Here is a 57,671-nt window from a genome sequence, read left to right as displayed (position 1 = left end):
TCATTTGACAGTCACTTGCCCGAAATGCATGAGATCTTTGCGGAAGCCCGTTCGGTTTACAATACCGATCAGGAGAAAGCATTTGTACACAAGGTTTACCAGCGCTGTATCAATATCTCTATCGATTATGGCATTATGGAGAAAGCATCAAACGTTTACGTACTCCCATCAGAATTTGGCTGGAGCGATCTGGGTACCTGGGCTTCTATTTACCAGCTTGCCGATAAGGATTATGTAGGCAATGCGGTTATCCCGTCAGAAAAAGTAATTATGTACGATAGCAGCAACTGTATGGTAAATGTACCAGGCGATAAGCTGGTGATATTACAAGGCCTGCACGATTACATCGTGGTGGAATCTAACAACTCCCTCCTGATTTGCCCACGCGACCAGGAGCAAAACATCAAGCAAGTAGTTGCTGATGTTAAGAGCAAGTTTGGAACGAAATACATTTAGAGGAGAATGTTAAGACAATAAGATCCAAGAATCCAGACAATAAATAAGCCCGGCTACATAATAGTCGGGCTTTTTAATAATGCGTAATTTCAGTCTTGATTCTTGATTTCTTGCTTCTATTTTCCCGCTTCGCGCTGCCTTATGGCCTCATATAATATCACCCCTGTTGATACCGATACGTTTAGCGATTCTATTTCGCCAAACATCGGGATCTTAGCCAGGTGGTCGCTGATGCGGATGATATCGTTGCGGATCCCGTCTTCTTCAGACCCCATGATAATTGCCGTTGGTGCGGTATAGTCCGGCGCATAAATATAGTCGTTGGTTTTCTCGGTACAGCAAACTAACTGTAAGCCCGACTCCTGTAAAAATTTAACGGTTTGCATGAAGTTATCGTGACGACAAACCGGAATCTTGTACAATGCACCTGCCGATGTTTTTATCGCATCGGGGTTGATCTGCGCCGAGCCTTTGCCCGGGATAACAATAGCATGTACGCCAGCACACTCAGCGGTACGGGCTATGGCGCCCATATTGCGTACATCTGTAATACTATCCAATACCAATATTAAAGGCACCTCGCCCCTTTCAAATACTTCGGGAATAATGTTTTCTATTTTCTGGTAGATGATTGGTGAAATAAACGCGATAACACCCTGGTGGTTTTTCATGGTAATGCGGTTCAGTTTTTCTACCGGTACTTGCTGGGCTGTAATATTATATTCGGTAGTTACATCGCGCAGCTCGGTTAATAGGCTCCCGCTTAAACCACGTTGTGTATATAAAGCCTCAATTTCTTTACCTGCCAATATCGCTTCAATCACTGCTCTTATACCAAAAACCATCTGATTGCCTTCGCGTGGTGGAGGTTTAGAATTATATGCCATTTTAATAAAATTATTTTTGCCAAAAATAGGGATATTAACTCATTTTATGGTTATCTAAGTAGAAGGATTAGCATCAGTGTTAACAATGCCTAACATAGGCTTACATTTATCAACACCCATATAAATGAGATACTTACAACGATATTAACACGTTATACACATTTGATGTTAATTACTACCATCGAAATTTATAGCCCTGATAATGTTTTCATTATGTGGAAAACTCATTTGTTAACTAATTAAAAACAGGCAAGAACATTTTTTATATATTTTTGTATGTCATGAATTTTGAGAACGATACCCCTAATTATAAACAGAATACTGACCGCAGAAGCAGGATCACAAATCCGCAATCTTTTGCTGGTAACGGCAAGCTACAGCCGCAAGCTTTAGACCTTGAAGAAGCCGTACTTGGCGCCCTGATGCTTGAAAAAGACGCCCTTTCATCGGTTATAGATGTGCTGAAGCCCGAAGTTTTTTACGAGATTAAGCACCAGAAAATATTTAACGCTATAAGCGTACTGTTCGAGAAAACATCGCCTGTAGACATCCTTACCGTAACCGCGCAATTACGCCAGCAAGGCGAACTGGAAATGATAGGCGGCGCATATTATATTACCGAATTAACTAACCGTGTAGCATCTGCTGCCAATATTGAGTATCACTCGCGGATCATTATTCAAAAATATATTCAGCGTGAGCTGATCCGCATCTCAACAGATGTTATAAATTCGGCTTATGAAGATACCAGCGACGTGCTGGATATGCTTGACAAGGCCGAGAAAAACCTTTTCGAGATTGCCCAAAATAACCTTCGCCGCGATTCGCGTAAGATGGACGACCTGGTGCACGAAGCATTAAAAGACATTGAGGCACTGAAAGATAAAAAAGACGGTTTAACGGGTGTGCCATCCGGCTTTACAGATCTTGACCGTATGACCTCGGGCTGGCAAAAATCCGACCTGGTAATTATAGCTGCCCGCCCCGCGATGGGTAAAACAGCGTTTGTACTAAGTTGCGCGCGTAATGCCGCTGTTGATTTTGATAAACCGGTGGTGGTGTTCTCGCTGGAGATGTCTTCAGTACAATTGGTTAATCGTTTGATATCCGGCGAAACCGAAATTGAGCAAGAGAAAATCCGTAAGGGTACTTTAGAAGAATGGGAATGGCAACAGATCCACTCAAAAATTGGCCGTTTAGAGGCTGCGCCGTTAATTATCGACGATACCCCATCGCTAAATATATTTGAGTTCCGCGCTAAATGCCGTCGTTTAAAATCACAGCATGATATCCAGCTAATCATCATTGACTACTTGCAGCTAATGCAGGGCAAGGCTGAAGGTAAAGGTGGTGGCGGTAACCGTGAGCAGGAGATTGGTAGTATCTCGCGTGCGCTTAAAACTGTGGCTAAAGAATTGAACGTACCGGTTATTGCGCTGTCGCAGCTAAGTCGTGCAGTTGAGAACAGGCCGGGTGGTTCTAAAAGGCCAATGCTATCAGATTTACGTGAGTCGGGATCTATTGAGCAGGATGCGGATATGGTACTGTTCCTTTATCGCCCCGAATACTACGGACTGGATGTAGATGAGGACAACAACCCTACCCAGGGCGTTGGTGAGATTATTATCGCCAAGCACCGTAACGGTGAAACCGGTAAAGTCAGGTTGAAATTCGTTGGTAAATATGTGAAATTCACAGACCTTGATCAGGGCATGAATAGCTTCGGTGCGCCGGGCGCTACTAATGCTTTCGCAGGCCTTAGTCCATCGCAAGATTTTGACAGCAAACCGAGCAACTTTATCATACGCCCATCAAGAATGGATGATATTGATGATGAACCGCCGTTTTAAAGAAAAAAGAAATCAAGACATAAGAATCAAGACAAAAAAGCCCGTTTAACTATTAAACGGGCTTTACTTTTAGTGTTCTTTTTTCTTGGCTCTTGATTCTTAATTTCTTGGCCCTCTCCTAATATTCGTCATCATCATCTTCCTCAAAACCCTTCGCAGAGCGATAAACCGATTGCAGTTCGCTAAAGGCGTGCATATCGCGTTTGGCTTTTGTTATTTCCATTCCTTTTTCGTATATTGTAATTGAGTCGCTTTTGCGGTTTAGGGCCTCGTATAATTTGCCCAGGTGGTAGTAAGTACCGGTATAGCCGGGGTGGTTATTAACCAAGTCTTCGTAATAACTCAGTGCCTTTTCGGTATCGTTAAGGCGCAGGTATTCAGTAGCCAGCGCGTATTTTAAAAATTCGTCCTCTGGTTCGTTCTGTATAAACGCTAATAGCTTATCTAATCTGCTTGTATCCATTTTAAACTCTCTCTTTTTTAACTTAAATTTGCAGTGTCCTAATTACAAATACCTGTAAAATATAAATCAATTATAATGAGCAAAATACTGGTATGTATCAGCAATGTTCCGGATACCACTACAAAAATAACCTTTACAGATAATAACACCCAATTTAATACAAATGGGGTCCAATTCATTTTAAACCCGTACGACGAGATCGCGCTGGCACGTGCTATCGAACTAACCGATGGCGGCAAAGGCAGCGTAACCGTTATCAACGTTGGCGAAGCTAACACCGAGGCTACCATCCGCAAGGCACTGGCTATTGGTGCTACTGATGCGGTACGTATCAATGCCAAAGCACATGACGCCTGGTTTGTGGCTTATCAAATAGCTGAATATGTTAAAGCAAATCCGTTCGATCTGATCCTGACCGGACGCGAGTCTATCGACTACAACGGCTCTAAAGTTGCCGGCATGCTTGGAGAGTTATTGGATCTGCCATCAGTATCCATCATCAAAAAATTGGATGCTACCGAAAGCGAAGCAACTGTTGAACGCGAGATCGAGGGTGGTAAAGAAGTAATTTCTATCCCTTTTCCCTTCGTAGCCGGTTGTGCCGAGGGTGTTGCTGAGCCTAAAATACCCAACATGCGTGGTATCATGAGCGCCCGAACCAAACCATTAACCGTGGTTGAGCCTGTAGCGGTAGACACATTATCAGAGATCATCAGTTATGAAACCCCTGCCTCACGCGGCCAGGTTAATTTGATTTCGGCAGATGATACCGCCAAACTGGTAGATCTGTTACATAGCGAAGCAAGGGTTATATAATTAAAGTTTTAACATTAATATTCTACTATGTCAGTTTTAATATATGCGGAAAACGCGGCGGGCAAATTCAAAAAATCAACTTTTGAGGCTATATCATACGCTAAGGCAATAGCCGCTCAAAATAACGCCAACCTTGTTGCCATATCAATCGGCGATGTTGCTGATGATGAATTAGCCGCTTTAGGTAACTACGGTGCCGAAAAGGTTTTAAACGTAAGCAACGATAAACTTAAGAACTTTGTAAACCAGGCCTACGCATCAATTATAGCCGAAGCTGCTAAAGCCAACGGTGCAGATATTGTAGTATTGTCAAACTCGTTCAGCGGTCGTGGCCTTGCCCCCCGTTTGGGTGTTAAGCTGCAAGCCGGTGTTGCCGATGGCGCTGTTGCTTTACCTGTACAGGATGGTGGCAAATTCACGGTTAAAAAAAACGCCTTTTCGGGTAAAGCTTTTGCTGTGGTTGAGTTAACTTCTGCCAATAAAGTTATCGCCCTAACACCAAATTCTTATAAAATTGTTAAAGGCGGATCTGCTGCCCCGGTTGAAGACTTTATCGTGGAAGCCAAAGCATCTGATTTTAAAGAGATGATCAAAGATATTGTACGCTCTACCGACAAGGTATCGTTACCTGATGCAGAGATCGTGGTATCTGCCGGCCGTGGTATGAAAGGCCCCGAAAACTGGGGAATGATAGAAGAACTTGCTAATCTGTTGGGGGCGGCAACTGCCTGTTCAAAACCGGTGTCAGACTCGGGTTGGAGGCCCCATAGCGAACACGTTGGGCAAACCGGCATAGCTGTCAGTCCAAATTTGTATATTGCGATAGGCATTTCGGGCGCTATTCAGCACCTTGCCGGGGTTAGTTCTTCAAAAGTTATTGTAGTAATAAACAAAGATGCCGAAGCGCCGTTTTTTAAGGTAGCTGATTATGGCATAGTTGGCGACGCGTTTGAAGTATTGCCAAAATTAATTGCTGCTGTTAAAGAGTATAAAGCATCAGCTTAAAAAATAAGATAAGATATCGCTGTGATGGGTAACGACATAAAAAAAATTAAGCTGGATATTGTAGGCCTTTCCTACAGCCAAACCCAGTCGGGCGCATACGCATTGGTGTTAGGTGAAATTAGCGGCCGCCGCAGGTTACCTATCATTATAGGCAGCTTCGAGGCGCAGGCCATAGCTATCGAGATAGAGAAGATGACACCAAGCCGCCCCCTAACTCATGACCTGTTCAAGAGCTTAGGCCAGGCTTTTAATATTACCGTGCAGGAGATTATTATTTATAACCTGATTGATGGGATCTTCTATTCCAAACTGATCTGCTTCGACGGTAAAAAGACGGTGGAGATAGATGCCCGTACTTCTGATGCCATAGCGGTATCGGTAAGGTTTGAATGCCCTATTTATACCTACGAGTTTATCCTGTCTACAGCTGGTATAGTGATAGAAGGTAATGACTTTGTATACCTGGAAAACATTAGCGAAACGCCTGAAGAAAAAACGCGTACATCTGCCGCCGGGGCATATACGACTTTGAGCGAGGACGAACTAAAAAATATGCTGCAACAGGCGCTGTCCGAAGAGGCTTATGAAAAGGCCGCCAAAATCAGGGACGAATTGACGAAGAGAAAATCTTCATAAAGCAAAAAGAGGAAGTCATCTGTAAGGTAGCTTCCTCTTTTACTTTCACGGGCGTTTTTTTGTGATTTAATGGCGGTTTACACTCGCTTTTAAGCCTTTCTCATATCGCTTTATTTCATTATTTTCAGCCTTTATTTTTTTAACTATTAATTATTTAAACCAGTGCTGTATGAATATTAAGTTTCGCTTAATACTGATGAATTTTATGCAATTTTTTATATGGGGGGCGTGGCTGCTCACCATTGGGGCATACTGGTTTCAAAACAAACAATGGTCGGGAGCGCAGTTTGGCGCCATTTTCTCTACAATGGGTATCGCTTCCATTTTTATGCCCGCAATTACCGGTATCATATCAGACAGATTTATAAATGCCGAAAAATTGTATGGTATTATGCACATTTTAGGCGCGGCAACTTTATTTTGCCTGCCTTTGGTACAAGACCCAAATACATTCTTTTGGGTGATACTGTTAAACATGATGTTCTACATGCCTACCCTATCCTTATCCATTACGGTAGCGTACTCCGCATTAAAAAACAACAACATAGATATTGTTAAAGAGTACCCGCCAATTCGTATTTGGGGTACAATAGGCTTCATTGTAGCCTTATGGACGGTTAGCTTAACCCATAACGAAACTTCATCCAACCAGTTTTACATCGCTTCTGCTGTGTCATTATGCTTGGGCATATATGCGTTTACCCTACCTAAATGCAGGCCGTTTGCAGTGCGTACGGGCAATAAATCATTCGCCAATCTGTTGGGCTTAAATGCATTCGCTCTATTTAAAACCCCAAGATTTGCTATATTCTTTGCCTTCTCATTATTATTAGGGGCAGCATTACAGCTTACCAATGCATACGGTGATACCTACATACACGACTTTGCAAAGTTTCCGGGTTATAAAGACCTGGTTCCGGTAAAATATCCGGCAATTATCATGTCCATCTCACAAATCTCCGAAACGCTGTTTATCCTGGCCATACCATTCTTTCTGCGTAAGTTCGGCATTAAGTATGTAATGCTTTTCAGTATGCTGGCATGGGTATTACGTTTTGGCCTTTTTGCCTTTGGTGATCCGGCCAACGGGCTTTGGATGATTGTATTGTCATGTATCGTTTACGGTATGGCGTTCGATTTCTTTAACATCTCTGGTTCGTTATTTGTGGAAACTCAAACCACACCGGAGATTCGCGGCAGCGCGCAGGGTTTGTTTATGATGATGGTAAACGGTTTCGGTGCTTTGTTTGGAAGCTTTGCCAGCGGCTACCTTATAGATAAGTTTTTTACCCATGCCGATCAAACTAAAGACTGGCACGGCATCTGGCTAACCTTTGCTGCATATGCATTGGTTGTTGCGGTGATCTTCCCTTTTGTTTTTAGATACAAGCACAATGCGGCTTTAAAACATGCTATAGAACACGCCTAAGCCCTATCAACCCATATGAAAAAACATTACCGTAAATAGAACGACTGCCTCAATTGCGGCCATCTTAGAAGGTAAATTTTGCCATAACTACGGCCAGGAAAACCTGGAAATCAAAGAAAGCTTTGGCCACATGCTAAACCATACCGTAAGCGATTACTTCCATTTCGATTACTAGTTTTTTCATACGATGAGGCCGCTGTTTTTAAAACCCGGGCACCTTACAAAAGGATATCTGGCCGGCCGCCGTGCACAATATCTTCATCGGGTTAAAATGTACATTTTTATTAGCCTAATATTTTTTGTGATATTTTTTCAGGGCAATAAGCATGAAAAGGACAAAATAAGCGACGATAAAAAAAAACGGGGCAAAAAACCAGTGATAAAGCTAAAACAGCTATTTATAAAGGCATCTATGCCAATAAAAACCTAAACGCCGAACAAAAGAAGTTACTATCTGAAAAGATAAAGGCTTTTGTGCCAGATACATCAGCGAAAGAAATAAACGCCGATATGGAGAAGGATTATACAAAATTAAAAGCGCGCAATACCGATGAAGAAGGCAGGTTCACATTTTTTTAGCTCCGAAAACGTAGACAAGTTTGCAACTTACGACGATTATCTTATTAATTAAGCTAAGCTTTATGCCGATTGACGGGACAATATGCTGGAGTGGTACCTTATTAAAAAGAACGACGACTGGAAAGGTCAAGGTAAAAAAGCAAAGGATATTTTACAGGAGGGCTTTAAGCACAATGACCCTAAAATAATGTTCTTGCTGTTGCCCCTATTCGCGCTGATATTAAAGAATCATAAGCTTTATGTAGAACATATCATTTACGCCATATACCTGCATTGCTACCTATTCTTATTTTTAAAAGTCACAATACTTATCGGCTTAATACTACCCAATAGCCTGAGTGGTATTGTTGATGTAATAAACGCGGTAATAACTTTTACTATCATCTGGTGTATCTATCGTTCGTTGCGTGTGGTTTATAATCGCAACCGCTGGCGCACGGTGAGCAAAATGGTTGGGTTATCTATCATTTACACCTTTGTGTTTAAGTTAAGCTTTTTTATCATACTTATTATTACCGCGGTTACTACAGTATAAAACAGAAAAGGTCCCGATATGTAGGGACCTTTTCTGTTTTATTTAATTCTCTATTACAAGAACGCGTAACCTAAGCTTAGGTTAAATAAGCTTACACGAGTTTTTACACTGTTTGGTCCATCAATGTATTCCTGTTTGGTAAAACCAGCTTCGTAACGCAAATCAATAGATATTCTTCTAATATCTACACCAGCACCTATAGTAGCGGCAAAATTTGCGTCTTTATAGCGAAGATTTATCGCATTACCTGCTGCTGAACCAAAAGAGTTACCATCCCTGTTTATCGCAAAAGACATAAGAGGGCCCGCATAGAACCTGCCACCCAAACCAAATGCACCAATCTTACCACCGAATAATAACGGTACATCTATACTTGTAAATTTGGCAGAACTTGAATAACCATTACTGGAATTGATATCGACATTTTTGCTTGTTACATAAAGTTCCGGTTGAAAATTAAAACCCAATGCACCAAAACGCGCCCAAATACCACCAAGGTAACCGGCTCGGTTACTACTGCTGAAAACGCTACCGGAATTTGATAAACTTGATAAGTTTACACCGCCTTTAACACCAAATTGTACACTGGGTAATACCTGTGCCTGCGTTGCGGTTACTACGGCTACAAATAAGCCTAATGTAAGTACTAATTTTTTCATGGTTTATGATTTTAATGTTTTAACGTGCTAAATTAGCAATTGTTTTTAAAGCAAATATCCGGCACACAACAATTACGAAGGCCGGATATTCTTGTTTAAAAGAGTTAGTGTCAAATTATAGTGATAAACGCCCCTGATAATAGTCTAATATTTTGTTGAAGATAAAGCAATCGTAACGTGCGTTTATCAGATTTAGGTTTGCCCTGTCCAGGTAATTTTTGGATAGTACAAATTCTACAGAATTAAGCACACCCGCGTTAAAACGGATCTCGACTATCCTGAAAGATTCTTTGTACGCTGCAACCTGATCTTGTAAAGCTTTGTAACGCTCAAGGGCATTACTCATATTTAGATAGGCTTGCTCAACGTTCTGTCGCAACTGTATTTTTGTGTTCTCCTCTACATATTTATACGATTGCAGGTCAATTTTCGCCAGCGTTACCTTGTTACGATTTTGAAAATAGTTCAAGATCGGAATCCTTACACTTACACCAAAGTTGTTATTAAAGTTGGTTTTTAACTGATTACCATAGGGTATTGTAGCATTGCTGTTATCCTTCATAGTGGTAGCGCTTGAATAATTGGTATTTAGGCCGGCAAATAACGATACAGTTGGTGATAAAGCACCCCTCGCTGCAGACACCCCCTTTTCGGCACTTTGCCTGCGCAATATGGCTGCCTTTACATAAGCCAGTTGATTTAGTGCAGTTTGATAAATATCTTCTGAAGTACCGGTTTGCTGAAATATATCTGCATTTGAGATTTTTTCGAATACAATATCCGGCCTGTATGGGATGTTTAGGATCTGCAACAAATTAAGTTTAGATGTTTGAAGCGTAGCCTTTTGGTTAACGTAGCTTACTTGGTTATCCGCGTAGGTCCCTTTAAGATCGGTAAAGTCGTTTGGTTGTTTGTTGGCTCCCTGGTTTTCAAGTATCTGCAACCTATCCAATTGTTTCTTAGAAACCTCTATCTGGTTTTGCACTTGTGACAAGGCCTCAGTGTTGTTTAATACCTGTAAATAAGCGGTAATGGTATTGATAGTAACCAAGTCTTTAGCCTGTTGCAGGTCCAATTCACCGGCTTTATATGCAAGTGAGGTTTGCTTAATGCGATTAAGGTTTTGCAGACCGTTAAATAGCGTCAAATCTGCATTGGCATTGTAGCTGGCAAACTTTGTTGATGCGTTTACATAACTGTAATCTACAAGGTTAACACTACGTCCATTATTTATACCATGGTCTACCTGTGCGTTTAAAGTTGGTAAGAGGTTTTCTTTAGCCTGGTTCTTATCAACTTTGGCAGATTGTAATATTAGTTCGCTTTTACGTACATCAAGGTTATGTTTTAAGGCAATGTCGATACATTGCCTTAGGGTAAGTACGCTATCTACAGCCTGGCTGTGTGCCAGTGAAGGCGCAAGGGTTATTAAGCTAAAAAGTAAAAATTTAAAGTATCGCATTTTGATTTATAGTTCAGAATTTCCTGGAAGATTCTACCCTTCCATCCAATAGGTTAATAATACGCGATCCGTATTCCGCGTTTTTTTCGGAGTGTGTTACCTGGATAATGGTAACGCCGTCCTCCTTGTTCAGCTTACGAAACAATTCCATGATCTCCTCTCCTTGTTTAGAGTTAAGGTTACCGGTGGGCTCATCGGCCAACAATACTTTGGGTTTAGCAATAAGCGCGCGGGCTATACCTACCAACTGCTGTTGACCACCCGACAATTGCGCAGGGAAAAGATCTTTTTTGCCTACAATGTTAAAACGATCCAACATATCGGCAACCATGGCCTTACGTTCCGATCCTTTTACATCCTGGTAAATTAATGGAGTTTCGATATTTTCATAAACGGTAAGCTCATCTATTAAATGATACGCCTGAAAAACAAAGCCGATGTATTGTTTATACAGGGCGGCACGTTGTTTCTCTTTAAGCTGATGCATGGCCTGGTCAACAAAGTAATGGAAACCATCGCTCGGTTCATCAAGCATGCCTATGATGTTCAGAAGGGTTGATTTACCCGAACCCGAGGGGCCCATGATGGATACAAATTCGCCCTGCTCGACCTCAAGACTGATATCGTTTATAACGAAATTCTTGTTTCCGCCTACCTGATAATATTTTGAAATATGCTGAAGTGATAACATGTTTAATTATTGTGTTAAATGAATTAGTGTTTAATTATTTGCAATTTCTTAAACTGATTTTGGTATTCAGGTATCAATAATATACCAAACTTATAAGTATCTAAATATCAGTTAATTATATTGATTGTTAAAAGCTAAAACTGTACGCTTATGTACAGCGTGCGTTCGGTTATGATACAGTTGTTGGGCGCAGTGATTAGTGATTAGAGGTCAAAGATTAGGAAAAAATGGTGTATAATAATAAGAGGCCAGAAGTTTCAACTTTGGCCTCTTAACTAATCTCTAATCACAAGTCTTTAATCTATTACTCCGACCTCAAACTATTAACAGGGTTTGATAGTGCCGCTTTTACCGATTGATAGCTGACCGTTAAAAACGCTATAAGCGCCGCTGTACCACCTGCAATGGCAAATACCCACCAATGTATCTCCGCGCGGAAGGCGAAATCCTGTAGCCAGGCATGCATAGCGTACCAAGCCAATGGCGATGAGATAAGGATGGCGATAAGCACCAGTTTAATAAAATCAAAAGAAACCAAGCCTACAATTGATGCCACCCCTGCCCCTAATACTTTACGGATACCTATTTCTTTAATACGCTGGCGGGTTGAGAATACCGCTAAGCCAAATAGACCAAGGCACGATATAAATATGGTAATAATGGTAAACGCCGTAAGGATAGAACCCGTCCGCTGATCTGTTTTGTACAAGGCTTCAAACTCCTGGTCGAGAAAATGGTACTCAAAGGGTGCGTTTGGATAGAACTTGTGCCAGCTTGCCTGAATATTGGCAATGGTTTTAGCAGTGTTTTTGCCTGATGTTTTCACCAATAATTTACCAAACCAGTCATACTCCGGAAACATCACTATAGGTGTTATCTCTTCATGCAGCGATGCGAAGTTAAAATCTTTAGCTACTCCTTTAATAGTGCCCATGCGGCCATTTAGCCCTATTTTTTTACCAATGGCTTGCTCAGGTTGCCAGCCCAAGGCAGCTACTGCTTTCTCATTCAGGATAAAACTGAAACGTCTTTTACTTTCGGCGGTATCCATTACTTGTTGTTCATCGCCAACGTCCAGATCGCTACCTGCAACCAATTTTATACCAAGTGTTTTAGTAAAGCTTTTTTCTACAGGAATAGCGGTTACCGACAGATTAAAGTCGGCATTTTTACCTTCGGCAATATTGATAGAGTATCCTCCCCTAACATTCACCGGCGAATCGTAACTCGCGGTTGAACCCAATACGCCCGTTTGTACGCCAATCTCCGTTTTAAAGGTTTCTATTTTGCTGTATGGCATGCCACCCATATCTAAAACTAATACCTGGTCGCGGTTGATGCCGGTATCTAAACTTTGCATAAAGCGTAGCTGGTTACCCGCAATTAAAGTACTGATGATAAAAAACACTGATATTAAAAACTGGAACACCACCAACGATTTACGCAGCATGTTGCCACCCGACTGCATTGACGAACCGCCCTTAAGCGTAATAATAGGTTTAAAGGCCGACAGATATAACGATGGATAAGTACCAGCCAAAAGCGTAACAAAAACAAATAAAGTTACCAATGCTATAACCAGCCAAGATAAATTCCAGGTGTGCAAGCCTAATTGCTGGCCCGTAAATGTACTGAATGCAGGCAATGTAAAATCTAACAACGCAAAACCAACTATTAAAGAGATCAAAGTAATTATACCTGCCTCTATAATAAACTGACTGAACAACTGCCCACGCATTGCCCCCATTACCTTGCGTACACCAATTTCTTTGGCGCGTTCGGCAGAGCGGGCGGTTACCAGGTTAAGGAAGTTCACACAAGCTAATACCAGTAATATCACAGCCACTAAACCCAAGATGTACATGTATTTTATATTACCGCCGGGCTCTAAACCATAGGTAGCGGATGAATATAAATGCACTTTGGTAAGCGGCTCTAAATTGAACCACATTTTATCGTTAGAGCGTGGCCTATCCTTAGTAATATAATTGGTCATCTGTTTAGCAACAGCTTCCCTATCAGCATTGGGTTTTAATAGGAAGTATGAGTAATCGTTTGATGAATTCCACGCACGGGTTAGCGAGCGCGGCATCATGGCGTAGTTACCTAACAGGTCGAATTTGATCTGTGAGTACTCCGGCACATCCTCTACCACGCCGGTAACCATCATATTATTCTTTTGGTCAACCTTAAGTATTTTACCAATGGCATTATCGTTGCCAAAGTATTTTTTGGCGGTAGATGCCGTAATTACAATCGATGAAGGGTTATCTAAAGCCGATTTTGCATCGCCCGAGATGAAATTAAACGTAAAGATCTTAAAGAAGGAAGCATCGGCAACCAGCATCTTTTTCTCTTTAAAAATCTTATCGCCAAACTGCACTACGGCAGCCCGCATGTTGGAATAATTAACTACGCGCACACCATCCTCCACATCAAAAAACTCCTGTTTAAAAACCGGAACAGGTGCCGTCGGTGTTAACGCGGCAGTTTTAACATCGGCATCAACGGCTGATTTGTAGCTGAAGGTTAAGCGGCTTATCCTGTCGGCATTGGTAAGGAAACGATCATAACGTAACTCATTTATTAGGTAAGTTGTCAGCAATAAGAAGCAGCAGATCCCTACTGCTAAGCCTGCCATACTGATAAGCGATGTGGTTTTGTTTAAAACCAGGTTACGCCACGCGGTTTTTAAATAATTTTTTATCATGTTATTATAAATTCTAATTTCTTAACTCTAAATTATCTGCCTTAATCTCTAATTAACTAATCTCTATTCACTTCTTAAGCTCTTTACAGGATTAGCAATGGCTGCTTTAATAGCCTGGAAGCTGATGGTTGCCAGTGCAACAATCATCGCTAATATTCCCGATACGGCAAACACCCACCATTGGATCTCTATACGGTAAGCAAAATCCTGCAGCCATTTATGCATAAAATACCATGCAATTGGTGATGCTATCAGGAATGAGATACCCACCAGTATCATAAAATCTGAAGACAGCATATTTACAATACCCGATGTTGATGCGCCTAATACCTTGCGGATACCTATTTCTTTTGAACGACCGACCGATTGCGCAGTTGATAGGTTAATAAAGTTAATAGAAGCCATCAGGATTATTAAAACGGCAATAAAAGTTAAGGTATTTAAAGTGCCTTTACTGGTTAGGTGGTCGCCAAGGGTGTTGTTTACCCGCGTATCAAAATGCATAGCGCTAAGTGGCTGCACCAAATGCTCGCGTATTGAGCGCGTTTTATCAGTCAGGTTCTTTTTGGTGAAGCCTACAAGCTGCGATTCGAAACTCTTTTGGCTGAGATTTGCCGGCAATTGTACAAATATCTGGTGGTTACTGCTTATAGCTCCCCATACGGTATTATAGCCATAGGTATTCCCGGTTTGTTTCCAGGTGATGTACGACACCATTATCTTCATGGGGATATCGCTGTTACTTGGCGAATCTTCTATTACACCCGCAACACGCAGGGTTAGGGTATTATCCATTTTGATGGTTTTACCTACTGCGGTATTCCAGTTGCCAAAGTATTTGGTAGCGATAGCTTTGCTGATAACCGCCATATTTGGCTGCGAAAGCGCCTCCTCAGTGCCATTAAACCATTTTGCCTGGAAAATATCCAAGAACTGTGGTTCCATAAAAAACACACCAATTGGCTCGATGAATTTCTTATTAGCAGTTGCGTTATTTGGGTCGGCACCGGGAACGGTCATCTGACTACCGTAGCTTGAATTTAAAGCAGCGAATTTTACTTGTGGAAAATCTAACCGCAAAGCATCTAATGCAGGCACAGATACCCCGGGGTTATAGTTCACCCCATCTTCGGCAGTTTGCTTGGTAACAAGGTGATAAATATCCTTGAAGTTATTGTTGAAAGTATTGTAGCTAAGTTCAAATTGCAGGATAACAAATATGAGCAAGCAAGCACCAATACCCACGCTTAAGCCAGAAATGTTTATGATAGAATGTGCCTTATGACGGATGATGTTTCTCCAGGCAATTTTGAAGTAGTTCTTTAACATTGTGATGGTAATTTGCTTTAATAGGTTAAAACATATACCAAAGTATTAAACAACTAATTATTAGATATTTATGCAGATTTAAAAGCGTACGCTATGTACGTAAGTGTAACAGTATGTGTTCGGTATTGATACAGTGTAGGGTAGAGATTAGAGGAGGTGATCAGAGATTAGGAAATTTATTCCTTAACTAATCCCCAACCTCTGGTCTCTGATCTCTAACACTAAAAACCAAAATGCTTTATATAAGTATCCAGATCCTTATCTCCCCTACCCGATAGGCAGATCACTACGTTGTCGCTTTTCTCAAAGGTCATTTTTTCTAAGTAGGCCAACGCATGCGCGGTTTCAATTGCGGGGATAATTCCTTCCATTTGTGAACAAAGCAAACCTGCGTTCAATGCCTCGTCATCGGTAATGCTAACATATTTGGCGCGATTTATTTTATAAAGATGGGCGTGTTGAGGGCCAATGCCGGGATAATCTAATCCTGCAGAAATAGAATATGGCTCTACAACCTGCCCGTCGTCACTTTGCATTAATATGGTACGGCTGCCGTGCAACACGCCCTCCCTACCCAAAAATGTGGTAGCTGCCGAGTGGCCGCTATCAACACCTTTACCTGCAGCTTCAACAGCAACCAGTTTTACGACTTCATCATCAAGGAAATGATAAAACATCCCCATGGCATTACTGCCACCGCCAACACAGGCCATTACATATTGTGGTAACTCATTACCCGTTTGCTCTAAAAGCTGTTTTTTGGTTTCTTCGGATATGATGGATTGAAATCTTGCTACCATATCCGGGTACGGGTATGGGCCCACTACCGAGCCAATGATGTAATGGGTATCAACCGGGTTGCCTATCCAGTCGCGCAAGGCTTCGTTGGTGGCATCCTTAAGCGTTTTGCTGCCAGATGTTGCCGGTATTACTTTTGCGCCAAGCATCTTCATACGGGATACGTTTGGTGCCTGGCGAGCCATATCAATTTCGCCCATGTAAACAATACATTCAATTCCTTTAAGCGCGCAAACAGTAGCTGTAGCTACACCATGTTGGCCCGCTCCTGTCTCGGCAATAATGCGTTTCTTGCCAAGGCGTTGCGCAAGCAATATCTGCCCAATGGCATTATTTATTTTATGCGAACCGGTGTGGTTCAGATCCTCGCGTTTAAAAAAGATGTTAGCGCCATATTTTTCAGAGTACCTGTCGGCGCGGTAAAGCGGCGAAGGGCGGCCAACGTAATCTTTCAGCAACTGGTTAAATTCGGCAATAAAACCCGGGTCGCTCATTACTTTTATGTATTCCTGCCTTAATATTTCCACATTCGGGTACAACATTTCCGGTATATATGCACCGCCAAAATCCCCGTAATAGCCTTGTTCGTTTACTCCGTACTTCATCGTTGTTTATAATGTATTTATCGTATTAAATGCTTGTTTTAACTTACTTATATCCTTTAATGCAGGTGATAGTTCGAATTTGCTGTTCAGATCCACCCCGTAAAAAGCCGGATGTTTAATTTTCTTTATCTCTTCCAGGTTATCCAAACTCAAACCGCCTGATAAAAAAAAAGGTACATCAAGTTTATATTTATTAAGAACGCCCCAATCAAAAACCATCCCCGAACCGCCATGCACGGGCGTTTTAGTATCAAACAGGAAATAATCCACATTGTTCTTATAAGCATCCAACCGGGTAAAATCAAAGTGATTATCTACGCCGAATGCTTTTATTACCTGAACTTCGTGTTTGTACATATCACAAAACTCCGGGTTTTCGCTGCCGTGAAGTTGTATAGCGTCAAACTTATATTTGTAGATCATTTTGCTAATACTGTCGGCATCTTCATCTACAAAAACGCCTACTTTGATAATATCCGTAGGTATGTTCACCAACTCTTCGTCATCCATTCCGCCAATAAACCTGGGCGACTTTTCATAACAGATAAAGCCCATATAATCGGGCGCTAAAGCCTCAATAGCTTTGATGTTATCTGAATATTTTAATCCGCAAACCTTGATCTTCATGGCTTAGTTGGCTAATAATGTTTTAAAGCTGTTCAAAGCTTTTTTGCTGACCAATGCTTCTTCAGCCTCATAAAAGCAATCTGCAAAGCTTTTTTCCGGATGGATGGTTTTAATAGCCATTGCCGCGTTGCTTAACACCACGCTGATCTGTGGAATTGTAGCCTCATTATTCAGCACATTCATAAAAATGTCTGCCGAATCACTCACGGTGTGCCCGCCGGTTATTTGGTCTTCGGCCAGTTTATCAAAGCCAAGGCTTTCAATGCTGTTAATCTTTTCACCTTCTGCTGAAAAAGTTTTAAAATCGCAGGTAAGCGAGATCTCATCATAGCCATCCAAAGCATTCAGTATAGTATATTTTATATTCGATTTTTGGTAGAGGTAAGCATAGATCCTTGCCAGCTCCAGGTTGAACACGCCAACCATCTGGTTTTGCGGCTTAGCCGGGTTTACCAGCGGGCCCAACATATTAAAGAATGTTTTAACCCCCAATTCACGGCGGATAGGTGCCACGGTTTTCATAGCCGGGTGAAACAGCGGCGCATGCAGAAAACAGATATTCGCCTTGTCTACACTCCGTTTAAGACCATCGGTATTGTTGGTAAACACATAACCCAGATGCTCCATCACGTTTGATGAACCACAACCCGATGATACACCGTAGTTACCGTGTTTGGCCACCTTATACCCCGCTCCCGCAACCACAAACGATGCCAGGGTAGAGATATTGAACGTATCCTTACCATCGCCACCAGTGCCACAAAGGTCAATCAGTTCGCCCTGCTCCAAGTCGATAGGCAGGCAAAGTTCCAGCATCGCGTCGCGGAAACCTTCCAACTCGTTAACGGTGATGCTACGCATACAATAGGCCGTCATAAAGGCAGCCATTTGGGAATTATTGAATTTACCCAATGCAATATCTTTCAGGATATCTTTCGATTGCTCGCGGGTAAGGGTTTTATGTTCGAATAAATGATTAAGTATCTGTTTCATTTGTTAGGGCATAAAAAAAGGGTTACCATGTGGCAACCCTTCTGTATATTTTATAAAAAAAACAAAAAATGAGGCTGCCTTACGAATTTTCGTTAAGCCACCACCAATTGTTATTTAATATTTGCGCTTTCATTTTGTTAAGCAAATATGGAAATTGTTTTCACTAAAAGCAAGCATTATGATATTTTTACGGGGAACAATTATTGATTAAGAGATTTAATGATACTATGATTACACAGTTCAGCAAAATAACCCATGGCCATACATAACCAGCAAATAAACCCCGAGAATGACCTTGGCTTTGGCCCGCAGCCGGTGATCAAAAACCAGCCGCTTATTAATAAGGATGGCTCAGTAAACGTGAAACGCCGTGGCCTCTCCCGCTTTAATACGGCAGATAATTACCACACGCTTATTAAGATGAGTTGGGGTAAGTTTTGGGTGGTTGTGCTGAGCGGGTATTTAGTTGCTAACTTAATATTCGCTTTAATATATGTATTGATAGGCATGGATAGCCTTAATGGCGCATCGGGCAATAGCACCAGCAGCCATTTCCTTGACGCTTTCTTCTTTTCGGCACAAACGATTTCTACGGTGGGTTACGGGCATATCAGTCCGCGGGGTGTAGTGGCCAATAGCGTGGCCGCGTTTGAATCGATGATTGGCTTGCTGGCCTTTGCTTTGGCAACAGGGTTACTTTACGGGCGTTTTTCTAAACCATCAGCCAAGATCGTTTATAGCGTGAATTTACTGGTTTCTCCCTACAAAGAAAACGGTCGCGGGTTAATGTTCCGCCTTGCTAACATCCGCAAGAACGTATTAATAGACCTGAATGTTGAGGTTATATTCTCTTACAACGAATTTGTAGATGGCAAACCTGTCAGACGTTTCTTTCCACTGGAACTGGAGCGTAAGTATGTAAGCCTTCTCACCCTGAACTGGACGGTAGTACATCCATTAGATGCTAACAGTCCGTTGATAGATATTTTACATGAAGATCTTGAAACCTGCCAGGCTACCTTTGCGGTACTATTAAAAACTTTTGACGATACTTTTTCGCAAACGGTACACTCCCGCACATCATACACCGCGCAGGATATGGTTTGGAACGCCAAATTTGTACCCATGTTTAACCGTGATGAAGATGGAAGGATCGAACTGGATATGAGTAAGATAAGTGAGTTTGATAATATTGGATAATTCTATTTCAGCAAAGCATTCTTCTCCCTTGCGAATACCTTAAACACCTGTTTATCTAAAAACGCAGGCAGAAATTTGCTCAGAAAAACTGTTAGCTTTCCCTGAAAAGTCATGATGAGGCTACGTGAACGGTTTTCTATACCTTTGGCGATTAGGCGGGCCACTACTTCAGCGGTCATCATTTCATCTTCTTCCAGAGTGCTCTCGCCTTGTTGACTGCCGTTTTTATCGAGCGCGGTATTGCGTATATTTGACGCGGTAAAGCCAGGGCAGGCCACCATGATATGAACACCTGTGCGTAAGTTCTCCACCCGCAAGGCATCCAAAAAACCATTCATCGCATACTTAGATGCCGAATATCCCGCACGGCCGGGCAAGCCTTTGTAGCCGGCTATAGATGATATCCCTACTATACTGCCACGTGTTTTTGTTATTGCTGCTAGTGCATGTTTTGTGCAATAAACGGTGCCCCAAAAATTAACATCCATTAGGTTTTTCATTACCTGTAGGTCTACATCTTTGAAAAGAGCACGCATGGAAATACCTGCATTGTTTATCAGGACATCGATCTTTCCAAAAGTTAGTAAAGTTTGTTTAACCAGGGCGGCACAGTCATCTTCAACCGCAACATCACATTGTACGGCTATGGCTTTGATATTATAGTCGGTTTGAAGTTGTTGTGCTATTCCGCAAAGGGTAACATACTGTCGGGCCGCCAAAACCAAATTCGCGCCACGTTGGGCAAACTCAATGGCAAGGGCTTTGCCTATTCCAGAAGAAGCACCGGTAATAATTACAACATTATCTTTCAATTTCATATTTCGGAACGAAGATTTGCGGGATGCTTGGTATTTTTATCTCCGGCATGTGCAGTAAATACTTCGCAGCGAATATAATCATAGCGCCATAATAACTTTTAATATAGGCACAGCTAAATTTAGTATTCGGCTGAATTTTATAGTTTAATATATAAGTTTTGGGAAAGTAATAATTTCTATATCCCGCAAGGCGGATGCGGAACGAAAGGTCAATATCATGCCCAAAAGCCGCCAAACGCTCATCAAGGCCACCTATCTGGTTCAATAACGATTTACGCAAAAGCATGAACGCACCATTTATAACATCAACTTCAGTTGTTGCAAATTCCTCATCCTCAATCCAATTGTCATCATTTTTATAAAGGCGCGATTTTGGGAAATATTTAGCAAGACGGGTTAATTTTAACATGGCACCCCATTGGCGTGAAAACCCTGTTCGGGACTCGGATAGGAACTTTCCGCGCGGACTAAGCATACGTACACCAACACCGCCGGCATCATAGTGGGCATCCATAAATTCAATTACATGCTCCAAAGTTTTTTTGCCGCTTATTGTATCCGCATTGACCAATAAAACATACTCTCCTGATGCTTTTTGGATACCCTGGTTGCGGGCTTTGGCCACGCCTGAATGTTGCTGATTTTGAATTAAATGCACTTCAGTATATTCATCCTGTACCATTGAAACAGACTTATCTGTCGACGCATCGTCAATCACAATCACCTCATGGTCAATATACTTACAGGCTTTGCTTAACGAAGCTAATCCCTGTTTTAGAAAGGGGCATGCGTTGTAATTAACTACAATAACAGAAAGTTTCATAAGCTATCAGGATAATGAATTTTCGTACGGTACACGGGTCACAATAGAACGACCTAATGTGATTTCGTCTACGTACTCTAATTCACCTCCAAAAGCTATGCCACGGGCTATAGTTGAGATATTTATTGCAAATTGTTTTAATCGTTTATTTAAATAAAAAATGGTAGTATCACCCTCCATCGTCGCGCTAAGGGCAAAAATCACCTCTTTAACAACACCGTCCTTTAATCTTTCTACCAACGTATCTACCTGCAAATCGGCCGGGCCAATGCCATCCATGGGCGAGATCAATCCGCCTAAAACATGGTATACGCCGTTGTATTGATTAGTATTTTCGATAGCCATTACGTCGCGCGTGTCCTCTACCACGCAAATCAGGCTATGGTCGCGTTTGTGGGATGTGCAGATCTCGCATATTTTTTGATCGGAGATGTTATGGCAGGTTTGGCAAAACTGGATCTCGTTACGCAGTTTGCTAATAGCAGTACTAAATTTATGCACCTCTTCCTTATCCCTGTTCAGCAAGTGCAGCACTAAACGGAGCGCGGTTTTTTGGCCCACACCCGGTAGTTTTGCAAATTCGGCAACAGCATCCTCCAGCAATTTAGATGAAAAATTCATGGTACGAATTTACGGATTTTAGGTATTGCTGCATAGTTTGATATGCCGTCATATTTACCGGGTATCCCACTAAATATTATACAATGCGGGACAAGGTAATAACTTACTGTTTATCAATTAAATACAAAAATACTAAAATAGCTTTTATTTAAAGTTTTACTTCTTAATATATATATAAATTACTGTAATACAATTAGTAATATATTTTTACAGGGGTGTCCCACTCGTTTCTGAATGGGACGGAATGGGACACCTCCATTTTTATGAATTTGAACGTTAAAAATCTCTTCTTTCGGCTCAAAATCTGGTAAATTCACGACTTTTTTCCGTCCTTTTTCCGACTTTAAAACGACTTTGAAAATCACTATTCCGATAGCTATCGGGACACTAATGAACTACCTACTCACTCCGCAGATTTTTAACCGGGTTAACCCAGGCAGCTTTTATGGCTTGCCAGCTTACGGCTAAAAGGCACAAGGCTATGCTTGAAAAAAGCGTCGCCACAAAAACCCAAATATTAAAGCCTGTATGGTAGGTGTATGATTTAAGCCATTGATCTATATTATACCAGCTGATGACCGCACCTATTACGAAGGATATTAAAACCAGTTTGACAAACTCCTGCGATAGTTTTAACCAGAGCCCGGCAGTACTTGCACCTAATATTTTACGGATGCTGATCTCCTTGCCTCGGCGCTCGGCCGAGAACGAGGCCAAACCAAAAAGACCGAGGCATGATATGATGATAGCCAAGCAGGCAAACATTATCGCCATGGTGCCTAATTGTTGTTCGCTTTTGAATTTTTGGGCGAAGCTTTCGTCGGTAAATTTATAATCGAACGGGTAATAGGGATTGTATTTGTGGTAAATATCCTGTAGTAATCCGAGGTTTTTTAATACGGAATTTGCGGGGTTAAGCCTCAAACCTATATTACCTATCCAACCCTTTGTAAAGCCAATAATGGTAGGTTTTACAGCCTCGTAGGGCGAGCCCCAAACAAAGTTTTTAACCACACCTATAACGGTACGCTCGGCATTCATCCAAGTTAATTTTTGCCCAATCGGGTCTTTTAAGTGCATCAGCTTTACGGCAGCTTCGTTCAACACAACCGCGGTAGAGTCTGACGGGCGATCAATAGCAAAATCGCGGCCTTGTATTATCTTTATCTGGTAGGTATTTAGCATGTGGTAAGTAACCGCAATACAATCAATCGGGATTTTGTCTTCTCCAGGCAATTGGCCCGGCCATTTATTTTTCCATGTGGCGTTGGTTAAGGTTGTAATGGGTTCTGAGATACTGGCGGCATCTGTAATTGCTCCCACGCTGATGGCATTCTGCCTAAAGCTTTCAAACTTATCGTACATAGGACCGTCTATCGGTAATTCGATAAGGCCGCTGCGATTGTAGCCAATTGGCAAACCTTTAATGTAATTGATTTGCCTGTAAACAAAAATACTGGATACGACAAGGCATATGGCAAAAGTGAATTGTAAAACTACCAATACCTGGCGTGGCCTAATGGTAGTTTTAGTACTGGCAAACTGCCCCTTTAATACCTTTACGGGGTTAAACAACGATAAAAACAATGCCGGGTAGCTGCCTGCAAACAAACCGGTTACAACTGTTACGCCAAGTGCTGTTAACCAAGCCCATAAGTTGCTGTAAGGGATACTTAAGCTGATGCCAATAAGGTTCCTGAAAAAAGGCATCAACACAATTATCAACACCAGTGATGTAGCGAGCGCTATAAATGCCATTAATAACGACTCGCCCATAAATTGCGCTATAAGCGAGTTGCGGCGTGCTCCAATTGCCTTGAGGATCCCCACTTCCCTTGCCCGTCGTACTCAACCGATTATTGAAAGTTCTCCGGATCATTATCTACCTTATAATATTTTGCTTTATTTATTTTTATTACATCTACTCCTTTATCCTTGATACCTGTCTCTACACTCGCGTATTGCATTAGTGTTTTCAATAAAGGAACTCTTTTTATTTGTCCTCCCGTTATTGACCAAGAATCGCTTCCAGAAGAAATATCTCCGACTTTGAACACTCCTCCCACTTTTTCCATTGTATATTCAACCAAGAAAGTAACCTTGTCTTTCTGAACTTTATATTTACCCCCTATTGTTATAACCCTCTTTAAGGCATCATATTGACTGGAATTAAAGCGGAACGTCCCATTTGAAAAAAACTGATAGGTATCCAAATACCCTGAACTTACCTCAGGGGTATCTAATTGCCAAATACCCACTAAGCTTTGCGCGTTGATGAAACTGCATTTTATAATAATTAGAAGCAATAATGTCAATTTTTTCATTGTCCTGGTGTTGGTTTTATTGTTACTGTTTTTAATACATTGGGTTTGAATATAAGGTTTTTTTTTACTTTATCCTTTGAAAAAGACCCATTTAATGAAGTGAAACCAGAATATTTAGTTATACCGATATTGGCGATTTTTTTCTTTAGCCAAGTTCTCCCCAATACTATAAGTAGCGACATGCCCATGACCAGAAGGATTAGAATACGTAGCAAACGAACGACCTCTATTTTGATCATTAGCTGTTGCGCCCTTTAAATCAGTCTTTTGGTAATTGGTATTGTTTCCGCTGTTCAATTGTTTATCCATATTATTAGGATTGCCATTTACAACTATTGAGAAATTATTTACTAAAGAACCTGAACGCGATTTTAAAAATAGTTTTTGATTATTTACCGCAGATTTAATGATTAATATAATTTAACAGATTTTATTCTTCTTGATTCCTGACTTTTGACCTCTTGCTTCCCTTACTCGCTTTTCAAACTCCTCACCGGATTAACCGTTTTAAAATAGTTTTTAAACATGATTTAAAGTTCATAGACCATAGTTGATAGCCTATGCGACAAACCATTGCCGGATCTCTAATTAACTGATCTCTGATCACTATTCGCTCCGTAAGCTCTTCACCGGGTTGGCCAATGCCGCCCTAATAGTTTGGAAGCTAAGTGTAAACAAGGCTGCGGTTAACATGCCTGCCCCGCTCAGTGCGAAGATCCACCAACTGATGGTGGTACGGTCGGCAAAGTTTTCCATCCATTTATGCATGGCCCAGTAGGCTATCGGCGTTACCAGTACAAAGGCTAATACGATTAGCCAGATCAATTCTGACGATAGCAGCCTAACTATCTGCGCTACTGACGCCCCTAATACCTTGCGTACGCCAATTTCTTTGGTTCGCAGCGTTGTGGTGTATATAGCAAGGCCCAGTAAACCCAGGCAGCTAATAAAAATAGATAAGCCCGTGGCCCAGGTAAGCAGTTTGGAGGTGTTTTGCTCGGCAGTGTAAAATTTAGCGATGTTCTCATCATAAAAATCATACTCAAAGTCATCCTCGGGATAAACCTCTTTCCAGGCTTTGCCTACGCTGGCAATAGCTATTTTCCATTCGTTACCGCCCGCGGTTTCGGGTTTTAAAGCAAGGTGAAAGGTACGGTTCTTAAATCTATTGTGATTAGGGATCAACAGCGTAAGGGGTTTTATAGGCGAGCGTAACGACCGCTGGTAAAAGTCGGCAGTAACGCCTATTATTTCGGCTTTTTTATCGCCGTAATCTATTAGTTTACCAATGGCATCGCCTGGGTTACGGAAACCTAATACTTTTGCATAGGTATTATTGATCACAAAACCTCCTCCTCCGGTTGTGTCCGATGGTTTTAAGTTGCGGCCTGCCAATAGTTTTATTTGGTAAACTTTAAGGTAATTCTCATCTGCATACTTTAGCTGCAGATCTGTTTTGATCTCTTTTTTACCATCCTTATAAATTACTTCGGTAGAGTTTATATTGCCCGATGATGGCGGCGCACCACCTATGCTTATCATTTCTATCTGCGGTGTAGCGCTTATTTTATCCATAAATACCTGCTGCTTATCGGTGTCGATCTGCTTGTAAGGTGTCGACATGTTTACGATGGCATCCTTTTTAAAGCCAAGGTCCTTATGCAAAGCGTAATAGATCTGCTTGCTTACCAGAATAGTCGCCATGATAAAGAACTGCGCTATCACAAACTGGGTAACCGTTAACGATTTACGCAGCCAGGCCGTGCGTGATTTATTACTGCCGCCCAGTACCTGGTTCTTTAATACATCAACAGGTTTATAGCCCGATAACATCAATGCCGGATAAAAGCCCGATAATACGCTTACTAATACCACTAGTACCAATAGAAACATAAACAAATCCGGCTGATGCATGTAGTTTATGGTGACGCCCTTGGGTATAAAATCTACAAACAGCTTCAATATTACCGGTGCCAGGGCTATGGAGATAATAACCGCGAATAAGGTAATTAAGAAGGTTTCGCTTAAAAACTGCGCTATGAGCTGGCCGCGGGTACTGCCCATGGTTTTGCGGATGCCAATTTCTTTGGCGCGTTGCGATGCCTGCGCGGTGGTTAGGTTTATAAAATTGATACAGCCCAATATCAGCAGGAAAGCCGCAATAACTAACAGCCCGTACAGCGTTGTTTTGTTTGCGGTACGTTCGCCGTCGAGGCCGCCATACACCTGGTCGAAGTGAAGATCTTGAAGGGGCTGTAAATGAAATGCTTGGGTATTGCCTTTATTTTCGGGCTTCGGTGGGTTGTGCTTTTTAAGCATCACGTTCAATTGCTTTTCTACCTGTACGGCAGATGCCGTTGGCGATAACTTTATAAACAATTGCGATGACGAGCTGGTGCTGCTCCACTGTGTAACCTGGAAATAATCTTTTAAGAAATGGTTGGTGGTGCCGCTGATGTACGAGATAAAATCGTGGTAATTAAAATCAGTGTGCTCTTTTAAAGGCTCAACAATGCCGCTAACGGTGGTTTTGATGGAATCGTCATAAACCACCTCTTTGCCTATCATATCTCCATACTTCAGCTTAGGAAAATAGATCCTAGCCTGGTCGGTGGTTAGTACCACCTGGTTTGGGTTTTTAAGTGATGTTTTTGCCGAGCCGGTAACCCATTTGTAATTAATGATGTTAAAGTAATGCTCATCGGCGAAAATAACACCGCTTTGTTTTTTTATTTTGTTGCCTGCAACCGATCCGTTAGGGATCATTACCGTTGATTGGTCATAAATTAAAAATGGCGCAACCTGGTCTACGCCCGTTACCTCTGCTGTTACCACAGGCGACAGGGCCATGGTAACCCCGCTGTTATGGCCGGCTTCTCCGGAGAATGAAAAATCGGTAGTAACGCGGTAGATGCGGTCGGTATCCTTGTGGAACTTATCGAACGTAAAATCAAAATAGACAATGAGGTAAATAACCACCGCGGCGCTAATACCGATGGATAAGCCTACAATGTTGATCAGGGTAAACAGTTTATGTTTCCTGAACCCCCTGAACGCGATTTTAAAATAGTTTTTGATCATTTACCGCAGATTTAATGATTAATATAATTTAAAAGAATTTTTTTTGATTCCTAACTCTTGTCATTTTGCCTCACCTACTCGCTTTTCAAACTCCTCACCGGATTAACCGTTTAAAAATAGTTTTTAAACATGATTTAAAGTTCATAGACCATAGTTGATAGCCTATGCGACCAACCATTGCCTGATATCTAATTAACTGATCTCTGATCACTATTCGCTCCGTAAGCTCTTCACCGGGTTGGCCAATGCCGCCCTAACAGATTGAAAGCTTACGGTTATAAATGCTACCATTAAGGCAAGCGCGCCGGCCACAATAAACACCCACCAGTGAATCTCTACCCGGTATGCAAACTCCTGCAACCACTTGTGCATGGCATACCAGGTAATTGGTACTGCTATAATGATAGACAAGCTCACCAATTTTAAAAACTGCGCCGATAACATCCCCGTAATACTGCCTGATGATGCCCCAAGTACCTTGCGGATGCCAATTTCTTTAACCCTTTGGCGGATGCTGAATGCTGATAAGCCGAACAAACCTAAACTTGCTATCACAACCGCCAGTATAGCAAACGAAGTAAATATCTTACCGGTGCGTGCTTCGTTTACGTAAAGCTGTGCAAACTGGTCGTCAAGAAAGGTATAGCTAAAGGGGCTGTCGGCATGGAAATCTGTCCATTGTTGTTTAATGTCTGATAGTAAACCTGCAACATCAGCGGTTTTTACTTTTAACATGATAGTGCCATTGCTATGGCCATAAAGCATCATTAAAGGGGCAATTTTTTCTTTGGCTGATGAGTAATGAAAATCCTTTACTACACCCACTATTGTAAACTCGCGCTGGCCGGAGCGGACGATGGTTTTGCCAATTGGATCTGATGCGATGCCTAATTCTTTAATAGCGGTTTCGTTTACGATAACAGCTGCTGAATCACCGAGAGAAGCGGGAGAAAAGTTACGGCCAGCCGCCATTTTCATACCCATGGTTGGCAGGTAGCTTTCGTCAATATGATAGATAGCACTATGGATCTCGCTATGCGAAGCATCAGCAGTAGTAGATTTTAAGTAGATCTGGGTGCCATCACTTGTACGTATAGGCACATCGCTGGAGATGGTAGCATTTACCACCTGTTTGTTTTGTAACAACTGGTTCTTAAAGGGCTCCAGGTTATTTTTTAAGGTGTACGTATCGTTAATCACCAATATCTGTTCTTTATCGTAACCCAGCTTTTGGTTCTGCATATAGTGCAGTTGCTGGTAAACTATTATTGTACCAATGATAAACATAGTTGAGATAGCAAACTGGAAAACGATTAACCCACTGCGTAAAACGCTTTTGCTGTTTTGCGAATTGGTATTGCCCTTTAATACACTCAATATCTTAAACGACGAGATAAAGAATGCCGGGTAAATTCCTGCGGCTACACCTACTATCAAAGCAATAAACAATTCGATAATTAAAGCTTTGTAATTTAGGTAGAACTGGATGGTAGTGTTTTTACCTGCCACTTCGTTAAAGTATGGCAGTAACAGGTAAACCAATGCCAGGGCAAAAAACATAGCCAATGTGGTCAACATAATTGATTCGGCCAAAAATTGACCCACCAGGCTGCTTTTTAACGAACCCAATACCTTACGGATGCCTACTTCTTTAGAACGTTTGGCAGATGCCGCGGTAGAAAGGTTAGTAAAGTTAATACAAGCCAGTATTAGGATAAAAATGGCTAATACGCCAAATATATAAATGTAGTTGATATCGCCGTTTGCCTCGCGCTCGTATTTGGTGTGCGAGTGCAGGTGGATATCGGTTATTGGTTGTAAGCTAAACAGAAATGTATTTACCGATTTTTGCGCTTCTACAACGCTCACGCCCATATCACGCTGAATTTCGGGCACTACATATTTTGATACCAGTTGCGGAAATTGTGCTTCCAGCTTTTTTGGGTCGGCATTTTTATCGAGCATCAAATAGGTATAAAAACCAACGTTGCTCCAGGTTTGTTGCCTGTTTTTTGTATTCAGGCTAATAAAGGCATCCGCATGGAAATGGGAGTTATCGGGTACTTTATCGATAACTCCGGTAACCTTTACAGGCGCTTTAGCGATCAGTATGATCCTACCAAGTGCAGGATATTCGCCAAAGTATTTTTTGGCCATGTCTTTTGTTAACACAACACTGTTTGGCTCAATTAAAGCAGTTTTATTATCACCCTCTAAAAGCGGAATGGAAAAGATCTGCAAAAAGTTTGAATCTACGCCGGCTATCTGGTTTTCTTTAAACTGGCGGCTGCCATATTCTACAAATAAAGGCGGGTTGCTTGTTAGACGGGTTGATGCCAAAATTTCGGGATAGGCATTCTTCATGCCCTCGCCTACAGCAACATCAACTATTGGATAGGTATCTGTACCAACGGCGCCAACCGTGCCTAAGTTAACGCGGTAAAGCTGTTTGGCGTTTGAGGAATAAGTATCATAAGTAAGCTCCTGGTGCAGGTAGCCGGTAATTAACATACAGCAGGCAAGGCCAATAGCCAAACCAAACATATTAATAAAAGAGAACACTTTGTTTTTAGTAAGGCTCCTCCATGCAATTATTATATAATTCTTAATCATAATACAGTGATGTGTTTAAAAGGGATACCAAACTATTACATTACTGATAATCAATACTATAAGTATGCACGAAAGCTTTCGTGTGTTCGCTATCGTAACAGCTATTGTTCGGTTATGATACAGTAGCCCCTCCTATTCCTCCCCGGAATGGAGGACTTTAAGCCCCTCTCTACCGTAGAGGAGCTTGGGGTGAGGCTTACTCGCTTCTCAAACTCTTAACCGGGTTGGCAAGCGCGGCTTTTATGGCCTGGTAACTTACGGTTACAATGGCTATAAATACGGTTATTAAACCGGCAGCGGCCAGCATCCACCAGCTTAAAGTAATACGGTATTCAAACTTTTGCAGCCATTTGTTCATCCCCCAGACAGATAACGGGATAGCGATCACGATGGCTATGGCAACCAGCTTTAAAAAGTCTTTGGATAGCAGCGTTGCCAAATTTATAACCGTTGCACCAAGTACTTTGCGTACTCCTATTTCCTTCACCCGTTGCTCGGCGGCGTAAGCTGCCAAACCAAACAACCCAAGGCAGGAAATTACAATTGCCAAACCTCCAAAAAGGTTGGATAGCGTAGCCAGCAATTGCTCGTTTTTAAATTTCTTCTCAAAATCGCTATCCACAAATTTCACCGTTGGCGGGTATGCCGGGTTATAGGTTTTCAGGGCTTTGTTTATAGCTTGGATATTAGCGCTGATGCTTTTGTTTTGATTTAAGCGCAGTTCAATGATGTTGCCATTATTACCTATATACTGGCTTATCATTGGGCGGGTTTTTTCGTATGGGGATCCCCACACAAAATCTTTATAAACACCAACTACGGTAAGTTGGCTATCGCCCCATTTTATAAGGGAGCCCACAGGGTTTTTAAGATTCATCACCTTAGCTGCAGATTCATTTATCATTACCGTTTTGCCTGCAGTATCTGTTGGATAAGCGCCTGAAAATTCTCGCCCGTCAATTAGTTTAACACCTGCGGTTTTAATAAAATCGTTACCCGCCCTAAACACATCAAACAGGATGGTTTGGTCGTCGCGTTTGCCGGGCCAGCTTATACCCCACGTGTTATTACCACTATCTGTCATACTTTGCGAAAACACCGAACCGTTAGTTACAACACCATCAGTTTTTAACTGGTTAATTAATACTTCTACATTTTTGCCCAAATCGCCTTCGATAGGTATCTCTACCAGATTATTCTTATCAAATCCGGCCGATTTCTCCTGTACAAATTTAATCTGGCGGTAAATACAAATTGTAGCAGTTATGAGGAAAACCGCGAAGCCAAACTGTACCACAACCAACACTTTACGTAGCGGCAATGCCGAGCCTCCGCCCTTAAACATCCCTTTTAAAACCTTTATAGGCTCAAATGCCGATAGGTAAAAGGCAGGATAACTCCCTGCCAGTATACCGGTAAATAAACCGATGCATATGATAGCTACCCACGCAAGTACATTGCTGTATGGTAATATCAATTGGATGCCCAATAAAGTATTAAAATACGGCAATGATAATACCACGATCAACATTGCGACGATCGTGGAGAGTAGCGATAAAATAACCGACTCGGTAATAAACTGACTAACCAGCGATGACCTGCTTGAACCGATTGCCTTACGGATGCCCACCTCTTTGGCGCGTTCCTCAGACCGGGCGGTGCTCAGGTTCATAAAATTAACACAGGCCACCAGTAAAATACAAATAGCCAGGGTGATGAATAGTTTCATCTGATCTATCATCCCTCCCACGGTTTTGCCCTCAACAAATTCTGAGTATAAATGTAATTTGCTGAACGGGTAAAGAAATAATTGATTTTTATTACCATTATTATGCCGCTCCACCATGTTTTTCATAATCATATTGGCACGGGTTAATGCTGATGGATCTTTTAATTGGACAACCGTACGCGCGAAATTGCTGCCCCAATCTGAATTTTTTGCCCAAGAGTTAGTGTCTTCGAACATTATCCAAGGTAATACAAACTCAAACTGGAATGTAGCATTTGCAGGTACATCTTCAATTACACCGGTAACTGTTAAAGGCAACTGGTTGTTACGCTTTACAATCTTGTTTATCGGATCTTCGTCGCCAAAAAGGGTTTTAGCCAATTTTTGGGTGATGACAATTGAGTTTGGCAGTTTTAACGCATTGTTAGCCGTGCCTTTTATAAAATGGTACGAGAAGATGTTAAAGAAACCATCATCAGCAAACATGCCCGCTTTTTTAAAGCTGTTGTTTTTGTAGGTTAGCAAGCCTTCTGCGGTATAAGTAACAGTTCTTACCGTGCGCACGGCACCCGGCACTTCGGTTTTTATGGTTGCCGCAGCCAGGCTTGGTGTGGCAGCGAAGGTATATATCTTACCATCACCCGGCTGGTTATTCTCAACCAGGTATATGTTATCAATATTGTCAAACTGCTTATCATAGTTAAAATGATAGGCCACATACAAAAGCAACAGCAGGCAGCTTGCCATGCCTAATGCCAAACCGCCCGCGTTAATTAACGAAAAGCCTTTATGCTTGGCTATGTTGCGCCAAGCAATTTTTAAATAATTCTTAAACATATACCTTGTGATTTTTTGTGTTTATTATTTGCTCGAAACATTAACGGCACCATCGCCACGTACTTCAACTAATGAGCCACCGCCGTTTAGTTTGCCGTTTACGCGTTCTTTCATTTTGTTGCCTTCAAACTTACCGCTCATGCTAAAGATTACGTTGTTGCCACGCAGGTCTACATCTACACCCTGGCTTGCAGGTAACTGCAGGTCAACGTGGCCCGAGTTTGCATCGATCTTAACATACTTGCCTACACGCAGCATTTGCACGTGCATGCTACCCGCGCTTGTAGACGCATCAACACTTCCACTCATGGCTACCAGGTTTACACTGCCGCCGCTGGTACCTGTAATAATATCGCCATCTATATTGTTTCCACGTACGCTGCCGCCGCTTGTTTTGGCATCAATAGTTCCTTTAAGGTAGCTAAGGTTTAACGAGCCGCCGCTGGTCTCCAAACGGATCTTGCCACTGCAATCACTTGCAGTAACGCTGCCACCGCTTGTTTCAAGGTCGATATTAGGTTTACAGCCGGCTACATTGATACTGCCACCACTGGTTTCGCCTTTAACTATTCCGGTTAAGTCGGTAGCATTGATACTGCCGCCGCTGGTTTCAAAGTTTTGGTCGCCGATAAGGTTTTTCAGGTATAAACTACCACCGCTTGTGTTCAGGTTTGTAGTGGTTTTAGCATTCACATAAACTTTAAAGCCGATGCTTAAAGATCTTCTCCAACCCATGTTATTTCGGCGGCTTTTAGCTGTAGCATGCAGTTCGCCGCCGTGGATATCGATATCCAGGCTGTAATCTTCTTCTAAACGTTTTTTAATTTCTTCTTTGGTTAGCTGCTGGTTGTTATTGCCCACCACATACACATCCACGTGTGCCTGTTCGGTACCGCCAACTACAGAGATACTGCCGCCGCTGGTATTTACAAATATCGCTTTAATACCGTCGTTAGCTAACGAGCGGGTGTAATATGGCGTTTTGCTATCCTGTGCCGATGCAAAGTAAACGGGCGATGCCATGAGTAATAAAAGGAAATACTTTTTCATAATATGTTTTGAGTTTATAATAAGACCACTTTTTTGTTTAAAGGGTTGCGTTGGAATAAAAAAAGTCCGGCCCCACCTAATCCTCCCCGGCAGGGAGGACTTTAAAAAGCACTTCTCTAACGGATAGGGGGTTTGGGGTGAGGCTTACTCGCTCCGCAAACTCTTCACTGGGTTAGCCAGCGCGGCTTTTATAGCCTGGAAACTAATTGTTAAAAAAGCAATTAGCACGGCAATGATACCTGCCAGCAGGAATACCCACCATTGCATTTCTACACGATAAACAAAGTTTTGCAACCATATATTCATTAGCCACCATGCCAGGGGCGATGCCAATACAAGCGCCACAATTACCAGCACAATAAAATCTACCGAAATAAGCGATACAATGCCGGATACTGTTGCCCCCAATACTTTACGGATACCAATTTCCTTACCTCTTTGCTCAGCAGTAAACGCTGCCAATCCAAACAGGCCCAAACAAGATATAACAACGGCAACTAACGCAAACACCGACATTAGGCGGGATGATTTTGCATCATTACGATATATCTTATCAAACTCCTGATCAAGAAAGCTATAATTAAATGGTAGACCGGGGAAATTTTGCTTCCATATAGCCTCTACGGCTTTAATGGCCTCGGCTTGCTTGTTAGGTGCAACTTTTAAAAGGTAATTGGTGTTGTATTCAGTATTCTTGTTTTTAAACACTACCGGTCCAATTTTATCGTGCATGGTACGGTAATTAAAATCTTTTACCATACCTATTACCACGCCCGTATCGCCATCCGAAACAAAACGCTGCCCTATGTATGGTTTATGCAGATTAAGCTCTTTTGCAGCGGTTTCATTTAATATCGCGTTGTGAACATCGCTTTTACCATCCAAAAACCACCTGCCAACAATAAAGTTCAGCTTCACCAGCTTACTGTAGTCGCGATCTACACTAAAATAGGAAATTGCAGGGTCGAAACCTTTTGGGCGACCATCCCAATCAGCACTTCCTGAAGAATAATTGTCATTGTTTTGGATAGATCTCAGCCCTATCAGCGATACAGCCTGAATAGGCGCTTGCTGTAATAAGCTTTGTTTAATGGTTGATTTTACAGCTTTTCTTTTAGCATCATTTAACTGATGCATTGTTTTCCATGGCACACTAAACGACATGGTTTGCGCACGGTTATACCCCGGGTTTTGTGAGCGTATAAATGACAGCTGTCGGTAAATGGTTATCACACCCACTATTAGAAATATGGAGAATGTAAATTGCAGTACAACCAACCCCTTGCGCAGCATACTGTCATTCATTTTAAGCACACTTGTACCCCTAAAGGTGTTTAGCGGTTTAAAGGATGATAAAAGCAAAGCGGGGTATATACTATTTAAAATAACGGTAACCAGCAACGTGCCTATCATAATGAGCCATAGGTTGCTGGAGTTTGCAGACAATGAAAAATTTCGTTCGGTAAAACTGTTAAATACCGGCAGAAAGATGCTGATAATGAAGATGGTTAACACCAGTGCAAGTATGCTTATTAAAGCAGATTCGGCTATAAACTGCGCGAAAAGTTGCCTACGGCCAGCCCCGACTATTTTTTTAATACTTACTTCCTTGGCTCGTAAACTTGCCCTTGCGGTAGTAAGGTTTACATAATTTATACAAGCTATAACCAGCAGCAATACGCCCAGTATCACAAAAATCAAAACAACTTTTTTATCGCCATGAATGATGCCGGAATCCTGCAGATCATTCTCAAAGTGCATATCAGTTAGCTTTATTAGACCAATCTTTAGGTTCTTTTGATCGCGATGCTTATCAAGGATATTCTGCAGCTTTACCGAGGTTTTTTTAATGTCAGTACCCGGCTTAAGCTTTAAAAAAGTGAGGTAGTTAAAGTTACCCCATTGCAATTCATTCTCTTTTTGTTTTACATCGGCATGCCTGGCAGCTACCGGTATAAACACACCAAATTTAAAGCTGGAGTTGGCAGGCGCGTCTTTTACAACGGCCTGTACCTGATAGTCAACACTATCAATGCGTATTATTTTACCAATGGCATCCTGGTTGGCAAAATATTTTTTTGCCTTACTTTCCGACAGAATTATACTGAAGGGGTTTTGCTTAAACGCGATGGCATTACCACTTAAAAAATCATTTTTAAATACATCAAACCATGCATTATCAACATACGCAGCCGTAGTTTCGGGGAAAAATTCACCATTTATATTAAAGTAAAGCGGTTGGTAGGTTACTACCTGCACACGGGTAAGTGCCTCAACTTCGGGTATTTGCCTTTTTGCTTCTTCGCCAAGGCTGTACGGTGAACTTTCCCAAACCCAGGTTGTACTTTTATCTATCGACAAATAATCTTTAATGCGATAGATCTGCTGCGAATCGAGCTGGCTTTTATCAAAGCCATACTCATTTTGTACCCATATAAAAATGAATACAGCGGAGGCCATACCAACAGATAAGCCGGCAATATTGATAAAGCCGGTTGCCCTGTGTTTCCAAAAACTTCTCCAGGCGGTTTTAAAGTAATTTTTCAACATGTTTTTTAATTTAAAATTAACAGGTCGCTTTCTTCGATTTTTATGAATCGATGACTTAACACCCAATAACATTTTATTCCGAACGTAAACTCTTTACCGGGTTTGCCAGCGCGGCCTTTATGGATTGTATGCTGATGGTTGCCAGGGCTATCAATGATGCCCCACCGCCTGCAAACAGGAATACTACCCAGCCGATGTTAATTTTATAGGCAAAATCCTGCAGCCAACTGTTCATGGCAAACCAAGCTATCGGCATGGCTATTACAATGGCAATGATGATTAGCACCATAAATTCGGTAGCCAGCAAACGAATGATTTTGGCTACACTTGCACCCAATACTTTGCGGATCCCTATTTCCCTTGTTTTTACCTGTGCCGAATAGGTTGCCAATCCAAACAAACCAAGGCAGGATATCACGATAGCGATGGTAGCAAACAGGTTAAATAACGAACCTTGCTTTTGCTCCATGGTGTACATTTTGGTGTAGGTATCATCCAAAAAGGCGTAGTTAAATGGCACGTCGTTATTGTACTGTTTCCATGACGCTATAGCCGCGGCTATAGCTTGCTGCGCATCGCGGCCTGTGGTTTTTACGTATACTTTCCAGCAGTAATTTGGCTGGTATTGGAACACGGCAGGCTCTATCTTTTTATGGATGGTGGTGAAATGGAAGTCTTTTACCACGCCAATGATTGTCCCGTTGCGGGCCTGAATGCGCAGGCGTTTGCCAATCGGGTCTTTTAAACCCATTTCCTTTACAGCGGTTTCATTAATAATGAAGTGTGCAGAATCGGCCACTACTCCTGTAAAGTTATCGCCAGACAGGAGTTTCATTTTGAAAAACGGGATCAGGTCTTTATCGGCATAAACCTGGTTAAACCACATGTTGGAGTTTGCAGGCTTGCCATCCCAGTCGATATTGCCTGTAGAACTGCCATTGGTGATAATATCACGGCCGGCACGCGTTACCGAGAGTACCGCGGGGTTTTTAAGCAATTCGGTTTTCACTACATCGAAGTGCTTTTGCATATCGTTACGCATACTGAAAGAGAATACGTTTTCTTTATCGTACCCCAGGTTTTTATTGCGGATAAACCTCAACTGGTTGCCAATAACCAATGTGCCGATGATAAGGATGATAGATGCTGAAAATTGCAATACCACCAAAATCCTGCGGAAGGCCACGTTGCCAATACTTACCGAGATCTTGCCTTTTAGCGCCTTTAATGGTTCGAAAGACGAAAGCAGTAATGCAGGATAGATGCTTGATGCAGCAAGTGTGCCTACAAGTGTTAGTAATATACAAAGCCAGATGTTATAATTTGAAAAGTTTAACGCGATTTGCTTGCCCGAGAACTGGTTAAATTCGGGCAATAATAATATGAGCAATACAAAAGCAAAAACGGATGCTATTACAAACAGCAATGCCGTTTCAACCATAAACTGCATAAACAACTGGAACTTGCCCGCCCCTATTATTTTACGCATGCTTACCTCCTTTGCCCGCAGCATAGAACGCGCAGTAGACAGGTTTACGTAGTTGATACAGGCTATCACCAACAGCATCAATGCCACAATAGCAAATGTACTTACGGTTGACATGCCGGCATCCGTACCATCTGCTTTGTACAAGTGCATTTTTAATAATGGTTGGGTAAGATACGGCACTGGGGCGTCTATCGGATTTTGGCGCTCATGTATGGCTTGTAATTTTTTCTCTAAGGCAACTGTGTTTACGTTGTCGTTCTTTAGTAACAGGTATGTTTCAAAACCAAAGTTGCTCCAATCTGCATCCATTGATGATATAATAGTTTTGTTATCGTAGCTCTTTTTGCTTTTGATGTAAGCGAGATCATTAAACCTCGATATCGGCATCAACACATGGTATTGGAAACTTGAATTTGCGGGATAATCGGCAATTACACCGGTTACTTTATTTTGCTCGTCCTGGCCGGTGATCACTATTTTGCCTATCGGGTCTTCGTTGCCAAAATATCTTTTGGCTGTGCTTTCGGTAATTACGATCGAGCTGTTATCCGGGAACGGATTACGCTTGTCCCCTTTTACCAGGTTAAAATCAAATACGGTAAAATACGACGGATCGGTAAAGGCAAAGCTACTTTCATAGAATACTTTGTCTTTATATTTAAAAGGCGCATCGCCAAGTGGCATCACACGCACGGCATCCTTCACCTCAGGAATTTCGCTCTTGGCGAATGTTGCAACCGGGGCTATAATATGGCTAAAGATCTGCTTGCTAATACCAGTACCGCCTACAATACCTACTTTATAGATATTTTTAGCTTTAGTGTTGTTCTTGTCAAAGCTCAATTCGTCCTGCACCCAAAGCAACATAAACAAGCCCACAACAAGGCCCACGGTTAAACCCGTTACATTTATGGTAGCGTAAAACTTATTTTGAAGTATGTTACGCCAGGCGGTTTTTATATAGTTTTTTATCATGATGTTAAATTCTAAAAGCTAAATTCTAATAAGCCTAATCTCAAATTAACTGATCTCCAATCACTATTCCGACCTCAAACTCTTCACCGGGTTTGCCAGCGCGGCTTTTATAGATTGAAAGCTGATGGTTACAAATGCTATGAGCAATGCCCCTACACCAGCTGCTGCTATTACCCACCAGTGTATGGTTACGCGGTAAGCAAAATCCTGTAGCCACTTATTCATTACGAACCATGCAAACGGCGATGCGGTTACAATGGCAATACATACCAGTTTTATAAAATCTTTTGAAAGCATGGCCACAATTACGCTTACATCGGCACCTAAAACTTTGCGGATACCTATTTCTTTGGTGCGTTGTTCCGCAGCGTAAGCGGCTAAACCAAACAAGCCAAGGCAGGCAATAATAATAGCCAGTGCTGTGAAGATGACAAAGATCCTCCCGATGCGTTGTTCTGAACGGTATGAAGCATCAAAGTCTTGATCCATAAATGAGTAATCGATCTGTATACCCGGCGATAGGCTATTCCACTTATCTTTGATCTGCCCCATCAGTCCGGTAATATTTGAAGTGCTTACACGGATGGCTAACGCGCCCGGGTTTTGGCCGTAGGTAAGTACAATAGGATCAATTTTTTCGCGCAGCGAGTTAAAGTGAAAATCTTTAACAACACCTACTATATGGCATTCTTTAACATTCGGCGTAGTTCCTTTACGGTCGCCACCTAATGATTGATAAACTGTTTTATTGATAGGGTCTGCAAAACCCAGGAACTTGGCAGCAGCCTCGTTGATGATAACCGCCGATGAATCGGTCTGCATGTCTTTTGAGAAATTGCGGCCCTGCGCCATTTTCATATCCATGGTTGGAATGTAATCGGCATCAACCTGCCAGCTTTGCGGGAAAAGCGATTTCTTTTGGTCGTAAGTAGCATCTTTAAAATAGATGCGAGTATTGCGCCAGCCGTTGGTAGGCAAAAAACCAGTCATGGTGGTTTCTTTTACGCCCGGTAATTCGGCAAGTGCCTGTTTAAATACATTGGTTTGTTGATTAAGCTCGCCCAGATTTTTTACAACAAGCACCTGGCTGCGGTTGTAACCAAGGTTTTTGGTTTGGATAAAGTTCAGCTGATTATAGATCACCAATGTACCAATGATCAATAGTATCGATACAAAAAACTGAAATACGACTAAGAAGCTGCGCAAACCACCGCCTTTAAAACCGGCAGAAAGTTTACCCTTCAATACATCTATCGGTTGGAAGGCCGATAAAAAGAACGCCGGGTATGAACCTGCTAATGAACCAATAACCAATACAATAGCTAACAGCGATGGCACCAGCCATTTAAGCGAATCTACAGTGAGTACAATCTCTTTACCGGACAGTTGGTTAAAGAAAGGCAATAGTATTACTGCCGCGACAATCGCAATTACGGTAGCTACAAATGTGATCAGTATAGATTCGGCCAGGAACTGGAAGATCAGGTGCTTACGCGATGAACCCATCACCTTGCGTACCCCTACTTCTTTAGCGCGGTTTGACGAACGGGCAGTACTCAGGTTCATGAAGTTTACACATGCTATCAGCAATATAAATAAGGCGATTGCCGAAAAGATATAAACGTATTGCGTAGTGCTATTAGGCCCCAGTTCACCGCTTAGGTTTGAGTTTAAGTGAATGTCAGTCAGCGCGGTAAGGTTTAGCCTGAAATGGCTGCCGCCCTTTTCAAACTGGGCTATACTCTGCCCAAGTTCTGATTGCATTTGCGCGCCGCTAAACTTTTGCAAAAACGCTGGGAAACTGGCGGCCAGTTTTGTGTGGTCTTTCGCTTCTTTAAGCAACACATATGTACTATAATCGCTTCTTAACCATTCGTTAGATTTACTGTCAGGTACTGTAGACATAGAAATAAAGAAGTCATAGTTAAAATGCGACTGTTTTGGTACATCATGTATAATCCCTGTAACTTTTAGGTTCCAGTTATTGTTAAATGTCATTATTTTACCAATAGCATTAGTATTTTTAAAATACTTTTTAGCAATGGTTTCATTAATTACTACAGAGTTTGGCTCGACTAACGCCGATGAACTGCTGCCGCTTATCATAAGCAAAGTGAAAACATTGAAAATTGACGCATCAGCATATACCATCTTGCTTTCTATGATATTCGCATCACCTTTTTTGACATGAAAAGATCCGGCATTTTTTAGCCTTACGGCATCTTCCACGTATGGATATTCTGCCTTTAAAGTTTTGGCCAGGGGCGGCATGGCAACGGCATATTGCACGTTATTTTCGCCCAGTTTTAGGTCTTCGTTTACGCGAAATATGCGGCTGGCTTTGGTGTTGTAGCGGTCGTAGCTCAGTTCATCCACCACATAAAAAACAATGAGCAGGCAGGTAGCAAGGCCCAACGCTAATCCTAGTATATTGATAGCAGTAAAGCCCTTATTTTTATAAAGGCTCCTATATGCGGTTTTTATGTAGTTTTTAAACATGATTTTAGTTATTAATTTGTTGTATCGGGGCAGTGCCCTAAACCATCAATTATTTATGGTATTTATTCGCTCCTTAAACTCTTAACCGGATTACTTAATGCCGCTTTTATTGCTTGAAAACTGATGGTTAAAAATGCAATAAGTACTGCCCCAAAACCTGCTACGGCTAATACCCACCAATTAATTTCTATGCGATATACGTAATCCATCAGCCATTTATGCATGGCAAACCATGCAATTGGGGAAGCAATAACTATGGATATTAATACCAGTGTTAAAAAATCTTTAGATAGCATAGCGGTAATATTTATCACGCTTGCACCTAACACTTTACGGATGCCTATTTCTTTGAAACGTATTTGAGCGGTGTAAGTGGCCAGTCCAAACAAGCCAAGGCAAGAAATAAATACGGCAATACACGCAAACACATTAAATAGTGTGGCTGTGTTTTGCTCAGATTTATAAAGTTCATTATAACTCTCGTCTAAAAATTTGTATTCAAACGGAAAATCTGCATTATATTGTTTCCATTGTTTTTGTACGGCACCTATAGCGGCTGTGGCGGTTTTCCCGTTTGTTTTAACAAATATTTGCCAGCTATTAGAGCTGTAAGTAAAAATGGCAGGTTCAATAGCTTGCTTTAGTGAAGCTAAGTGAAAATCTTTCACTACACCAATAATACGCCCGTACGAACCATGGAATTTAAAACGTTTGCCTACTGGATTCTTTATACCCGCAAGCCTTACAGCAGTCTCATTTAATATCCAATGTGTCGAATCTGACTTCTCTCCAGAAAAGTTAACTCCATCAACAAGTTTTATTTTAAACATCGTCAGGAAATCTTTATCAACCCCATAGGGATGAATTAAAAAACTCATTTGCGGGTCTTTCCCATCCCAGTCGGTATCTGATGTGGTACTGCCACTGCTTACAATACTCTCATCCCCGCTGGTAACACCGGTTATTTCGGGCTGATTAAGCAGTTCGGCTTTTATAGATTCATAATGATCCTGCATTTTATGCATCTGCAGAGAAAAAACATAAGACTTATCATAACCCAGCTTTATTTGCTGAATATAATTCAACTGTTTGTTAATGATAAGGGTGCTAATTATAAGCCCTATGGAGAATGCGAACTGGCACACAACAAGAACCTTCCTGAATGTTGTATTACCCGCACCCATTGAAAGTTTACCTTTAAGGGCATTAATAGGTTTAAATGATGATAATAATAAAGCGGGGTATATACTGGAAGCAATAAGTGTTGCCAATACGGTTAAGCCAATAACCTGCCACACATTTATGTTTAATAGGTCAAAGTACATTTGCTTACCTGCAAGGATGTTGTAAACAGGCATTAGTAATTTAATTATACCAAATGCAAGTAATAGCGCCAATACAAAGCAAAATATTGTTTCTATGATAAATTGCATAAACAGCTGCTTGCGGCCGGCCCCAATAATTTTGCGTATGCTAACTTCTTTCGAGCGCATCATGGCGCGAGCCGTTGACAGGTTGATATAGTTTATACAAGCTATAAGCAATATCAATATGGCCACTATTGAAAATATTTTTACTGTTTGTATCCCCGCAGAACTACCGTCGGGGTTGTATAAATGAATGTCTGCCAAAGGTTGGAGTTGAAAAACACCATCGGTAGGTTTTATACCTGCCTGGTGCTTAAAATGGATTTGTGTAAGCTTTTCACCAATTGATTTGGCAGACACCCCGGTTTTTACCTGTAAAAAGGTTTGTGCATAATAATTACCCCAAGCCTCATCCATTGCTTTCCAGTAACCCTTACCATCATACTGTTTCTTTTTTACGTTCATTGAAAACAGCATATCAGCGTTGATGCTTGAATTGGCAGGAAAATCTTCAAGTAACCCCGATACAACCACCGGATTTTTGCTATCGCCTAATAATATTTTCCCAATTGGGTCTGCATTACCAAAAAAGCGTTTGGCAGTACTTTCTGTAATAATTACCGACTGATCATTTGGGAATGGGTTGTTTACATTACCCTTTAGTAATTTATAACTAAACATCTTAAAAAAGGAATCATCTATATAAGACAATTTTCCATAATCCTCTTTTAATAACTTATCCTGGTATTTAAATACCGAATAATCATAAGCAGTAACTATCCTGGTTGCATTAATAATGCCCGGTACTTCTTTTATTGCATAAGTGGCTACCGGTGCAGGTGCGCCGCCCCATACTTGTTTACTAATGCCACTACCTATTGAAGAATTAACTTTATAAAGTTGAGCTGTATTCTTATTAAAACGGTCGTAATTTAATTCGTCCTGTACCCAAAGCAAAATAAGTATCCCTACGGCTAAACCTATTGTTAAACCTATAATATTAATGGAACTGTAAAACTTGCTGTTTAGCAGGTTTCTCCAGGCTGTTTTAAAGTGGTTTTTAAACATGGCAATCGTAATTATTGGGCAATTCTAAAGCAAACCCCTCCGAGTTTCGGGCGCGGAGAGGTAGGCAGGAGGCACACTTAACTATATTAATTAAACTAAAATTGGGCGTTGTTAAACCATGATGTTTTCCATCACCGTTTGTCCATCCAACAGGCGGATGATACGGTGGCTGTAACGGGCATCATGTTCGGAGTGGGTAACCATTATAATGGTAGTCCCTTGTTCATTTAAATCGGTTAGCAGTTCCATCACATCGTTACCGTTGCTGCTATCCAGGTTACCTGTGGGCTCATCCGCAAGTATCAGTTTTGGTTTGTTTACAACGGCGCGGGCAATGGCCACACGCTGTTGCTGACCACCCGATAACTGCTGTGGGTAGTGGTTTCGGCGGTGCATGATCTGCATTTTATCCAGCACTTCTTCTACCCTTTTAACACGCTCTGCAGTAGGTACGCCGGTGTAAATTAATGGCAGTTCAACGTTTTCAAATACAGTAAGTTCGTCAATAAGATTAAAGCTCTGGAAAACGAAACCAATGTTATGCTTGCGCAGGTCGGCGCGTTTCCGCTCGTTAAAATGAGCAACTTCAATCTCGTTAAATACATAGCTGCCTTCATCCGGGTCATCAAGCATACCCAAAATGTTTAGCAAGGTTGATTTACCACAACCAGACGGGCCCATAATGGCAACGAACTCGCCGGTATTAACATGCATCGATAGCTTGTTCAGTGCAATGGTTTCTACCTCTTCGGTACGGTAGAATTTTTCAAGATTTGTAATTTTTATCATTTGGCCTCCCCAGCTGCTGCACTTTCGTGCCTCAGCCTTTTTTGTTTAATTGTGATTTGTATTTTTTGTTAAGTTTTAATCGCTCTTGGGCTACTGTATACAAGACGCAACCCGTGGCAGAAGGTTACACAGTTTCGCTACTTTTTAAGTACCAGTTCTTGTATGTCGCCGTAATTCTCGTAGCTTGACGTAATTACCTTGTCGCCAGGTTTTAAGCCTTGCAATACTTCGTAATAATCAGGGTTTTGGCGGCCTATCTGGATATCGGTTTTGTAGGCTGTTTTACCATCCTCGCTCACTTTAAAGATCCAGTTACCACCGGTTTGCTGGTAGAAACCACCTTTAGGTACTAAGGTAGCAGTCGTCTCATCGCTCAATGCTAAACGGATCTGTAAGGTTTGACCCTTGCGGATACCTTTAGGTACATCGCCAACAAATTGCATATCTACCTTAAAACGGCCGCTGGTTACCTGTGTAAATACTTTTTTGATAGTTAATTTATATGTTTTACCGGCAAAGGCAAAGTCGCCCATTAAGCCGTTGTAGATCCTCGACAAGTAGTGCTCTTCCACATCAACCTGTACTTTAAAGCCTCCCTGTGCATCAATCTGGCCCAAATGTTCGCCTTTATTTTTATTCTGACCAACTTCGGCATCCATTGATGTTAACTGACCATCTATGGGTGAGCGTACTGTTAAGTCGGCCACTTTTTTGCGCATTAAAAGTAGTGTACTTTTGTTGTGTGCATATTGCTCACGCGCTTGCTCATCCTCCTGGCTTATCAGCGTGGTATCTTGTTTTAAGATCTGTGTGGTTAACTTTTTGCGCCTTAACTGGTATATGTAAGCGTTTTCTGCCGCTTTAAATTCTTGCATACCAATTGCTTTTTGGTCTAAAAGTTTTTTGTCAAGGTTATAAATACGCTCTGCCTCTTTATAAGCATTGTCCACATCGGCCATTTGGTTTAGTTTGGCAATGGTGTTTTGCTGCGCGTTGTTATGCGAGATCTGCATTTGAGTTTGTGCAGCGTAAACTGCTGTTTCCTGGTTGGCAAGGCTTAACTCCAGATCGGTATTTGATAAACGGATGATCGGGTCGCCTTTTTTTAGGCTTGCGCCGTCTTCAACATATTTCTCTTCAACCCGTCCGCCTTCAATCGCATCAAGGTATATGGTAGTAAGTGGTAGCACCACACCATTAACCGGGATAAACTCCTGGAAAGCGCCTTTTTTTATTTCGCTTACGGTGATACGCTCTGTATCAACATTTAATTTGCTTTTGCCCGATGTAAAAAATATACTGCCGGCAACTAAAACTACTACCCCTATAATACCGGCTATGGTCATCAGGCGCTTAGTGCTCCATTTCTGTTTTTGTATAACTCTATCCACTGTATTTTATTAAATATTTGATAATTGGATATAAAAACACATGCCACAAATTAAATTACTGTATTTCAATTACTTACGTTAAAATCGCAATAATGCACCGTACGCTTCTGTTACAGCAAGTGTTCGGTTATGATACAATGCTTTTTTACGTGCTTTAACTTACCGTTCGCTAAACATAGTTGAATATCTAAATTATACTTAATATAGCCTAATTGGTACGATATTTCGTGCCAAACTACTAAATTGCGGGGGCAAATAGTACATGTATAATAAGTGCTATTATCTATTAACCACGAACTAATCACTATCCATAAATGATACTTAAGAAAGCAACCGTTTTAATTGTTGACGACGACCCCGATGTGCTTACGGCTGTTAAGTTATTGCTTAAAACAGAAACCAAAGAAATAATTACCGAAAAGAACCCGGAGAACATAAACTGGCTTTTGCAAAAAAACGAGGTTGACCTGGTGCTACTGGATATGAATTATAACAGTGCCATTAATACCGGGAACGAGGGTATTTACTGGCTGCGTAAAATTAAGGAATGGAAGCCAAACGTTTGCGTTATTATGATAACCGCTTACGGCGATATAGACCTGGCTGTACGTTCCTTAAAAGAAGGCGCTAACGATTTTGTAGTGAAGCCATGGCATAACGAGAAATTGATTGATACCATTAAAGACCTGCTTGATAAGAAAGAAGGTGGTGGCAAGTCAACCAAAGCATCCGTTAAAAGTGAGGGCGGCGAAAAAACCATCCTTGGCGATAGCGAGGTGATGGAGGATATATTTCATAAGGTAAATAAGATTGCCCCTACCGATGCCAATATTTTGATACTGGGCGAGAACGGTACGGGTAAAGATCTGATGGCAAAAGCCATTCATGAGCGTTCGTTACGTGCCGATAAACCATTTGTAAAAGTGGATGTGGGCGCGCTGACGGATTCTTTATTTGAGAGTGAGTTGTTTGGCCATAAAAAAGGTGCTTACACCGATGCCCGTGAAGACCGCATGGGCCGTTTTGAGGAAGCTGAAGGCGGCACTTTGTTTTTAGATGAGATTGGTAACATCAGCCTGCAGCAGCAAGCAAAACTATTAACCGTACTACAAAACCGCCATGTAACCCGTTTGGGTACCAATAAGGCCGTGGATATTAATATCCGCCTAATATGTGCCACCAACGTGCCGTTGCAGGAATTGGCAAACGAAAATAAATTTCGTAAGGATTTGATTTACCGGATCAATACGGTAGAGATAAATATGCCACCTTTGCGTAAACGCGCAGAAGATATTGTAGTACTGGCAAAACATTTTGCCAAAATATACGCCACAAAATACCTTAAACCGGCGATTGATTTTGATGCCGCGGCGCTAAACAAATTACGCGGTTATAGCTACCCCGGTAACGTACGCGAGTTACAGTACACCATAGAACGTGCGGTAATTATGGCCGATGACCAGCATTTAAAAGCTGATGACCTGCTTTTCTCGGTACTGGAATCACCAGGCGAAAACATTATTAATGATGATAACATCCAGCTTAGCACACTGGAAAAGAACGCGATTTTGCGCGTGATAGAAAAGCATAACGGCAACATTACCCGTGCCGCCAAAGAGCTGGGGTTAACCCGTACCGCCCTGTACCGCAGATTAAGCAAATATGATATTTAACCGTTACGAATGGCGGCTTGTGCTGCGTGTGCTTTTGTTATTTGCCGCTGTGGTGGCCACTACTATAGTGGTTACGAGTGGACAAATACTATATGGCGTTATAACAGTCCCGGCGGTGATCTACTCGGTGCTTGATCTGATCCGTTTTAACAAGAAAGCGCAGGACGAGGTAAACCAATTCGTAGAATCTATCCACTACCGCGATTTTTCACGCCACTTTGATGTGCGAAAAGCACCTAACGAGTTAAAACCTTTGCGTAAAGGCTTTAATGACATTAACACCACGTTTAAACTAATCAGCCGCGAACGAGAAACGCAGTATCATTACCTGCAAAAGATATTAGAACTGGTTGATACAGGCATCCTTTCTTATGAGGAAGAAACCGGCGAGATCAGCTGGATAAACGAGGCCTTTAAATCGCTCATTAGTATCCCCTATTTAAAAACCATCCACTCGCTTGAGAAACGCGAACCTGTTTTGTACAAAGATGTGATCAGAATGAAACCCGGCGAGGCGCAGGTACTGAGCATCACCCGCGACCAGCAACAGGTAAAAATGCTGGTTACCGCCAGTATTATGCGCAGCGACGAGAAATTGTATAAACTCATCGCCTTCCAGAACGTAAGCGAGGCTTTGGACGAAACAGAATCAAAGGCATGGTCGAAGTTATTAAATGTGATGACGCATGAGATCATGAACTCGGTTGCTCCTATTTCATCATTGGCCGACACCCTGAAGAACCGCCTGCAAAGCCCGGAAATAGCCGAGAGTATTGGAAGCGGCGACCTGGAAGATATCTCTCTCGGTATTGAAACCATTAAACGCCGTAGCGAAGGCCTGCTTAAATTTACCGAGAGCTACCGCAGCCTTAACAAAATCACCAAACTCGATCTGAACAAGTTGTTAGTTCGTAACATATTTGAAAACCTGGCAAGTTTGATGCGCCCTACGCTTGAGAAAAAGAATATTGAATTGGAGATCATCCTACGCGACCCGGCATTAGCCATCGAGGCGGATATCAATCTGTTAGACCAGGTAATGATTAACCTGCTGGTAAATGCCATTGAGGCCGTAAAGGATCGTGAAGAACCACGCATCACCCTATCTGCCGAAACGCAAAGCAACAACCGCATACTGGTTAAAGTAACCGACAATGGCCTCGGCATGCCCCCGGAATTGTTGGATAAGATCTTTATCCCATTCTTTAGTACACGCAAAACAGGCAGCGGTATCGGCTTGAGTCTTTGTAAACAAATTATGCTGTTGCACAAAGGCAACATCCAGGCACAATCTACCGAGGGCAAGGGTGCATCGTTTATTTTGCAGTTTGCGAATAATTAAGCTACAACAACTTGTTGAATGCAATCTAATTATTCCCTAAATTGCTTTTATATCAATCATCATGAAAAAATCACTATTAATACTGTTTGTGTTGTTTGCCGTTAAGTCGGGTTTTGCGCAAACTGCCACTTTGCCTGCAAGCGAAGTTGTGCTAAAAGAGGCTTACGCCAAAGCCGCTAAAGAAAATAAAAAAGTAATGCTCATATTCCATGCCTCGTAGTGTGGCTGGTGTAAAAAAATGGAAGCTTCACTTGCTGATCCTACAATTAAGCCATTGATCGAAAGCAATTACGTTGTAGCCACGCTTGATGTGATGGAACGCCCCGAGAAAAAAAACCTTGAAAACCCCGGCTCGTTAGAAGTGATGACTAAACTAAAAGGTGAAAAATCGGGCTTGCCGTTTTGGGTAGTGCTTGATGCCAAAGGCAAAATATTAGGCGATAGCCAGGTACGCCCCTTAGGCGCATCGTTAGCTACTTATGGCATTAATTTTGGCTGCCCTGCCAGCCCGGATGAAGTGGCATTTTTTACTAAACTGCTTAAAGCAACGTCTAAACTGAACGATGAGCATTTATCGGTTATAGCAAAACGTTTCGCATTAAATTCGCCGGCACCGGCAGTGCAACCGGTTACTCCTGCAACACCAACTTCACCTGCTACGGTGGGGTCGAAATAATATTTGATAATACAATTCCTTCCGTGCGGCATTGCAAGGTACGAAGCAATCTCTTTAGGATAGTCGGTTATGCAAAGTGTATACTAGTTCTAAAGAGATTGCTTTGTCGCTATCGCTCCGCGCAATGACGTGTGTTTATTACTTCTTGCTTCTTACTGTCCTGTACTGTCTCTTGCTTCATTACTTCTCTCCCTCTGCCAATTTGGCAAATCGTAAGCTTTGGAACGGGCATTGATTGGCTATATCCGTAAATTATTTAAGCTTTATAAAATTACTACTATGCAAGAAAAAGGAACAATTTCGATCCATACCGAAAACATTTTCCCGATAATTAAAAAGTTCTTATACTCTGATACCGAGATATTTCTGCGCGAGCTGGTATCTAACTCGGTTGATGCTACCCAAAAAATAAAACGCCTTGCCTCATTAGGCCAATACAACGGCGACCTGGGCGACCTGCGCGTTGAAGTTGCTTTTGATGCAGACAAAAAGACTATCACCATATCTGATAACGGTTTGGGTATGACGGCCGAAGAAATAAAAAAATACATTAACCAGATAGCATTTAGCGGTGCTACCGAGTTTATGGAGAAATTTAAAGAAGCTAAAGATGCCAATGAGATCATTGGTCGTTTTGGTTTGGGCTTTTACTCCGCCTTTATGGTTGCAGACAAGGTTGAAATTGAGACCTTATCCTACCAGGATGGTGCCGAACCAGCACACTGGACTTGCGATGGCAGCACCGAGTTTGAAATAAGCGAAGGCAGCCTGGAAGAGCGCGGTACCGAAATTACCCTGCACATTAATGCCGATTCTGAAGAGTTTTTAAACCAGGGCCGTTTACAGGAGATATTGGATAAATACGCTAAGTTCCTGCCGGTGCCTATCAAATTTGGTACAACTACACAAGAGGAAGAAGATGGTGTTGACGAAGAAGGTAAACCAAAATACAAATCTGTTGAGGTTGATAACATCATTAACGATACCAACCCTATTTGGACAAAAGCGCCAAGTGAATTGAGCGATGAGGATTACTTAAAATTCTACAAAGAGCTTTATCCATACAGCGAAGACCCTTTGTTCTGGATCCACCTGAATGTTGATTACCCTTTCAACTTAACCGGTGTATTGTACTTCCCTAAGCTGAAGAACGACTTTGAGATCACCCGTAATAAGATAAAATTATACTCCCGCCAGGTATTTATTACCGACGAGGTAAAGGACATTGTGCCTGAGTTTTTGATGCTACTGCATGGTGTTATCGATTCACCGGATATCCCTTTGAATGTATCACGTAGCTTCCTGCAAGCTGATAGCAATGTTAAAAAGATAAACAGCTACATTACTAAAAAGGTAGCAGATAAGCTTGCCGAACTGTTTAAAGCAGACCGTAAAGGTTTTGAAGAGAAATGGGGAGATATTGGCCTGTTTGTGAAATACGGTATGGTGAGCGAAGAAAAATTCTACGACAAAGCGAAAGATTTTGTTTTGGTAACCAACACCGCTAAAGAAAACTTTACTCTTAACGAATACAAGGATAAAGTTGAGCCTTTACAAACAGATAAAGATGGCCAGTTGATCTACATTTACACAAACGATGCCGAAAAACAGGATGCATTTATCCAGTCGGCAGGTAAAAAGGGTTACGATGTTTTGGTGATGAACTCTCCCATCGATAATCACTTCATCAGTCAGCTTGAGCAGAAATTAGAGAAAACTTCATTAAAACGTGTTGACGCAAATGTTGCCGATAAACTAATCAAGAAAGATGATGCGCCTGAGCATATTTTGACCGAAGAACAGTCAACCAAAATAAAAGCGATCTTCGATAAAGCTATTAACAAACCGGCTTACCGCGTTGAGTTAGAAAGCTTAAACCCGGATGAATTGCCGGTAACCGTTACCATGGACGAGTTTATGCGCCGTATGAAAGATATGGCTGCCATGGGCGGCGGTATGGGCTTCTACGGTAACATGCCTGACAATTACAAGGTTATTGTAAACGGCAACCACAAATTAATAAGCCGTATTTTAGATGGCGAAGACGAAGTTGTGCAGGCACAGCTTGCCAAACAAGCTTTCGACCTTGCACTATTGTCACAAGGTTTATTAACCGGTGCCGAATTGACTGAATTTGTTAACCGCAGTGTTAGTTTAATATAACACAAAGCCCTCTAATCCCCTGAAGGGGAAACAGAATTTGAAAGCCAACCGCTAATTAACGGTTGGCTTTTTTGTTGATACTATTTGTCATGCTGAGCTTGTGGAATCATTAACAAGGTGGACAGGTCTTCAACAAGCTCAGACTGACATTTTTTTCATTTTATTATGGAAAACTATTAACGTTTGCATCCTATCATCAAAACACAGAGATGAAACGATTTAAAACAAACAGTAAAGCGTCGCCAATTGTACTAATTTTATCTACCCAAAATACCTCAAGTAATTAAACCAATTAAGGTGTATCAGGTCTAATAAAAAACTAAGTTATTTTTATATAAACACTAAAAAAATGAAAACTTTAATCAAACTATTATTTGTGCTGCTTGTAGCAGTTGCCGGTTTTACACCGGTTAATGCGCAAAGTAAAAAAGCTATAAAAGAGGCTAAAAAAGCTGCCGAGATAAAAGGCTTTATCGATGCAAAAGATTATGTATTCCAGGCTACCTACATGTACCCGCTTGGTGGTGCAGCCCGCTATTTAACCTCGCCATATGACCTTACCATAGCCCCTGATACCGTTGAGGCTTTTTTGCCCTATTTTGGTGTAGCTTATTCGAGTGCGGGTTACAATAACAATGAGGATAATGGCATAAAATTTAAATCAACAAAGTTTGATTATACAACATCCGCTATTCAGAAAGATGGCAGTTATTTTATCAGGATCAAAACCAAAGATACCCGAAACGCTACACAATTGCTTATCCAGGTTTATAACAACGGTAATGCCGATTTAAGCGTGATCAGCCAAAACAGGCAGCAGATCCGTTTTACCGGTTACATAACAGAAAGAAAGAAAACTAAAGCGTAATTGATTGTGTTAAGTTAAAAACACTCAATTAAAAGCCATGTTAAAAATAGATATACCAACTGCAAATGTATCTGCCAAAGTATTTGAGCAGCACACCCTGCCAACCCCGCCAAATGGCACCGAGACAGAAATAAATGGCGAATTGATATTGCTGTTTGAAGATGAGGAAGAAGCGGTTGCTTATCTTGACAAATTGGAAGATTATGCTTCAGAACTGGATGATAATTCAGCTGAAAGAGCTACCATAAACGCTTTGGTAACTGCTATAAATAATGATGAATTTGTACAGGCGTACTTACAATAGCCTGCACAAATTCTATTTATAAATTATACATTTAAATTTTTGTTGATATATCGAATGCTGCTATTGATGCTTTCAAAAGGATCTTTTGGCATATCGTGCTCTACAAAAAAGCTTTGCATCCCCGCAATTTTTGCTGCCGCGAAAATTGGTTTAAAATCAATAGTGCCGCTACCTACTGGCATAATATTTTCGCGGCTTGCATCCAAATCTTTAACGTGCCATAACGGGAAACGGCCGGGATTTTGTTTAAACAGATCAACCGGGTTTTTACCCGCTTTAACTGCCCAGGCCAGGTCAAGTTCCATTTTTACATACTTAGGGTCGGTATCTGATAGTAGCAGATCGTACGGAATAGTGCCATCGCTCAGGATCTTAAACTCCATGTCGTGGTTATGATATGCAAACGTTAAGCCGGCTTTTGTAGCAGCCTCACCTGTTTTATTTAGTACTGCTATAGAAGCTTTCAATTCCTCGGGGGTGCCGGTTGGGGTATTAGCGCAAACCAGAAATTTCACACCGCCTTCGGCAGCTTCATCAACCAGTTGTTGCATATTATCCTGCAGGTTCATCATTGATGGTATTACCATTGGTTTACCATCGGGCGTGGTAGGCATTTTTGTACCTGCAGGCAGTTTAAACGGCGCGCCCAATACGTGGTGTGATCTCCAGGTTAAGCCCAGTTCGTTGGCCATAGCTTTAAATTCTTTTGGTTTTAAGCCATAATAACCGCCTTTTTTACTGAATGCTGATTCTATTTCACTATAACCTGCTTTAGCAACTTTGGTTAATGTGCCTTTAACATCCTCATCCATCACGTTAAAAAAAGTGAACAGTTGCACGCCCACCGGGTGTTTTAGATTTATAAAGGATGCCGCTTTACCTGACAAGACTGCACTACTAAGCACCAAAGTACCGGTGGTTTGCAAAAACTTGCGCCTGTTAAAATTCATTCTGAATGGTATTTAAGTTTACTTGGTAAGTAAATCTAAATCAAATAATTCGAAGAAAGAAATTTGTTGTGTCAAAAGAACGCATTAATGATAAAGGCAGTTTGCTATCAATCCCGTCCACCCGGTTTGGTGGGCGGCACCTAAGCCGCGGCCGGTATCACCGTCGAAATATTCATAGTAAAGGATATGGTCTTTGAAAAAGGGATCGGTCTGTGCTTTCTCGTCGACACCATTACTCGGGCGGTGGCCATTCTCATCCGGCAAAAAAAGTTTGGAGATGCGGCGGTAAATTTCGTTCGCCACCTCCTTTAGGCTCATCATATTGCCTGAGCCGGTTGGGCATTCCACAGTAAGTTCGTCACCATAATATTGGTAAAAATCATTTAGACTTTCGATGATCAGGTAATTGATCGGTATCCAAACCGGGCCGCGCCAGTTGCTGTTGCCGCCAAACATATCGCTGTCGCTTTCGGCAGGTACATATTTGATGCTGAATTGCGTTCCGTTGATGTTGGCGCTGAATGGATTCTCAAGATGATATTTTGATAAGGAACGAATACCGTAATCGCTTAAAAACTCATTTTCATCAAGCATATATTTCAGGATGCCTTTCATACGGTGGCCGCGCAGCAAACTTATGAGGTGTTTGTTACTTGCGCTGCGCTCATCCCAACGGGAAACCAAACCGGCAAGGTCCGGTCGGTTGGCCGCAAACCAATCCATCCTGTCGCGGAAGATGGGGTTCCTGGCTATTGTTTCTTCATCCAATACCTCGGTAGCAAACAGCGGCACCAGGCCTACTATGCTACGGATCCGCATTTTTTCGGCACTCCCATCGGGCATGCGCAACTGGTCGTAAAAAAAGTCATCTGCCTCGTCCCATAAACCGCTTGTACCACCCTCGCCAAGGCTCGACATGGCTGCCGAGATATAAATAAAGTGCTCGAAGAATTTAGACGCGATATCGGCATAAGCCTTATTAGTTTCAGCAAGCTCTGCCGCTATACGCAGCAGATTTAAAGAATACATCGCCATCCAACTGGTGCCATCGGCCTGTTCCAGGTGCGCGCCATCGGCAAATTTAGTGTTACGGTCAAACACGCCAATGTTATCCATCCCCAAAAAGCCACCTTCAAAAACATTATTGCCCGCCTCGTCCTTACGGTTTACCCACCAGGTAAAGTTGAGCATCAGTTTGTGGAAGATGCGTTCTAAAAAGAAGGTATCGCCCTCACCGTTGTTAGCCTTTTTATCTATCTGGTAGATCTTCCACGTAGCCATGGCATGTACCGGTGGGTTGGCATCGCTAAAATCCCACTCATAGGCGGGTAGCTGCCCGTTTGGGTGCATAAACCAATCTTTCACTAAAAGGTTAAGTTGTCGTTTGGCAAAGGCCATATCTACAGCAGCAAGCGGTACGCAATGGAAAGCCAGGTCCCAGGCGGCAAACCAAGGGTACTCCCATTTATCGGGCATGGAAATAATATCCTGACTGTTAAAATGCTGCCATTTACTGTTACGCTGATGCTGGCGTTGTACAGGTGGCCACGGCTCGGCAGGGTCACCGTTTAGCCATTGGTGAATGTTGTAGTAGTAAAATTGCTTATTCCAAAGCATCCCGGCATAAGCCTGGCGCTGGATCTGCGCTTTGTCCTTATTCTCGTCGGGCGGGCGCAAGCCTGCATAGAACTCATCGGCTTCCTGCAACCGCGAAGCAAAAATAGCGTCGAAATCGTCAAAGGCGTTTTCGGCGCTTTCAGACAGCTTCAGTTTTATAGTAACACTTTTGCCTGCCGGGATAGTTATATCGTAATTAAAGGCTGCTTTAGTACCTGTATTAGCCGGGTTAATTGCGTTAGTGCCGTTTACAATATAATCGTTGATTCCATCTTTGTAAAAAGATTTGCCATCATCAATATTATTGAACCGTTTGGTATTGGTTTGGTTATTACAAAAAAGCAGTTGGGGTGAGCCATAGGCCACTAAATTCAAAGCGCCTAATTCTTTATGGTCGATACTGATCGCATTGCCGTTCGCAGATAATTGAGGTTTATAATCGTCGTAGCCCCATTCCCAGGTATTGCGGAACCATACCGTAGGCAGTACGTTTAAACTTGCAGCTACTTTACTGCGGTTATGTATAGTAATCTTGACAAGGATATCATCGGTATCCTGTTTGGCATATTCCACAAATACATCAAAGTATTCATCGTTATTAAAAATGCCGGTATCCATTAGTTCGTACTCGCCTTGGTTACGGTTACGTTTTTTGCTCTCATCAACCAAATGCACGTATGGGAATTGCTGCTGTGGATACTTGTACAGCATTTTCATGTACGAATGCGTGGGCGTATTATCCAGGTAGTAATATAATTCCTTTACGTCCTCGCCATGGTTACCTTCGGCATTACTGAGGCCAAAGAAACGTTCTTTCAGAATGGTATCTTTCTTATTCCATAGCGCAATGGAGAAGCACAATAATTGCTCATGGTCGCAGATGCCGGCTATACCTTCTTCGCCCCAGCGATAGGCCTTGCTACGGGCAATATCATGGGTGATGTAGTTCCAGGCGTTACCATCGGCACTGTAATCTTCGCGGACGGTACCCCATTGACGGTCGCTTACATAAGGCCCCCATTTTTTCCATCCCGTATCTTTTAACCTATCCTGTTCTGCACCCATATGTATTTATTTCCAAGCATTCCTCAGGAAACGTAACCAATTACCGTGCATCATGTTTTCAATATCCGCATCTGTGTAACCACGTTTCTGTAACAAAGCAGGCACTTTTTGCATATCGGCAATGGTTTCCAGATCGTAAGGGCATTGCTCTTTGCCAAAGGCCCCATCCAGATCGGTACCCATACCCACATGCAGGGCGTTACCTGCTATCTGGCAAATATGGTCAATATGGTCTACCATTACCTCCAGGTTGCAATTCATTTGACGCGGGGTTGACTGTCCCCTCACCCAATTGGGCACCATCATCCAGGCATCAAGGGCTGCGCCTATCACCGCGCCACGGCTAATAAGCGCTTTTATCATTTCATTGCTGTACTGGCGGTTATGGTTTACCAAGGCGCGACAGTTATTATGACTTGCCCAAATATGCCCGTTAAAATTATCAAGTGCTTGCCAAAAGGCATCATCACACAAATGCGTTCCATCAAGAATGATGTTGAGGCGTTCCATCTCTTTCAATAACGCTAAACCTTCGGCACCCATTTTACCGGTTGCATCAGTACCATTGGCGTACCGCCCGGGGCCGTAATGCGCGGGGCCTACAGCCCGTAAACCGCTGTTATAGGCTTGTTCCAGGTAACAAGGGTTTATCATTGAGTCGGCGCCCTCCAGGCTTAAAATATACCCGATGGCTTTGTTGGTATTATCTTTTCCATCGCACCAAACGGCGAGGTGTTTATCCAAACTTTGCAGATCGTTAACCTGGGTCATTTGCCCCGCAAGTTCCATTGCCTTATACCAAGCCAGTTGTCCCTGCGTTTGCGCCCATGCCTGCTCGGGCGAGTGCCAGCCGGGCAGGTTATTATCTGGGGCTACATAGCGGCCTATTTGTGTAGCCACCACTAAGCCAATATTACCTTTGCGCAGTTCGGGCAGGGATACCACCGCTTTGGCGCGGTCGGGTTTGTCGGTCATACCTTCTTCGCGCTGGTTAAGTTCGGCAACCGGGCGGGTAAGGTCACGGTTCCACTCCAGCGCGTTCATACTAAGGTCTAAATGAGCATCTATGATAAACATGGTTATTGGTGAGTGGTTAATTAAGTGAGTGGTTATATAGTTGTTATATTTAGATTATACCGATGGAAACGATTTCACCGATTGTTTAGATAGTTATCTTTCTATCTCTTGCTATTGTTTTCCATTCGCCGGTAACTAACTTATTTTCGATAGTTATGGCACGTTCATATAAAGCTACCGAC

The 57,671-nt window shown here is 42.0% G+C and carries 46 protein-coding genes and 1 pseudogene (2 of these 47 cut by a window edge); 16 read left to right on the top strand and 31 right to left on the bottom strand.

All coding sequences use genetic code 11. The features are described from left to right. On the top strand, positions 1–456 hold the 3' end of the coding sequence (locus NAF17_RS05035) for a mannose-1-phosphate guanylyltransferase (RefSeq protein WP_252756887.1). The gene continues 630 nt to the left of window position 1, outside the view; 456 of the gene's 1,086 nt are visible here — the last part of the coding sequence; its start codon lies off the left edge, out of view; its stop codon occupies positions 454–456. Positions 457–572: 116 nt separating this feature from the next. Here the strand turns inward: NAF17_RS05035 and rlmB are convergent, their stop codons facing one another. Then, positions 573–1,343 (bottom strand): 23S rRNA (guanosine(2251)-2'-O)-methyltransferase RlmB, encoded by a 771-nt coding sequence (gene rlmB, locus NAF17_RS05030; protein WP_252756886.1) that lies wholly within the window; start codon positions 1,341–1,343, stop codon positions 573–575. A 281-nt stretch (positions 1,344–1,624) separates the two neighbouring features. Between rlmB and dnaB the strand changes: the two genes are divergently transcribed. Continuing rightward, entirely contained in the window at positions 1,625–3,193 is a 1,569-nt protein-coding gene (gene dnaB, locus NAF17_RS05025; protein WP_252756885.1) for a replicative DNA helicase, read from the top strand. Positions 3,194–3,311: 118 nt separating this feature from the next. On the opposite strand, the gene NAF17_RS05020 is transcribed toward dnaB, so the two are convergent. Beyond that, positions 3,312–3,656: a tetratricopeptide repeat protein gene (locus NAF17_RS05020; RefSeq protein WP_252756884.1), complete on the bottom strand. Its 345-nt coding sequence runs from the start codon at positions 3,654–3,656 to the stop codon at positions 3,312–3,314. Positions 3,657–3,731: 75 nt separating this feature from the next. Here NAF17_RS05020 and NAF17_RS05015 point away from each other — a divergent pair, with 75 nt between their 5' ends. The 6 genes from NAF17_RS05015 (at position 3,732) to NAF17_RS04995 (ending at position 8,656) form a co-directional block, all read left to right on the top strand. After that, the gene (locus NAF17_RS05015) at positions 3,732–4,472 is read left to right on the top strand and encodes an electron transfer flavoprotein subunit beta/FixA family protein (RefSeq protein WP_252756883.1); all 741 of its coding nucleotides are present in this window, start codon (positions 3,732–3,734) and stop codon (positions 4,470–4,472) included. Positions 4,473–4,499: 27 nt separating this feature from the next. After that, positions 4,500–5,477, top strand: coding sequence for an electron transfer flavoprotein subunit alpha/FixB family protein (locus NAF17_RS05010; protein WP_252756882.1), 978 nt, complete (start codon positions 4,500–4,502; stop codon positions 5,475–5,477). A gap of 36 nt (positions 5,478–5,513) precedes the next feature. Beyond that, positions 5,514–6,113: a bifunctional nuclease family protein gene (locus NAF17_RS05005; protein ID WP_252757478.1), complete on the top strand. Its 600-nt coding sequence runs from the start codon at positions 5,514–5,516 to the stop codon at positions 6,111–6,113. A 169-nt stretch (positions 6,114–6,282) separates the two neighbouring features. Beyond that, positions 6,283–7,542 carry a nucleoside permease gene (locus NAF17_RS05000; RefSeq protein WP_252756881.1) on the top strand — a complete coding sequence of 420 codons (1,260 nt, stop codon included), beginning with the start codon at positions 6,283–6,285 and terminating at the stop codon, positions 7,540–7,542. Positions 7,543–7,729: 187 nt separating this feature from the next. After that, positions 7,730–7,972: a DUF3667 domain-containing protein gene (locus NAF17_RS18275; RefSeq protein ID WP_370340638.1), complete on the top strand. Its 243-nt coding sequence runs from the start codon at positions 7,730–7,732 to the stop codon at positions 7,970–7,972. A 231-nt stretch (positions 7,973–8,203) separates the two neighbouring features. Next, the gene (locus tag NAF17_RS04995; RefSeq protein ID WP_252756880.1) at positions 8,204–8,656 is read left to right on the top strand and encodes a hypothetical protein; all 453 of its coding nucleotides are present in this window, start codon (positions 8,204–8,206) and stop codon (positions 8,654–8,656) included. Between the two features lie 53 nt (positions 8,657–8,709). Here NAF17_RS04995 and NAF17_RS04990 read toward each other — a convergent pair whose 3' ends face one another. The 8 genes from NAF17_RS04990 to trpD all read right to left on the bottom strand — a co-directional run bounded on the left by NAF17_RS04990 (position 8,710) and on the right by trpD (position 18,530). Then, entirely contained in the window at positions 8,710–9,315 is a 606-nt protein-coding gene (locus NAF17_RS04990) for an outer membrane beta-barrel protein (RefSeq protein WP_252756879.1), read from the bottom strand. Between the two features lie 115 nt (positions 9,316–9,430). After that, positions 9,431–10,777 (bottom strand): TolC family protein, encoded by a 1,347-nt coding sequence (locus NAF17_RS04985; protein WP_252756878.1) that lies wholly within the window; start codon positions 10,775–10,777, stop codon positions 9,431–9,433. 13 nt (positions 10,778–10,790) lie between these two features. Continuing rightward, a complete protein-coding gene (locus NAF17_RS04980) occupies positions 10,791–11,468 on the bottom strand; it encodes an ABC transporter ATP-binding protein (RefSeq protein WP_252756877.1) in 678 nt (225 codons plus the stop codon). 304 nt (positions 11,469–11,772) lie between these two features. After that, entirely contained in the window at positions 11,773–14,178 is a 2,406-nt protein-coding gene (locus NAF17_RS04975; protein WP_252756876.1) for an ABC transporter permease, read from the bottom strand. A 63-nt stretch (positions 14,179–14,241) separates the two neighbouring features. Continuing rightward, on the bottom strand, positions 14,242–15,507 hold the full coding sequence (locus NAF17_RS04970) for an ABC transporter permease (RefSeq protein ID WP_252756875.1): 1,266 nt from the start codon (positions 15,505–15,507) through the stop codon (positions 14,242–14,244). A 221-nt stretch (positions 15,508–15,728) separates the two neighbouring features. Continuing rightward, the gene (trpB, locus tag NAF17_RS04965) at positions 15,729–16,910 is read right to left on the bottom strand and encodes a tryptophan synthase subunit beta (RefSeq protein ID WP_252756874.1); all 1,182 of its coding nucleotides are present in this window, start codon (positions 16,908–16,910) and stop codon (positions 15,729–15,731) included. 6 nt (positions 16,911–16,916) lie between these two features. Continuing rightward, the gene (locus NAF17_RS04960) at positions 16,917–17,537 is read right to left on the bottom strand and encodes a phosphoribosylanthranilate isomerase (protein WP_252756873.1); all 621 of its coding nucleotides are present in this window, start codon (positions 17,535–17,537) and stop codon (positions 16,917–16,919) included. 3 nt (positions 17,538–17,540) lie between these two features. After that, positions 17,541–18,530: an anthranilate phosphoribosyltransferase gene (gene trpD, locus NAF17_RS04955; RefSeq protein ID WP_252756872.1), complete on the bottom strand. Its 990-nt coding sequence runs from the start codon at positions 18,528–18,530 to the stop codon at positions 17,541–17,543. A 255-nt stretch (positions 18,531–18,785) separates the two neighbouring features. Between trpD and NAF17_RS04950 the strand changes: the two genes are divergently transcribed. Further along, the gene (locus NAF17_RS04950) at positions 18,786–19,730 is read left to right on the top strand and encodes an ion channel (protein WP_252756871.1); all 945 of its coding nucleotides are present in this window, start codon (positions 18,786–18,788) and stop codon (positions 19,728–19,730) included. A 2-nt stretch (positions 19,731–19,732) separates the two neighbouring features. Here NAF17_RS04950 and NAF17_RS04945 read toward each other — a convergent pair whose 3' ends face one another. The 17 genes and pseudogenes from NAF17_RS04945 to NAF17_RS04870 all read right to left on the bottom strand — a co-directional run bounded on the left by NAF17_RS04945 (position 19,733) and on the right by NAF17_RS04870 (position 45,754). Continuing rightward, positions 19,733–20,548: an SDR family oxidoreductase gene (locus tag NAF17_RS04945; RefSeq protein ID WP_252756870.1), complete on the bottom strand. Its 816-nt coding sequence runs from the start codon at positions 20,546–20,548 to the stop codon at positions 19,733–19,735. After that, entirely contained in the window at positions 20,532–21,371 is an 840-nt protein-coding gene (locus NAF17_RS04940; RefSeq protein WP_252756869.1) for a glycosyltransferase family 2 protein, read from the bottom strand. Before NAF17_RS04940 ends, NAF17_RS04945 begins: the two co-directional genes overlap by 17 nt. Before the next feature lie 6 nt (positions 21,372–21,377). Beyond that, complete coding sequence (recR, locus tag NAF17_RS04935) at positions 21,378–21,992, bottom strand: recombination mediator RecR (RefSeq protein ID WP_252756868.1); 615 nt, start codon at positions 21,990–21,992, stop codon at positions 21,378–21,380. A 399-nt stretch (positions 21,993–22,391) separates the two neighbouring features. Beyond that, positions 22,392–23,411: an ABC transporter permease gene (locus NAF17_RS04930; RefSeq protein WP_370340878.1), complete on the bottom strand. Its 1,020-nt coding sequence runs from the start codon at positions 23,409–23,411 to the stop codon at positions 22,392–22,394. 168 nt (positions 23,412–23,579) lie between these two features. Then, positions 23,580–23,825 (bottom strand): annotated as a pseudogene (locus NAF17_RS18270) (ABC transporter permease); the annotation flags it as partial. Between the two features lie 23 nt (positions 23,826–23,848). After that, positions 23,849–24,316 carry a hypothetical protein gene (locus NAF17_RS04925; protein ID WP_252756866.1) on the bottom strand — a complete coding sequence of 156 codons (468 nt, stop codon included), beginning with the start codon at positions 24,314–24,316 and terminating at the stop codon, positions 23,849–23,851. 114 nt (positions 24,317–24,430) lie between these two features. Continuing rightward, positions 24,431–24,625: a hypothetical protein gene (locus NAF17_RS04920; protein ID WP_252756865.1), complete on the bottom strand. Its 195-nt coding sequence runs from the start codon at positions 24,623–24,625 to the stop codon at positions 24,431–24,433. Positions 24,626–24,922: 297 nt separating this feature from the next. Then, positions 24,923–27,397 (bottom strand): ABC transporter permease, encoded by a 2,475-nt coding sequence (locus tag NAF17_RS04915; RefSeq protein ID WP_252756864.1) that lies wholly within the window; start codon positions 27,395–27,397, stop codon positions 24,923–24,925. Positions 27,398–27,607: 210 nt separating this feature from the next. Further along, positions 27,608–30,010, bottom strand: coding sequence for an ABC transporter permease (locus NAF17_RS04910; protein ID WP_252756863.1), 2,403 nt, complete (start codon positions 30,008–30,010; stop codon positions 27,608–27,610). Between the two features lie 196 nt (positions 30,011–30,206). Next, the gene (locus tag NAF17_RS04905; protein WP_252756862.1) at positions 30,207–32,576 is read right to left on the bottom strand and encodes an ABC transporter permease; all 2,370 of its coding nucleotides are present in this window, start codon (positions 32,574–32,576) and stop codon (positions 30,207–30,209) included. A gap of 24 nt (positions 32,577–32,600) precedes the next feature. Beyond that, positions 32,601–33,626, bottom strand: coding sequence for a DUF4097 family beta strand repeat-containing protein (locus NAF17_RS04900; protein ID WP_252756861.1), 1,026 nt, complete (start codon positions 33,624–33,626; stop codon positions 32,601–32,603). Between the two features lie 144 nt (positions 33,627–33,770). Beyond that, positions 33,771–36,176, bottom strand: a complete 2,406-nt coding sequence (locus NAF17_RS04895; protein ID WP_252756860.1) for an ABC transporter permease — start codon at positions 36,174–36,176, stop codon at positions 33,771–33,773. Between the two features lie 73 nt (positions 36,177–36,249). After that, positions 36,250–38,640 (bottom strand): ABC transporter permease, encoded by a 2,391-nt coding sequence (locus NAF17_RS04890; RefSeq protein WP_252756859.1) that lies wholly within the window; start codon positions 38,638–38,640, stop codon positions 36,250–36,252. Positions 38,641–38,703: 63 nt separating this feature from the next. Continuing rightward, a complete protein-coding gene (locus tag NAF17_RS04885; RefSeq protein WP_252756858.1) occupies positions 38,704–41,139 on the bottom strand; it encodes an ABC transporter permease in 2,436 nt (811 codons plus the stop codon). Between the two features lie 62 nt (positions 41,140–41,201). Next, complete coding sequence (locus NAF17_RS04880; RefSeq protein ID WP_252756857.1) at positions 41,202–43,574, bottom strand: ABC transporter permease; 2,373 nt, start codon at positions 43,572–43,574, stop codon at positions 41,202–41,204. 111 nt (positions 43,575–43,685) lie between these two features. Continuing rightward, complete coding sequence (locus NAF17_RS04875; RefSeq protein ID WP_252756856.1) at positions 43,686–44,363, bottom strand: ABC transporter ATP-binding protein; 678 nt, start codon at positions 44,361–44,363, stop codon at positions 43,686–43,688. A gap of 137 nt (positions 44,364–44,500) precedes the next feature. Beyond that, positions 44,501–45,754 carry an efflux RND transporter periplasmic adaptor subunit gene (locus NAF17_RS04870; protein ID WP_252756855.1) on the bottom strand — a complete coding sequence of 418 codons (1,254 nt, stop codon included), beginning with the start codon at positions 45,752–45,754 and terminating at the stop codon, positions 44,501–44,503. Between the two features lie 314 nt (positions 45,755–46,068). Between NAF17_RS04870 and NAF17_RS04865 the strand changes: the two genes are divergently transcribed. The 7 genes from NAF17_RS04865 to NAF17_RS04835 all read left to right on the top strand — a co-directional run bounded on the left by NAF17_RS04865 (position 46,069) and on the right by NAF17_RS04835 (position 52,780). Next, positions 46,069–47,427 (top strand): sigma-54-dependent transcriptional regulator, encoded by a 1,359-nt coding sequence (locus NAF17_RS04865; RefSeq protein ID WP_252756854.1) that lies wholly within the window; start codon positions 46,069–46,071, stop codon positions 47,425–47,427. Then, positions 47,417–48,769, top strand: a complete 1,353-nt coding sequence (locus NAF17_RS04860; protein ID WP_252756853.1) for a sensor histidine kinase — start codon at positions 47,417–47,419, stop codon at positions 48,767–48,769. Before NAF17_RS04865 ends, NAF17_RS04860 begins: the two co-directional genes overlap by 11 nt. A 61-nt stretch (positions 48,770–48,830) precedes the next feature. Then, complete coding sequence (locus NAF17_RS04855) at positions 48,831–48,989, top strand: hypothetical protein (RefSeq protein WP_252756852.1); 159 nt, start codon at positions 48,831–48,833, stop codon at positions 48,987–48,989. 18 nt (positions 48,990–49,007) lie between these two features. Next, entirely contained in the window at positions 49,008–49,445 is a 438-nt protein-coding gene (locus NAF17_RS04850) for a hypothetical protein (RefSeq protein ID WP_252756851.1), read from the top strand. 279 nt (positions 49,446–49,724) lie between these two features. Beyond that, on the top strand, positions 49,725–51,608 hold the full coding sequence (htpG, locus tag NAF17_RS04845) for a molecular chaperone HtpG (RefSeq protein WP_252756850.1): 1,884 nt from the start codon (positions 49,725–49,727) through the stop codon (positions 51,606–51,608). 349 nt (positions 51,609–51,957) lie between these two features. Then, positions 51,958–52,476 carry a DUF4251 domain-containing protein gene (locus NAF17_RS04840; protein ID WP_252756849.1) on the top strand — a complete coding sequence of 173 codons (519 nt, stop codon included), beginning with the start codon at positions 51,958–51,960 and terminating at the stop codon, positions 52,474–52,476. A 37-nt stretch (positions 52,477–52,513) separates the two neighbouring features. Then, a complete protein-coding gene (locus NAF17_RS04835; RefSeq protein WP_252756848.1) occupies positions 52,514–52,780 on the top strand; it encodes a hypothetical protein in 267 nt (88 codons plus the stop codon). 23 nt (positions 52,781–52,803) lie between these two features. Here the strand turns inward: NAF17_RS04835 and NAF17_RS04830 are convergent, their stop codons facing one another. From NAF17_RS04830 to NAF17_RS04815, 4 genes are all read right to left on the bottom strand, one after another. After that, positions 52,804–53,730 (bottom strand): sugar phosphate isomerase/epimerase family protein, encoded by a 927-nt coding sequence (locus NAF17_RS04830; protein ID WP_252756847.1) that lies wholly within the window; start codon positions 53,728–53,730, stop codon positions 52,804–52,806. Positions 53,731–53,814: 84 nt separating this feature from the next. Beyond that, positions 53,815–56,412 carry an MGH1-like glycoside hydrolase domain-containing protein gene (locus NAF17_RS04825; RefSeq protein ID WP_252756846.1) on the bottom strand — a complete coding sequence of 866 codons (2,598 nt, stop codon included), beginning with the start codon at positions 56,410–56,412 and terminating at the stop codon, positions 53,815–53,817. A 6-nt stretch (positions 56,413–56,418) separates the two neighbouring features. Further along, positions 56,419–57,489, bottom strand: a complete 1,071-nt coding sequence (locus NAF17_RS04820) for a dipeptidase (protein ID WP_252756845.1) — start codon at positions 57,487–57,489, stop codon at positions 56,419–56,421. An 85-nt stretch (positions 57,490–57,574) separates the two neighbouring features. Then, positions 57,575–57,671, bottom strand: partial view of a D-TA family PLP-dependent enzyme gene (locus NAF17_RS04815; RefSeq protein ID WP_252756844.1) — the 3' end only. Its footprint extends 1,019 nt past the window's final position; 97 of the gene's 1,116 nt are visible here — the last part of the coding sequence; the start codon falls outside the window, past its right edge; it ends in the stop codon at positions 57,575–57,577.

This window comes from Mucilaginibacter aurantiaciroseus, assembly GCF_024055595.1.
Classification (GTDB): Bacteria; Bacteroidota; Bacteroidia; order Sphingobacteriales; family Sphingobacteriaceae; genus Mucilaginibacter; species Mucilaginibacter aurantiaciroseus.
This window is presented reverse-complemented; position numbering and strand designations above follow the sequence as displayed.

Excerpts from the sequence above, each read along its gene's own strand:
- rlmB (WP_252756886.1), bottom strand. The coding sequence starts at position 1,343 with ATGGCATATAATTCTAAACCTCCACCACGCGAAGGCAATCAGATGGTT.
- dnaB (WP_252756885.1), top strand. The coding sequence starts at position 1,625 with ATGAATTTTGAGAACGATACCCCTAATTATAAACAGAATACTGACCGC.
- NAF17_RS05020 (WP_252756884.1), bottom strand. The coding sequence starts at position 3,656 with ATGGATACAAGCAGATTAGATAAGCTATTAGCGTTTATACAGAACGAA.
- NAF17_RS05015 (WP_252756883.1), top strand. The coding sequence starts at position 3,732 with ATGAGCAAAATACTGGTATGTATCAGCAATGTTCCGGATACCACTACA.
- NAF17_RS05010 (WP_252756882.1), top strand. The coding sequence starts at position 4,500 with ATGTCAGTTTTAATATATGCGGAAAACGCGGCGGGCAAATTCAAAAAA.
- NAF17_RS05000 (WP_252756881.1), top strand. The coding sequence starts at position 6,283 with ATGAATATTAAGTTTCGCTTAATACTGATGAATTTTATGCAATTTTTT.
- NAF17_RS18275 (WP_370340638.1), top strand. The coding sequence starts at position 7,730 with ATGAGGCCGCTGTTTTTAAAACCCGGGCACCTTACAAAAGGATATCTG.
- NAF17_RS04995 (WP_252756880.1), top strand. The coding sequence starts at position 8,204 with ATGCTGGAGTGGTACCTTATTAAAAAGAACGACGACTGGAAAGGTCAA.
- NAF17_RS04990 (WP_252756879.1), bottom strand. The coding sequence starts at position 9,315 with ATGAAAAAATTAGTACTTACATTAGGCTTATTTGTAGCCGTAGTAACC.
- NAF17_RS04985 (WP_252756878.1), bottom strand. The coding sequence starts at position 10,777 with ATGCGATACTTTAAATTTTTACTTTTTAGCTTAATAACCCTTGCGCCT.
- NAF17_RS04980 (WP_252756877.1), bottom strand. The coding sequence starts at position 11,468 with ATGTTATCACTTCAGCATATTTCAAAATATTATCAGGTAGGCGGAAAC.
- NAF17_RS04975 (WP_252756876.1), bottom strand. The coding sequence starts at position 14,178 with ATGATAAAAAATTATTTAAAAACCGCGTGGCGTAACCTGGTTTTAAAC.
- NAF17_RS04970 (WP_252756875.1), bottom strand. The coding sequence starts at position 15,507 with ATGTTAAAGAACTACTTCAAAATTGCCTGGAGAAACATCATCCGTCAT.
- trpB (WP_252756874.1), bottom strand. The coding sequence starts at position 16,910 with ATGAAGTACGGAGTAAACGAACAAGGCTATTACGGGGATTTTGGCGGT.
- NAF17_RS04960 (WP_252756873.1), bottom strand. The coding sequence starts at position 17,537 with ATGAAGATCAAGGTTTGCGGATTAAAATATTCAGATAACATCAAAGCT.
- trpD (WP_252756872.1), bottom strand. The coding sequence starts at position 18,530 with ATGAAACAGATACTTAATCATTTATTCGAACATAAAACCCTTACCCGC.
- NAF17_RS04950 (WP_252756871.1), top strand. The coding sequence starts at position 18,786 with ATGGCCATACATAACCAGCAAATAAACCCCGAGAATGACCTTGGCTTT.
- NAF17_RS04945 (WP_252756870.1), bottom strand. The coding sequence starts at position 20,548 with ATGAAATTGAAAGATAATGTTGTAATTATTACCGGTGCTTCTTCTGGA.
- NAF17_RS04940 (WP_252756869.1), bottom strand. The coding sequence starts at position 21,371 with ATGAAACTTTCTGTTATTGTAGTTAATTACAACGCATGCCCCTTTCTA.
- recR (WP_252756868.1), bottom strand. The coding sequence starts at position 21,992 with ATGAATTTTTCATCTAAATTGCTGGAGGATGCTGTTGCCGAATTTGCA.
- NAF17_RS04925 (WP_252756866.1), bottom strand. The coding sequence starts at position 24,316 with ATGAAAAAATTGACATTATTGCTTCTAATTATTATAAAATGCAGTTTC.
- NAF17_RS04920 (WP_252756865.1), bottom strand. The coding sequence starts at position 24,625 with ATGGATAAACAATTGAACAGCGGAAACAATACCAATTACCAAAAGACT.
- NAF17_RS04915 (WP_252756864.1), bottom strand. The coding sequence starts at position 27,397 with ATGATCAAAAACTATTTTAAAATCGCGTTCAGGGGGTTCAGGAAACAT.
- NAF17_RS04910 (WP_252756863.1), bottom strand. The coding sequence starts at position 30,010 with ATGATTAAGAATTATATAATAATTGCATGGAGGAGCCTTACTAAAAAC.
- NAF17_RS04905 (WP_252756862.1), bottom strand. The coding sequence starts at position 32,576 with ATGTTTAAGAATTATTTAAAAATTGCTTGGCGCAACATAGCCAAGCAT.
- NAF17_RS04900 (WP_252756861.1), bottom strand. The coding sequence starts at position 33,626 with ATGAAAAAGTATTTCCTTTTATTACTCATGGCATCGCCCGTTTACTTT.
- NAF17_RS04895 (WP_252756860.1), bottom strand. The coding sequence starts at position 36,176 with ATGTTGAAAAATTACTTTAAAACCGCCTGGAGAAGTTTTTGGAAACAC.
- NAF17_RS04890 (WP_252756859.1), bottom strand. The coding sequence starts at position 38,640 with ATGATAAAAAACTATATAAAAACCGCCTGGCGTAACATACTTCAAAAT.
- NAF17_RS04885 (WP_252756858.1), bottom strand. The coding sequence starts at position 41,139 with ATGTTTAAAAACTACATAAAAACCGCATATAGGAGCCTTTATAAAAAT.
- NAF17_RS04880 (WP_252756857.1), bottom strand. The coding sequence starts at position 43,574 with ATGTTTAAAAACCACTTTAAAACAGCCTGGAGAAACCTGCTAAACAGC.
- NAF17_RS04875 (WP_252756856.1), bottom strand. The coding sequence starts at position 44,363 with ATGATAAAAATTACAAATCTTGAAAAATTCTACCGTACCGAAGAGGTA.
- NAF17_RS04865 (WP_252756854.1), top strand. The coding sequence starts at position 46,069 with ATGATACTTAAGAAAGCAACCGTTTTAATTGTTGACGACGACCCCGAT.
- NAF17_RS04860 (WP_252756853.1), top strand. The coding sequence starts at position 47,417 with ATGATATTTAACCGTTACGAATGGCGGCTTGTGCTGCGTGTGCTTTTG.
- NAF17_RS04855 (WP_252756852.1), top strand. The coding sequence starts at position 48,831 with ATGAAAAAATCACTATTAATACTGTTTGTGTTGTTTGCCGTTAAGTCG.
- NAF17_RS04850 (WP_252756851.1), top strand. The coding sequence starts at position 49,008 with ATGGAAGCTTCACTTGCTGATCCTACAATTAAGCCATTGATCGAAAGC.
- htpG (WP_252756850.1), top strand. The coding sequence starts at position 49,725 with ATGCAAGAAAAAGGAACAATTTCGATCCATACCGAAAACATTTTCCCG.
- NAF17_RS04840 (WP_252756849.1), top strand. The coding sequence starts at position 51,958 with ATGAAAACTTTAATCAAACTATTATTTGTGCTGCTTGTAGCAGTTGCC.
- NAF17_RS04835 (WP_252756848.1), top strand. The coding sequence starts at position 52,514 with ATGTTAAAAATAGATATACCAACTGCAAATGTATCTGCCAAAGTATTT.
- NAF17_RS04830 (WP_252756847.1), bottom strand. The coding sequence starts at position 53,730 with ATGAATTTTAACAGGCGCAAGTTTTTGCAAACCACCGGTACTTTGGTG.
- NAF17_RS04825 (WP_252756846.1), bottom strand. The coding sequence starts at position 56,412 with ATGGGTGCAGAACAGGATAGGTTAAAAGATACGGGATGGAAAAAATGG.
- NAF17_RS04820 (WP_252756845.1), bottom strand. The coding sequence starts at position 57,489 with ATGTTTATCATAGATGCTCATTTAGACCTTAGTATGAACGCGCTGGAG.